Raw genomic sequence first — 57,671 nt, forward strand, 5'->3', positions numbered from 1 at the left:
ACGCCCAAAGCGAATCGATCCCCGCCTGAAGCGCGCCGGGGCACATCTCCAACGGCTGCCGGCCAGCGGCCGGCACTACCATGCCCGTCCGGTGGGGGGCTGAAGCTCCTCCAGCAACACAGTTGCTACCGCCGGCGGGGCACGGGTAGAGCCACCCCATGGGTGGCTGCACGCACCCACGGAATCACCACGCCCGCGCCGGCCCCATGATCAGCCGGCAACCGGATAGTCGGTATACCCCTCCGCACCACCGCCGTAATACGTGGCCCGATCCGGCACCGCCAGCGCCACATCGCGCTCCAGCCGCGCCACCAGGTCCGGGTTGGCGATGAACGGCTGGCCGAACGCCGCCAGATCGATGATGCCCTCGTCCACCAGTCGCAGCGCGCGCTCGCGGGTGAGGCTGCCCGCCAGGATCAGGGTGCCACCGTAGCTCTGCTTGAACGTGCGCAGGAACGCCTCGCTCAGGACCGACACGCCCCGTGCATGGTTGTCGTTGAGGTGCACGTAGGCCAGGCCGCGCTTGCCCAGTTCCTGCGCCAGGTACAGATACGCCGCTTCGTTGCCGACGTACTCGGGCATGTCGAACTGCAGGTTGTTCGGTGCCAGCCGCACGCCGACGCGGTGCGCCCCGATCCGCGCGGCCATCGCATCGACGGTCTCCAGGATCAGCCGCGCGCGGTTCTGCAGCGTGCCGCCGTAGCCGTCGGTGCGGTCATTGGTGACCGGGTTGAGGAACTGTTCGAACAGGTAGCCGTTGGCCGCGTGCAGTTCGATACCGTCGAAACCGGCGGCGATCGCGTTGTCGGCCGCGCGCGCGAAATCGTCGACGATGCCGGGCAGCTCGTCGGTGCGCAGGGCACGCGGCGGGGTCGGATCGGCCTGACCACGGCTGCCGTCCTCGCGGTACACGAAGGCGCTGCTCTTCGGGTCGCTGGCCACCGGGCGGGTGCCCGCGCTGACCGGCTGGCCGCCGTCGGGCTGCAGTGAGGCGTGCGACATGCGGCCCACGTGCCAGAGCTGGGCGAAGATGACGCCCCCTTCGGCATGCACGGCAGCGGTGACCGGCTTCCAGCCCTCCACCTGTTCGGCCGACCACATGCCCGGCACGTCGATGTAGCCCTGGCCCTGCGGCGACACCGGGGTGCCTTCGCTGATGATCAGCCCGGCACTGGCGCGCTGCCGGTAGTACTGCGCGGTGAGGGCGTTGGCCACGGTGCCGGGGTTGCGTGCGCGGGTCATCGGCGCCATCGCGATGCGGTTGCGCAGGGGGGTACCGGCGAGGTCGTAGGGCTGGAAGAGCAGGGCGGTCATAAGGCGAACTCGTGGGGAAGGGGGCGCCAGCGGCGCGACCCCTTCAAGATAGGGTTGACCTGGAGGCACATAAAGGACTTCAATTTCCCAGCAAGTGGGACATTGTGTCCCCAATGGAGCGCGGTGATGCTGCCAGTGGAATCGTTGAATGGGCTGGTCACCTTCGTCACCACGGCGCGCTCGGCCACGTTCACCGAAGCGGCCGAGACCCTGGGAATCTCGCGCTCGGCGGTCGGCAAGGCGATCGCGCGGCTGGAAGAGCGTCTGGGTGTGCGGCTGTTCCATCGCACCACGCGGCGCATTTCGCTCACCGCCGATGGCCAGGCCTACTTCGCCTCCTGCGCCACCGCGCTGGAAGAGATCGCCTCGGCCGAGGCGTGCCTGGGCTCGGCCTCGCACCTGCCGGCAGGCCGCCTGCGCATCGACATGCCGTCCTCGTTCGGGCGGCTGATGATCCTGCCGGTGCTGCTGCGCATCTGTGCCGAACACCCCGAACTGCAGCTCACCATGACCTTCACCGACCACTTCGTGGACCCGGTCGAAGAGGGCATCGACCTGCTGATCCGGTTCGGTGGGCTGGACCAGGCCCAGCACCTGGTTGCACGACGGCTGGGCACCCAGCAGTTGATCACCTGCGCCTCGCCGGCCTACCTGGACAGGCACGGCACGCCCGCCACCGTGGACGACCTGCATGCGCATCGCAGCATCGTCGGCTATCGGTATGGACAGCCGGTGGCGTGGCGGATCGGAGAAGACGCCGGGCAAGCGCGCTTCATTCCCAGCGGCACCCACCAGCTCAACGATGGCGATGCCGTGATCGAAGCGGCCATCGCCGGCCTGGGCATCTGCCAGATGCCGCACTTCCTGGTGAAGCGGCACCTGCAGTCGGGCGCGTTGCAGCAGGTGCTGGGCCACTGCATGCAGCACCATGTGGAGATCCACGCGCTATGGCCGCAGACCCGGCACCTGCGGCCGAAGGTGCGCTACGTGGTGGATGCGCTGGCGACACTGGCCGATGCCGGTGCGTTCGACTGAGCCGGGCGGGCGACCGGTTGTGTATACTATCCCCCAGTATAGTTCTCTGGTCATTCGCGCGTGCCGCACTCCCCGGAAGAAAAGAAGAAGGTCCTGGCCCGCGTGCGTCGCATCCGCGGCCAGTGCGATGCGCTGGATCGGGCACTGGATGCCGGGGCCGAGTGCGGGCCGGTGCTGCAGCAGATCGCGGCGATCCGCGGTGCGGTCAACGGGTTGATGTCCGAAGTGATGGAAGCCCACCTGCGTGAAGAATTCGGCCAGCCGGCGCAGTCCGATGCGCAGCGCGCCGAGCGTGTGCGCGACATGAGCGCGCTGATCCGTTCCTACCTGAAATAAGCGTGCGGCTACCCGCGCGCGCACCTGTCTTGTTCCCTGCCTTGGAGTGCTCCCCATGAAATCCCGTGCTGCCGTTGCCTTCGCCGCTGGCGAACCGTTGAAGATCGTCGAGATCGACGTCGCTCCGCCGCAGAAGGGCGAAGTGCTGGTCAAGATCACCCACACCGGCGTCTGCCACACCGATGCGTTCACCCTGTCCGGCGATGATCCGGAAGGCCTGTTCCCTGCCGTGCTGGGCCATGAAGGCGCCGGCATCGTGGTGGAAGTGGGCGAGGGCGTCACCAGCGTCAAGCCGGGCGACCACGTGATCCCCCTGTACACCGCCGAGTGCGGCGAGTGCCTGTTCTGCAAGAGCGGCAAGACCAACCTGTGCGTGGCCGTGCGCGCCACCCAGGGCAAGGGCGTGATGCCCGATGGCACGACCCGCTTCAGCTACAACGGCGAGCCGATCTACCACTACATGGGCTGCTCCACCTTCAGCGAGTACACCGTGGTGGCCGAGGTCTCGCTGGCCAAGATCAACCCCGAGGCGAACCCGGAACACGTGTGCCTGCTGGGCTGCGGCGTCACCACCGGCATCGGCGCGGTGCACAACACCGCCAAAGTGCAGGAAGGCGATTCGGTGGCCGTGTTCGGGCTGGGCGGCATCGGCCTGGCGGTCATCCAGGGCGCGCGCCAGGCCAAGGCCGGCCGCATCTTCGCCATCGACACCAACCCGTCCAAGTTCGAACTGGCCAAGCAGTTCGGTGCGACCGACTGCATCAACCCGAAGGACCATGACAAGCCGATCCAGCAGGTCATCGTGGAGATGACCACCTGGGGCGTGGACCATACCTTCGAGTGCATCGGCAACGTCAACGTGATGCGCGCGGCGCTGGAATGCGCGCACCGTGGCTGGGGCCAGTCGGTGGTGATCGGTGTGGCTGGCTCGGGCCAGGAAATCTCGACGCGTCCGTTCCAGCTGGTCACCGGCCGCTCGTGGAAGGGCACCGCCTTCGGTGGCGTCAAGGGCCGCTCCCAGCTGCCGGGCATGGTCGAAGACGCCATGAAGGGCGACATCGAGCTGGCCCCGTTCGTGACCCACACGATGGGCCTGGACGAGATCAACGACGCGTTCGATCTGATGCACGAAGGCAAGTCGATCCGCTCGGTCGTGCATTTCTGAGCCATTACGGGCGGCGCGCGGTCCGCGCCGCCCCTACGGAGAATCACCATGGAACGCATCGAACATCGCGCCGCGTCCGGCGGTTGGCAGGACGTGTACCGCCACACCTCGCAGGTGCTGGGCTGCGACATGAATGTCGCCGTGTATCTGCCGCCGCAGGCCGCCACGCAGAAGCTGCCCGTGCTGTACTGGCTCAGCGGGCTGACCTGCAACGAGCAGAACTTCATCACCAAGGCCGGTGCGCAGCGTTACGCCGCCGAGCATGGCGTGATCCTGGTCGCGCCGGACACCAGCCCGCGCGGCGATGACGTCGCCGATGCCGAGGGCTATGACCTGGGCAAGGGCGCCGGCTTCTATCTCAATGCTACCGAGCAGCCGTGGGCGGCGCACTACCGCATGTACGACTACGTGGTAGAGGAGCTGCCAGCGTTGATCGAGGCGCATTTTCCGACAACGGGTGCGCGCAGCATCAGTGGCCACTCGATGGGCGGCCATGGCGCGCTGGTGATCGCGTTGAAGAACCCGGGTCGCTACAAAAGCGTCTCGGCGTTCTCGCCGATCGTCGCGCCGACCCGCGTGCCGTGGGGGCAGAAGGCCTTCACTGCCTACCTGGGTGAGGACCGCGCCAGTTGGGCGGCGTGGGATGCCAGCGAGCTGGTCGCCGCCGCGACCGAACGCCTGCCGTTGCTGGTGGACCAGGGCGGTGGTGATGAGTTCCTCGACACCCAGCTGCAGCCGCAGTGGTTGCAGGCGGCCTGCACGGCGGCCGGTCATCCGCTGACGCTGCGCCTGCAGCCCGGTTACGACCACAGCTATTACTTCATCAGCAGCTTCATCGGCGAGCACATCGCGCATCACGCCAAGGCGTTGCACGGGTGATGCCCGCCCAACGGCCACGCGGGAGCGTGGCCGTTGCGTCGCTCATTGGCGATCGTAGGAGAACTGGATGCCGGCAGTGCCGCCCGTCTGGATGAAAAGATCCATGAACGCCGGCACCGTGTCCTGGCGCTGCCAATCGCGTTGCAGCTCACAGAACAGCTGAGGCACGCTGATCATCCTGCCGCCGGCCTGTTCGATGCGGCGCAGGCCCGCGTCATGCGCGGCCAGGGAGGTGCCGCCAACGGCATCGACCACGACGTACACCTCGTAGCCCTCCTTCAAAGCATCCAGGGCGGGGAAGGTCAGACAGGCTTCGGTCCACAGGGCGGTCATGATCAGCTTGCGGCGCCCGGTGGCCTGCACCGCGTCGCGGAATGCGGTGTCTTCCCATGCATTGATGGTGGTGCGGTCGTAGGTGGGATGGTCGGCCAGCACCTTGCGCAGCTGCGGAATCGGCGGTTTGTTGAGGCCGCTGCGCACATTGACCGTGGAATGCACGATCGGCAGCCCGTAGGCGACGGCGGCCTTGGCGGTGCCGACGATGTTGTTGACCAGCAACTGCCGGTCCATCGAGGCGATCGAGTTCACCTGCACCGGCTGGTAGTCGATGATGATGAAGGCGGCGTTCTGCGGGGTCAGCAGGTGATCGGTGACAGGATCACGGATGGGTTCGCTTGCCATGGGAAGTACTCCTGGGCATGGGGAGGCCGCTGGGCGGCGGGGTATGGCGATGGCAACGACCATCGCCACGGAGGACAGGGGATGCGTCAATCGCGCTGCGAATCCAGCACGTCGCCGGAATTACGCGTGAGCGATCTGGCCGAAGCGGCCGCTCTTGAAATCGGCGAAGGCCTGGCTGATGTCGTCCTGGCTGTTCATCACGAAGGGCCCGTAGCCCACGATCGGCTCATCGATCGGTTCGCCACTGAGCACCAGCACCGTGGCATCGCTGTTGGCCTCGATCTGCAGGGCGCTGCCATCGCGATCGAGCATCACCAGCTGCGCCTCGTGCACGGCCTGGCTGCCATTGACCTGCACGCTGCCGCGCAGCACGACCAGGGCGACATGGCGCCCCTCGGGCACCGGCAGGTGGGCGCTATGGCCCTGGAGCAGCCGCAGGTCCCACACATCCATCGGCGTGAAGGTGCGCGCGGGGCCACGCTGGCCGTCGAACTCACCGGCGATCACGCGCACGCGGCCCGCCTGATCCGGCAACGGCACCGACGGAATCTGCGCGTTCAGCAGGGTCTGGTAGCCGGGCGCGGCCATCTTGTCCTTGGCCGGAAGATTCACCCAGAGCTGCACCATCTCCAGCGTGCCGCCGGTGCGGGTGAAGGCGTGGGAGTGGAACTCTTCATGCAGGATGCCGGAGGCGGCGGTCATCCACTGCACGTCGCCCGGGCCGATGGTGCCGCCCGCGCCGGTGGAATCGCGATGCTCCACTTCACCCTCATAGACGATGGTCACCGTCTCGAAGCCGCGGTGAGGATGCTGGCCAACGCCGCGTGGCTGCGCAGCGGGGGTGAACTTCATCGGGCCGGCATAGTCCAGCAGCAGGAAGGGGCTGACCTGCTGGCCGTGGCTGGAATAGGAGAACAGGGTCCGGGCCGGGAAGCCGTCGCCCACCCAGTGCGCCTTGGGGGCGCTGTAGATGCCGAGAATCTTCTTCATGTCGTACTCCTCCGGGGGCAGGCCCGTGTCTGATGGAAGAGATGATGGATTCAGGACGCTGGCGCCGGTAGTCAGCAGAATTTATCCTCATAGTCCTATTTGGTGAACGCTGGAGGCGGCCGTGCAGGATCTCAATGACCTCTACTATTTCGCCCAGGTGGTCGATCACGGCGGTTTCGCGCCGGCGGGGCGGGCGCTGGGGGTGCCCAAGTCGAAACTCAGCCGCCGGGTGGCGCTGCTTGAGGAGCGGCTGGGGGTGCGCTTGATCCAGCGTTCGACGCGGCACTTCTCGGTCACCGAGGTCGGCCAGACGTTCTACGCGCACTGCAAGGCGATGCTGGTGGAAGCCGAAGCCGCCCAAGAAGCGATCGAACTCACCCGCAGCGAGCCGCGCGGCATCGTCCGGGTGGCCTGCCCGGTCGCGCTGCTGGACACGCGTGTCGGCGAGATGATCGCGGCCTTCCTGGCGCAGTGCCCGGGGGTGGCGATACAGCTGGATGCCACCAACCGCCGGGTCGACCTGATTGCCGAGGGCATCGATATCGCGATCCGGGTGCGGCCACCGCCATTGCAGGACACCGAGCTGGTGATGCGGGTGCTGGCCGAGCGCAGCCAGTGCCTGGTCGCCAGCCCGGCGTTGATCGCGCGGCTGGGCCTGCCGCAGGTGCCGGCCGATCTCGCTGCGTTGCCGAGCATGGAGCTGGGCCTGCCGCAGAACGAGCACGTCTGGAATCTGTTCGGCCCGGACGGCACGCGCGCGGACATCCATCATCGGCCGCGCCTGGTCACCCGCGGCATGCTGACCCTGCGCGCGGCCGCGGTGGCGGGCGTGGGCGTGGTGCAGCTGCCGCGGATGATGGTGTGCGACCAGATTGCCGCTGGCACGCTGGTGCACGTGCTGCCCGCGTGGGCGCCACGGCGGGAGATCATCCACGCGGTATTCCCCTCACGGCGCGGACTGCTGCCTTCCGTACGCGCGCTGATCGATTTCCTGGCGGAACGTTTCCAGCAGCTCGAGGAAGAGTAGCCGACGCTGCCCGGCGCCCTGCCGCGCCCACGCCGTCAACGCGGGATGAATTGATCCCCAGGTGCCGGGCAACCTTGTATGTTGGTCGCAACGCCGCATCGGAATGGAAAGCCGCATGGTGGTCTGGCTGTCGGTGCTGTACCTGCTGTGCCATGGCATCGCGCTGGTGCTGATGCCCGCGCATGCGCTGCCGGTGTCCTATGCGTTCCTGATCGGGGCGCCTCTGCTGGCCGGGCTGGCCTGTGTGTGGCGGGGCCGCCGCAGCGCCTCGATCGTCGGCTGGGTCGCGATGGCGCTGGGCATGGGGCTGTGGGCGGCAGGCATGGCGTTGAACATGTACCAGGAGGTCGGCCGAGGCAACGCCGATGCGACGCCGGGGCTGAGCATGCTGCTGTACGTGCTGTACGGCGTGCCGCTCACCTTCGCGATGGCCCATCCGCGGCATGAGCCGTGGTACCTCAGCCTGATTGATGCGCTGCTCGCGCTGCTGCTCGGCTACCTGTTCTTCGTCTACACGTTCTCCTTCGCCACGCTCAACGATGCGGGCGAGGACGGGATCGCACACCTGCGGCTGATGTTCGATGTGGAGAACATTTTCATCGCCGGCTTTGCGCTGCTGCGCTGGCGGGCGAGCGAAGATCCCTCTCGGCGCGTGTTCTTCCGGACGTTGTGCGTGTTCGCCTGGGTGTACCTGGGTGTTGCCGCGTACATCAACCACGTCGAGACGGAGGGCAGCTACGGCGGCCTGGTCGATCTGCTGATCGATGTCCCGTTCCTGTTGCTGGCGATCATGGCGCTGCGGCCTTCCCGACGCAGTGAAGTGCGTGTGCCGCGCGCGCTGCTGATGGCCGTGCGCGCCGGGAGCCCCTTGATCCTGGCCCTGTCGCTGATGGTGGTGTCGGCATTGATGGTGCGCGAGCATCCCTATCTGGCCGTAGCCGGGTTTGCAATGGCTACCGTGGGGTCGGGCCTGCGCAGTGTGTTGATGCAGATGCGTTCGTTCGCGCGGCAGGACCAGCTCGATGCATTGTCGCGGATCGACAGCCTCACCGGCCTGGCCAACCGACGCCAGTTCGACCAGAGCCTGCGTGATGCGTGGGAGCAGGCGCGGCGAAGCGGGCAGGGGATCGCGTTGCTGATGGTCGATATCGACTGCTTCAAGGCGTTCAACGACCGCTTCGGGCACCCGGCCGGCGATCAATGCCTGCGCCTGGTCGCTGCAACGTTGGCGGGGTGCGCGGTGCGCAGCACGGATCTGGTTGCCCGTTATGGCGGTGAGGAATTCGCCGTGGTGGTGGCATCCACGCCGCTGGCAGGCGCCCCTGCACTGGCCGAGCGCATGCGCCGTGCAGTGGAGCAGCTGCAGTTGCCTTCCGCTGAGTCGGGACGACCGGTGACGATCAGCATCGGCGTCGGGACCGTGCCGAGGGTGTTGGACGCCGATCCTGCCGAGGTGCTGGCGGCGGCGGATGCCGCGCTGTACGCCGCCAAGCGGGGCGGGCGCAATCGGGTGGAAGCGGGCGGCGCACCGGGCTGAGCGCGATCACCGCCCGTCGCCGGGCCAAGGCACGGCCGCGGCCGATGGATGACGGCACGCCGGCGTTCGCTCAGGCATCGCTACCGCGCACTTCCACCAGCACCGGGCAGGGCGCATGGTCCACTGTCCATTGCCCGACCGAGCGGTCCAGCAGGCGTTCCAGCCGCGACAGGTGGCGATGGCCAATGACGATCAGGTCACAGCCGTGCTGGCGGGCATGGTCGCAGATCACCTGCGCCGGCTCGCCGGCCGGGTGGTGGCCGATGCCGTCGATACCGCGCTCGCGCAGGCTGTTCAGGGCGGTGGCAAGCAGCTGTTCGGCCTGGTGGACCTGGGCGTCGGCGGCCGGATACTCGGCGTGCTCGGCACGGGGTGCGTCGTCGGCCAGCGCGAAGGCGGGGTCCAGCACGCACAGCAGGTGCAACCGGGTGGAAGGCCCGGCCAGCGACCCGGCGAGGTCCAGTACCTGGGCGTGCTGTGGGCCGCCATCCAGGGCGACGAGGATCTTGGTGAACATCGGCAATCTCGGCAGAGGGGGCGCTAGGGTCGCGCACCGTTGGCGCTGGACCCATGCCGTGCGCCGCAGCGGAGACGTGCGTTGGGCGCATCAATACCGGTTTTGGATTGCAGTAAAGTCACCGCCACACGTTGAAGGTGATACTGCCGTGACCATGCCCGATCTGAACCTGCTCATTGCCCTGGATGCCCTGATCGAGGAGGGCAGCGTCGTGGGCGCGGCGCGGCGGATGAACCTCAGTGCCCCGGCGATGAGCCGTACCCTGGGCCGCATCCGCGAGGCGATCGGTGACCCGGTGCTGGTCCGCGCCGGCCGTGGCCTGGCCCCGACCCCGCGCGCGCTGCAACTGCGTGAGCAGGTGCGCGGGGTGATCGAGCAGGCCCACCTGGTGTTCAATGCCGGCCGCGAGGTCGACATGCTGACGCTGGAGCGCACCTTCAGCATCCGCGCCAACGATGTGTTTGTCGGCACGTACGGTGGCCGCATGCGCGAGTTGTTCAAGGCGCAGGCGCCGTGCTCGGTGCTGCGGTTCGTGCCCGAGGGCGATGGGGACGACGATGCGATGGCGCAGGGCCGGATCGATCTGCACATCAGCGCTGTCAGCAAGCTGAGCGCCGATACCAAGGTGCAGAACCTGTTCAGTACCTCGTTCTTCGGTGCCGCCCACGAGGGCCACCCGATCTTCGCCGGCGAGATCACTGCCGAGCGCTTCGTGGCCTTCGACCACATCGCCGTATCGCGCCGTGGCCGGTGGTATGGCCCGATCGATGAGGACCTGGAAGCGCTGGGGCTGACCCGACGGGTCGCGCAGATCATGCCGACCTTCCACTCGGCGATCTTCGCCGCGGCCGATTCGGACCTGATCCTGCCGCAGATGCCCAGCGTGATGCTGGGCCGGCTGGAACGCCTCGGGGTACCGCTGCGCCTGTTTGAACTGCCGATTCCGGTCCGCAGCGCGATTGTCGTGCAGGCATGGCATCCCCGCCTGGACAGCGATCTGGCGCATCGCTGGCTGCGCCGCAGCATCAAGGCGATGTGCGACGCGGAGTCCACGCAGGCCTGACGCACTGCGACCCCGGCCGCCTGCACGGTCACCGGTGAGGCGTGCGTCTGATGCACGCCAGCGATGGCCGGCGCAGCATTTTTCGCAGCATCGGCGCTGCCTAGACTGCCGCTCCCCGTCGTGGAGTGGACCCATGTCCGTGTTGTTCCCGCTGCATCCCCCGTACCCGGGGGGTGTTCGATGACTGCTGTTGCCGCCCCGTTGCCGGCAGCAACTGCCGTGCCGGCTGCACCGCCCGCGCAGGCGGTGTTCGGCCTGCGTCTGGCCGTGGGCCTGTGCGGCGTGCTGCTGGCTGTGCTGATCTCGGGTATCAACGAAAACGTCACCAAGGTCGCGCTGGCCGACATCCGGGGCGCGATGGGGTTCAGTGCCGATGACGGCAGCTGGATCATCGCGCTGTACACGGCGATGTCGGTCAGCGCGATGGCATTTGCGCCGTGGTGCGCGGTGACCTTCTCACTGCGTCGCTTCGCACTGGTGATGATCGGCGCCTTCATGGTGCTGGGCGTGCTGTGTCCGTTCGCACCGGATCTGCCCTCGTTCCTGATCCTGCGCGCGCTGCAGGGGCTGGCGGGCGGCGCGCTGCCACCGCTGCTGATGAGCGTGGCGCTGCGCTTCCTGCCGCCGGGCATCAAGTTGTACGGCCTGGCCGGCTATGCGCTGACGGCCACGTTCGGGCCGAGCCTGGGCACACCGATGGCCGCGCTGTGGGTGGACTACGTGGGGTGGCACTGGGCGTTCTGGCAGATCGTGCCGTGGTGTGTGGCCGCGCTGGGCATGGTGGCATGGGGCCTGCCGCAGGACCCGCTGCGGCTGGAGCGTTTCGCGCAGTTCAACGGGGTCGGCCTGGCGCTCGGGTTCCCGGCGCTGGTGATGCTGGTCATCGGCCTGGTGCAGGGGCCGCGCCTGGACTGGTTCGCCTCGCCGCTGAGCTGCCTGCTGCTCGGCGGTGGCACTGGCCTGTTGGCGCTGTTCTTCTACAACGAATGGTCGCACCCGCTGCCGTTCTTCAAGCTGCAGCTGCTGGCCAACCGCAATCTGAGCTACGCGCTGATCACCCTCGGTGGCGTGCTGTTCGTGCTGCTGGCGGTGATCATGATTCCCTCCAGCTTCCTGGCCAAGGTGCAGGGCTACCGGCCGCTGCAGACCGCGCCGATGCTGCTGTGGGTCGCGCTGCCGCAGCTGATCGCGCTGCCGCTGGTGGCGACCCTGCTCAACCAGCGCCGGGTGGACAGCCGCTGGGTGCAGGCGATCGGCCTGGGCCTGCTGGCGTTGGCCTGTGGCCTGGGCGCGCAGCTGACCACCGATTGGCACCGCGACAACTTCGTGTGGCTGCAGGTGATCCAGGTCATCGCCCAGCCGATGGCGGTGCTACCGCTGCTGATGCTCGCCACCGGCAGCCTGGCGCCGACCGATGGCCCCTTCGCTTCAGCATGGTTCAACACCGTCAAAGGCTTCGCCGCGGTCCTCGCCGGTGGCCTGCTCGAGGCGGTCACCACCGCGCGCAGCCATCTGCACTCGACCGCGCTGGTCGACCGGATCGGCAACGCACCCTGGTTTGACGCGGGCGCCGCACCCGGGCTGGGCGCGCGTCTGCATGCGCAGGTCGTGGCGCTGACCTCGGCCGATCTCTATCTCCTCGTCGCGTGGGTGGCGGTGGCGCTGATCGCGCTGATTCCGTGGCTGCCCACACGCATGTATCCGCCACGTGCCGTGGCTTGAATTCAAGGAACTCCCCTGTGTCCCTGCATCGCAACTCCGTTCCCTTCGTCATCGCTGCCGGCCTGCTGCTGCTCGCCGGCGGCGCCGGGTGGCTGCTGCACGATGGCCGCCATCAATCCACCAACAACGCCTATGTCACCGCGGACTTCACCGTGGTCGCGCCGAAGATCGCTGGCTTCGTCAGCGAGGTCCGCGTGCGGGACAACCAGACGGTCAAGGCCGGCGATGTGCTCGCGCGCATCGATGATCGCGACTATCAGGTCGCGCTGGCGGCCGCGCGTGCCGATCTCGCCAATGCACGGGCGCAACTGGCCAATGCGCAGGCCGCGTTGGCGCAGCAGGGTTCGGTAATCGATCAGGCCCAGGCCAGTGTGGATGTCAGTCGCGCCGAGCTCAGCCTCGCCCAGGCCGATCAACGCCGCTATCAAGCGCTGGCCAGCGACGGTGCCGGCACCGTGCAGAACGCACAGCAGGCGCAGTCGCGCCAGGCGGTGGCCAGTGCGCATCTGCAACAGGGCACCGCGGCCGTGGTCAATGCACGCCAGCGCACTGCGCTGCTGACCGCCAGCGTGCAGTCCGCGCAGGCCGCCGTGGAGCGGGCCGACGCCGCACAGGCCCGTGCCGAACTGGATCTGTCGCATACCGAGCTGCGCGCGCCCATCGATGGCATGGTTGGCCGCCGCGCAGTGCGCGTGGGGGCTTACCTTACCCCGGGCACGCCGGTGCTCGCGGTGGTGCCGCTGCAGCAGGCATTCGTCGTCGCCAACTTCCAGGAAACGCAGATGACGCGCATGCACGCCGGACAGCGCGTAGACGTGCAGGTGGATGTGTTCCCCGGCCAGTCGCTGCACGGCCGGATCGACAGCATCGCCCCGGCAACCGGGGTGACCTTCGCCGCGATCGCGCCGGAGAACGCGACCGGCAACTTCACCAAGGTGGTGCAGCGGATACCCGTGAAGATCGTGCTCGACGAAGGCCAGCCGCTGGCCGGCCAGCTGCGCGCGGGTATGTCGGTGGAGGCGCGCGTGGATCTGGACAGCGGCGGGCGTGGGCTGCCGGGGGAGGGCGCATGATGCGCCGGCAGACGGTGCGCCTGATGGCAGGCAGCGCGCTGTGCACCGCACTGGCGGCCTGCACCCTCGGCCCGGACTTCGTGCGGCCCCAGGCAAGCCTGCCCGCGCAGTGGGAGGGTGGCGTGATCACCTCGGCGGCCTTCGCTGATGACGCGGCGTGGTGGAACGGCTTCGAGGATCCGCTGCTCGTGGCGCTGGCGAGCCAGGCCATGCGCGCCAATCTGGATGTGCAGCTGGCGGCCAACCGCGTCGCGCAGAGCCGCGCGCTGCGCCGGAGCAGCGCCGCCGACCGCGTCCCGGCCGTCGGCGCGACGGTCGGCGCCACCCGTGCGCGCAACAGCGAAGTGGGTTTGAACGATCCGTCCGGCAATGCCGGGCGCGAGGACTACGGGCTGTTCCAGGCCGGTATCGGCCTTGGGTGGGAACTGGATCTATGGGGGCGTGTGCGCCGCCAGGTCGAGATCGCCGATGCCCGCGTGCAGATCGCCAACGAAGACTGGCACGCGGTGCAGACCGCGGTGATGGCCGAAACCGCCCGTACGTACCTGCAACTGCGTGCCACGCGACAGTTGCTGACCATCACCGAGGACAATCTGCACATCGCACGCGACGTGCAGCGGCTGACCCTGGCCCGCCAGCAGCAGGGCGTGGCGACCACGCTGCAGGTCGCCAGCGCGGCCGCGCAGGTGGCCGCGCTGGAGGCGCGGCTGGCGCCGCTGCAGCACCGGCAATCGCAGCTGCGCAATGCGTTGGCCATGCTGTTGGCACGTTCGCCACGGGCCTTGGATGAACAGTTGGACGCGGCGCGGCATGACTGGCCGGCGCTGCCGGCACTGGCAACCGGCCTGCCCAGCGATCTGGTCAAACGCCGCCCGGACATCCGCCGCGCCGAAGCGGCGCTGCACGCGGCGACGGCTGGCATCGGCGTGGCCAAGACCAGCTTCCTGCCACGCATCACCCTCACTGGCGATGCCGGTTTTCAGGCCAGGCAGCTCGACGACCTGGACGGGTGGAATGCACATCGCTTCAGCATCGGCCCGGCGATCAGTCTGCCGATCTTCCAGGGCGGCCGGCTCAAGGCGAACCTGGCCCTGAGCCGGTTGCAGGAACGCCAGGCCGGGCTGCAGTTCCAGAAGACCGTGCTGCAGGCCTGGCACGAGGTGGACGATGCGATCGGCGGCTACGGCGCAGAGCAGCAGCGTGGGCAGGCGCTGCAGGTGGCGGTGCAGGAAAGTGAGCGTGCGTTGGCGGCGGCGCGTCGTCAGTACCAAGCCGGGGTGATCGATATGCTCGACGTGCTGACCACCCAGCGCATCGCGCTGGACAACCAGGCAGCGCTGGCTGACAGCCAGGCGGCGGCTGCGATCGCACGGGTGGATCTGTATCGCGCGCTGGGTGGCGGCTGGCGCGAGGTGGAGGAAGGCGTGACCCGCGCTGGCAGCGCACCGGCTGCCAGCGGGGCGGGCAACGCCGATCAACGCACGTTGCGCAGTTCCCAGTGACTGCCGGCCAGCATGCGCAGGCGCTGCTTGAACACCTCGCTGTCGATGCTGGTGGTGGCGCACAGGTTGATGCGCAGATCATCCTGCGCGCCGGTCACGGTCGCGGCCGGATCGGTCGCGCCCCACTGCGGATCGACCGCATCGGGATCGTCCTGCTTGGCGCGCCAACGGTCGAACAGCACCGTGGTGCGCAGGGCGTTCTCGAGTTCTTCGGCCAGCCCGGCCGCACCCTGGGCGCGGAAGGACAGGTCCGGATCGTTGCCGCGCGCCTTGGCCGGATCCGGCAGGCTGATGTCGTAACTAACTGGCATGGTTACCTCCATTGAATGCGGCAAGGCTGGCAGAGACGCGGTGGAATCCGCGTGCAGAACCGGCGGCCGTGCCCGGCTCGTGGCATGGCCGCTGCAGGGCTGGCCAGTGTGCTCAGCCGCTGAAGACATGCGGGCCGTCGGCGAAGCCGATCGTTACCGCGCCCTTGCCCACGTTGACCATCCCGGTCAGGCTCATGACCGCCTCGAACACATCCACGCCCTGCGCCTGGCAGGTCTCACGCAGCGCGGCATAACCGGGCAGGGCCCGCAGGTCGGCCAGCTCGCCGCCGTAGCTGATGCACACCGTGGGCGTCATCAGGCCGGCCTTGACCCGTTGCCCGACGAAATCGAACAGCTTCTGCACGGCGTTGTCGAAGCCCTTGATCTTGGCCACCGGCCCGGTCTCGCCGCGGTAGCCATGCAGCACCGGCTTGATGTCCAGCGCACTGCCCAGCGCGGCGCTGATCAGCCCCACGCTGCGATCGCCCTTGTGACGTGCGCGGGCGCGCATGTAGTACAGATCGCGGGTGATCATGTAGCCGTGCACGTTGTGCGCCAGCAGTTCCAGCCGTTCGCGGATCTGCTGCACGCTCGCGCCGCTGTCGCGCAGGCGCACCGCTTCCACCGCGGTCACGCCCTGTGCGGCGAACAGGTTCTGGGTATCGAGCACGCGCAGCGCGAACGGTGAGTTGAACCCTGCCGCCTGCCGTACCGGCTTGTAGTCGTTGAGGATCGCGAAGCTCGCCTGCATCGCGTTATCATGGATCGGGCTGCGGGTCTTGGTGATCGTCATGCAGAAGACATGGTCGTAGTCGATCACCAGTTTGCCCAGGAACAGGTCCCGGATCTGGTTGACGGTGAACGGAATGGTCTCCGCCTCGGCGCCGTGCTCGGCTACGTGGGCATGCAGGAAACTCAGCGTGGCCTGTTCGTCGCGATGGTCGGCCAGCATGGCCTCGCCGATGCGGACGGTGATCGGCAGCAGCACGATGTTGTGTTGTTCAATGAAATCCTGCGGCAGATCGCACGCAGAGTCGACCACGATTCCGATGCGCATCCTGTGCCCCTCCGGCAGGTTGTAGGTTCGGAAACGTGAACGCTATCTCAAAACGGCTCGCCTTGCCTGACCGGGGAGCCGGCCCGGGCTCAGCGGCTGCGTTCCACCGCCACCGGCAGATCCTTGATCCGGGCCCACTCCCCCTGCTCAAGCAGGCGCGGATCGGCCAGCACCGCCTGCATCAGCGGGTGGGCGTCGTTGCCCCAGAACAGTTCGCTGCCGATCGCCAGCGTCGGCACGCCGAACACCCCCGCGGCCAGCGCGGCATCCGTGTTGCGCCGCAGTTCCTCTTTGACCGACGGTGCGCCGATCGCCGCAGCGACATCGGCGATGTCCAGCATCGCGCCGGGCAGGGCGAGCGCGGCCGCACTGTCGCCGGCGTGGCCGTCGCGCCAGATCCAGTTGAACAGGAGGTCGACCGTCTCGTGGGTGGCCCCGGCGGCCAGGCACAGGCGCAGGGCGGCCAGCGGATTGAATGGGTGGCCCGCTGGAAAACGCAGTGTCACCCCGGCGCTGCGGGCCTGCCACAGCGCCTGCCGATAGGTGAACAGTCGTTTGGCGGGGATCTCGGCAGGGCCCAGATTGCCCAGGTGGTGCAGCACCGCGCCGAAGGCGATCGGCACCGGCACAATGCTCTTGAACTGCGGCAGGGCCTTGAGCTGCTGCCAGTGCAGGTAGGCGAACGGTGAGACGAAATCGAAATACCAGCGCAGGGCCATGATCGGGTGCTCACGTTGCGGGACGGCAGTGCCGCCGAACGCAGGGCCGCCGCAGGCAGCGGCCCTGTGCAGGGACTCAGCGCGAGTATGCGCGCGGTTCGCTCGACGCCGGCGCCTGGTAGCGGTCGCGCAGCTCGGTCTGGCGCGACCGCATCGGCATCGCGCGACCGCCCAGCCAGACCTGCTCGGCGTAATGCCCGACATCCAGCGGATCGCCTTCCCACAGCACCAGATCGGCCAGCTTGCCCGGCTCGATGGTGCCAAGCCGGTCGCCGACGCCCAGCGCCTGGGCCGGCACCCGGGTCAGGCCCGCCAGGCCATCATCCCAGGGCAACCCGTTGGCGACGGCATTGCCGGCCAGCTGGCGCATCTTGCGCGCGTTGTGCGAGGCATCGTCGCGCTGGGCGAAGCTGACCGGCACGCCGGCCGCCTTCAGGCGCGCGGCGTTCTGCAGGGTCGCGCCGAGCTGATCGAAGCTGCTCGGCAGGTTGCCCAGCCCATCCACGAACACCGGCACGCCGGCCTGGGCCAGCTGCGGGGCCAGGCGCCACGCCTCGGCACCGCCGGCGATGGCGATCCTGACCTTCTCGCGGCCGGCCCAGCGCAGCAGCTGGCGGATGTCGGCGGCGCGGTCGACCTGCACCACGATCCGCCCCTGGCCGGCCAGGTAACGCGCGAGCGTGGCGCGCCCGGCCGGTGTCAGCAGGGCATGCGGCGAATCGGCCGGAACGCGGCCCCGTGCTTCGCTGACCATCTGCTCCAGCAGCATCCATTGCGCGGCGCGCGAAGTGCCGGTCAGCTCCGCACCGGACGCGCCGAGACGAATGAACAACGCCTGCGGGCCGACCGGATCGGCGCTGCCGTCCAGCCGCACCACCCCGCCCTGGCCGGCGATGAAGCCGCCGCCGGTATTCGCCCCGAGCAGGGTGAAGCCGATGCCGTCCAGCCGCGCGACCGGGATCAGCACCGAGTCCGGATTGAAGGCCAGGGTCACGTCGAATTCCGGGCGCAGCGGCTGGTCGTCCAGTTTCAGCGTGCTGTCCACCGTGGCTGACTCCCCGGAGACTTCTTCGATGCCGATATCGGTGATGCCGCCGAACAGCGCCGGGGTCAGTGGCTTGCCCGCCGCCTCGACCACGGCCACGCCGGCCGGCGCCGACAGGCCCGGACCGACGGCGCGGATCACGCCGCCCTGGACCAGCACGTCGCTGTGCTCCAGGCTGCCGCGCGCCGCGGCGGTATGTACGGTGGCGTTGCGGATCAGCAGGTCCTGCGCGGACACGGATGTCGCTACGCAGGTACCCGCAAGCAACAGCAGTGCGCGCGGCAGCAGGCGCATCGGGACGCGGCGGCTCATGGGCGTGCCTCCTGGCCAAGCATGAAGTCCGACAGCGGCTGCCGCCTCACGTCCTGGCGGTCATAGACCTGGTGGCCATCGACGTAGACTTTCTCGGCCAGCGCATAGGAGCTGAAAGGACTGCCGTTCCACACCACCACATCGCCCATCTTGCCGGCCTCCAGGCTGCCGGTCTGCGTTTCCACGCCGAGCGAGCGCGCTGCGTTGGAGGTCAGCCACATCATGGCCCGCTCCGGGGCGATCTCGATGCCGGCACGACGTGCGTTGGCGATCACCTTGGCCGCCTCCTGGTTCAAGCGCTGGATGCCCTCGGGCGAATCGGAATGCACGATCGCGCAGCTGTTGGCCGGGCGGTCGACCAGCGCGATGTTCTCCTGGATGCCATCGAAGGCTTCCATCTTGAAGCCCCACCAGTCGGCCCACAGCGCACCGCACACGCCTTCCTCGGCGAGCCGGTCGGCCAGCTTGTAGGCCTCCACCGCGTGATGGAAGGCGGCGATCTTGAAGCCGAACTCCTTGGAGAGATCCAGCATCGTGGCCATCTCATCGGCGCGGTAGCAGTGGATGTGCACGCGGATATCGCCCTGGATCGCGCCGGCCAGCGTATCCAGCTTGAGGTCGCGCTTGCCGCCGCTGTCGCCGGCACTGTCGCCCTTGTCGTCACCGCTGAACCAGCGCTTCTTTTTCGGCTGTTTCGGGGTGTTCTTGGCGATGTACTCGCTGGCATCGATGAAGGCTGCACGGTAACCGGCGACATTGCCCATGCGCGTGCCCGGGGCGGTGCCCTTGCCACCGTAGACACGCTTGGGGTTTTCGCCGCAGGCCATCTTCAGGCCCCACGGCGCACCGGGGAATTTCATGGACTGGTAGGTCGTCGCGGGTACGTTCTTCAGGGTCACCCCGCGGCCGCCGACCAGGTTGGCCGAGCCGGGCAGTACCTGCATCGAGGTCACGCCGCCGGCCAGTGCCGCGGCAAAGCCGGGATCCTGCGGCCACACCGAGTGCTCGGCCCAGACATTGGCGGTGACCGGTGCGGTCATCTCGTTGCCGTCGCTGTGCGCACTCACGCCCGGGCTGGGATACACGCCCAGGTGCGAGTGCACATCGATGATGCCAGGGGTCACCCACTTGCCCTGGCCATCGACACGCACCGCATCGGCGGGGGCTGTGAGGCCGGTACCCACCGCCGCGATGCGGCCGTCGCGCAGCAGCACATCGGCGTTGTCCAGGCGCACGCCGGTGCCGGTGAGCACGGTGGCATTGCTGATCAACACCGGGGCCGAGGCGATCGGCGCATAGGTACTGGGGTAGGGATCCTGGAGGAAGCGCGACGCGGCGGGCGCCGGCGCGGACACGATCGACATCAACGCCAGGCCAACGCCGACGCTCAACAACTTCTGCATGGTTCTCCCCGAAGCCGCATGGACACAATGGCTCGACGCTAGCCGGGAGCGGGGCGCCTTGCCAAGTGACCTTTTGCATATTTTTATCAAATGGGACCTAGCATCGTTATGAGACACAATTGTGAACTTTCCATGAATTTTTCGGGTACGCTCAGGTCGGCATCGGCGTGATCGATGCCGGCTCCAGAAGCATTGCTGATCCTCCCGTTCCAGATTCCGACACTCGAACCAGATCAAGGAAGTTCTCAGTACATGACCCTGCACTCCCTGTCCCGCGCGGCGTCCCGCCGTCCTTCGCCGTCCCTGCTGGCCTCGGCCATCACCGGCACCCTGCTTGCCGCCATCGCCGTTCCGGCGCTGGCCAGCCCCACCACCGATGTCCTGCAGCGTTACCAGCAGCAGCGCGCAGAGCAGTCCGTCGCGTTCGCGCGTGACCTGCACAGCGCTTCGCTGGCGGCGACCTTTGTTGCGCCGACCGGCGCCAACGACCAGACCGTTTCCTTCACGAGCCCGCGCACCAGCGCCGAGGCCGCCGGCCCCATTCTGGGCAAGCCGGGTGATGTGGAAAGCTGGCATAGCGATGAGTTCAATGCCGACTGGGGTCTGGCCGCGATGGGGGCCGATTACGCGTATGCGCGCGGCCTTACCGGTCAGGGCGTGCGCCTGGGCGTGTTCGATTCGGGCTCTGCCCTTGCCCACGACGAATTCGCCGGACGCAACACCTCCAGTATCTCCATCGGCAACGGCGGCTGCGCCGACCCGAGCATCGTGGCGGGCGAAGGCGCCTGCGGCAGTACCCGCGGCGACCAGCCCGGGTACAACTACTACGGTCTGGGTCCCGGCGTGCCTCCAGCGCTTGCTGATCGACTGATCGCGGCGGGCCAGCCGTACGGCTTCAGCTACGCCGACCATGGCACGCACGTGTTGGGTACCGTTGGCGCCAACCGCGATGGCACCGGGATGCATGGCGTGGCCTTTGGCGCCAACCTGACCGCTGCCCGCGTCTTTGGCGACACGTATTACGAGTGGCGCCTGGATCCTGACAACTTCTACCGGCCGCGTGCGCTGTATCGCACTGACCCGGACGATGCAGCAACGCTGGACATGTATGCACAGGCCGAGGCACAGGGCGTGCGCGTGCTCAATCACAGTTGGGGTATCTCGACCCGCCATGCCACGGTGGCCAGTCTGGACGCGCAGTACGCAGCGATCGGCGCGGACTATGGTGTTTACGGCAGCATTTACGGTGATACCGAGGGTGCACCGGGTTCCAAGCTGATCCAGGTGTGGTCGGCAGGCAACTCGGCCGGGGGGATGGCCGGCATCACGGCGGCATTGCCGCGCTGGAACCCGGAGATCGAGCCGTACTGGCTGGCCGTCGCGAATGTCCGCCTCCCCACCGCAGGGGAAACGGACTACGTCATTGATGCCAGTTCCAGCATCTGCGGTGCTTCGGCCAACTGGTGCCTGTCCGCACCGGGCACCAACATCGCCAGCACGATCGTGGCCGGCGAGATCAACGGTCGCATGGAGCTGACCGAGGATTACCTGCGTTTTCTCATCGAAAGCGAAAGTCCTGAATACACCTACGGCTACAAGACCGGCACATCGATGGCGGCACCGCACATCACCGGTGCGCTCGGTCTGCTGATGGAGCGCTTCCCGTACCTGGACAACGCACAGGTACGCGATGTGTTGTTGACCACGGCACGCGACCTGGGCGCGCCCGGCGTCGACGCGATCTACGGCTGGGGCATGGTCGATCTGAAGACCGCCATCGAAGGCTACGGCCTGCTGCGCGTGGACACCGACGTGGTCATGAACCAGAAGGCCGGTGGCCTGAAGGTGTGGGAAGGCGATGCGTGGGACGACTGGACCAATGACATCGGCGGCCCGGGCAAGCTGACCAAGTCCGGCATCGGCTGGCTGCGCCTGAGCGGTGACAACAGCTTCAACGGCGCCATCGTGCGCGACGGCGTGCTGGAACTGGACGGTGCCAATGCACTGACCGCTTCGGTCGATGTGCAGGGCGGCCAGTTCCTGCTCAACGGCAGCCTGGTGTCCACCACGCTCAACAGCCTGGGGGGCAGCAGCGTGATCTCCACCACGGGCGTGCTCGATGGCTCGGCACTCAACGTGACCGGCGGCTCGGTCACCTTCAACGGCCTGCAGCAGGCCGGCGACACCACGGTCGGCAGCGGCGGCAGCTTCGTGCTCAATGGCCGGCTGGTCGACAGCTCGCTGACCTCGGCGGGTGCCACCCGCGTCAATGCCGGGGCCCTGCTGGACGGCTCGGACCTGTTCGTCACCGCCGGCACCGTGTCCTTCAACGGCGTGCAGCAGGATGGCGCGACGGTGGTCGGTGCCAAGGGCACCTTGAAGGGCGTCGGCACGCTGGGCAGCACCCGCGTGGAAGGCATCATCGCCCCGGGCAACTCGATCGGCACGCTGACCGTCAACGGCGATTACGTGCAGACCGCCACCGGCATCTACCAGGCCGAGCTGGCGCCGGGCAGCCGCAGCGATCTGCTGCGCGTCACCGGTACGGCTACGCTGGGCGGCACGCTGAAGGCGCTGCCGGAGGCCGGCGTGTACTACCTCGGCGAGCAGTTCAACTTCCTGCAGGCCGGTGGTGGCATCAACGGTCAGTTCGCCACGACCGACTTCTCGGCCTTCTCGCCGTTCCTGAAGTTCAGCCTGGGCTACAGCGCCAATGGGCTGCGCATCGACGTCGCCCGCGGCAACGCGCTGGCCAGCGCTGCGGTCACGCCGAACCAGATCGCCGTGGCCACCAGCGCCGATGGCCTGGCCATCACCCAGGGCCTGCCCAGGCCGCTGACCCAGCTGTTCCCGGCCCAGGTCGGTGCAGCACTGGATGCGCTGAGTGGTGAACTCCACGCCGCCACGCCGATGGCGCTGGTGGAAAGCAGCCGCTACCTGCGTGATGCGGCCCTGAGCCGTGCGGTCGGCGTGCGTTCGCCGGGTGCCGCGGATGAGGCTGCCGGTGGTGCATGGGTGCAGGCGATCGGGGGCAGCGGCAAGCTCGATGGCGATGCCAACGCTGCGCGCACCGATTCCAACAGCAACGGGCTGCTGGTCGGCGCCGATCATGTGTTCGGTGGTGGCTGGCAGGTCGGTGGGCTGGTCGGTACCGGCCGTACCGACATCAAGCAGGCCGCGGGTCGCGGCGCCCGGTCGGAGATCGACAACACCCACTTCGGTGCCTACGTGGGCAACCAGTGGGGGGCATTTGGCCTGCGCGCCGGTCTGGGCTATTCCCGCCATGACGTGGACAGCAAGCGTCAGCTGACGTTTGCCGGCTACCAGGACGCACTGTCGGCCAAGTACGACGCCACCACCCGCCAGGGCTTCATCGAAGGCGCGTACCGCTTCGGTGGTCGCGAGGCCGGGCTGGAGCCGTACCTGCAGTTCGCCCGGGTCGAGGTGGATGTGGACGGCATCAGCGAGCAGGGGGGCGCTGCGGCACTGCACGGCCAGGTCGCCGACACCCGCACCAATGTGGCGACCGCCGGCGTTCGGTTCGACAAGGGCCTGAAGACCTCGTGGCAGCAGGAAAGCTGGCTGCATGTCCGCGGTGGCGTCGGCTACCGCCGTGCCTCCGGCGACCGCAGCCAGGTCGCCGATCTGGCCTGGACCGGCGGCATCAGCAGCTTCGCGGTCAGCGGTGCGGCGATTGCCGACAACGCCGTGGTCGCCGAGCTGGGCCTGTCGGCCTGGTTGAGCCCGCGCAACCAGCTGGAGCTGGGCTACAACGGCACCTTCGGTGACGACGCCCGCGACCGCAGCGTCACCGCGCGCTGGTCCGTGCAGTTCTGATCCAGCGGTACCGGTAAACGGGAAAAGGCGGCCATGGGCCGCCTTTTTCTTGCCCACGGCCGCCAGGTCGCGATCGCCACTTGCGCCGCTGTCATCCAACGTGGAAGGTTCAAGCAGGCGGGCAACCCGCGCCCGCAGAGAACCGGACAGTCACAAGGAGGTGTCGATGAAGGTAACCGAAGGCTTTGATCGCAGGCATGCCAGGCACTACTACCTGGTGCTGGTCCTGCTGGCGTTCGCGTCTGGCCTGATGCTGGTGGCCGGCTTCGTGGAGCATTCGCCCAGCGGGCTACCCAACGAGGTGCGCATCGTCCTCGCCGCCCTCTCCCTGTTGTCGTGCACTGCCAGCTACCTGGCCATCAAGCGGATCCAGCACCCCTTTCTGTTGGTTGGCATGTCCTCCATCGCCTTTGCGGCGTCGCTGTGGGGCTTTGGTGCGCCCATGGCGCTGGTCCTGCTGCTGGCCATACCGGCCGCCCTTCTTTCGCTGGCCTCGCTCATCCTCCACGGCAAGGCCGATGGGATCGACCACCCGGATTGAGTGCCCACCCTCGAGGCCACGGGGCGGGTCTCGCAGAATTGTCGCCTGTCGTTCGTTGGATCCATCATGAAAACCAAGCAGGACATCGTTGAAAACTGGCTGCCGCGCTACACCGGCGTGCCATTGGAACACTTCGGCCAGCACATCCTGCTGACCAATTTCGGTGGCTACCTGCATACCTTTTCCCAGCTCACCGGGGCGCCCATCCAGGGCGCGGACCGGCCGATGGCCAGCGTCACCAGCGACGACATCACCCTGATCAACTTCGGCATGGGCAGCCCCAACGCGGCCATCATCATGGACCTGCTGTCGGCGGTGATGCCCAAGGCCGTACTGTTCCTGGGCAAGTGCGGCGGGCTCAAGCGCAAGAACCAGCTGGGTGACCTGATCCTGCCGATCGCCGCGATCCGTGGCGAGGGCACCTCCAGCGATTACCTGCCACCGGAAGTCCCGGCCCTGCCGGCCTTTGCCCTCCAGCGGGCGGTCTCGACCATGGTCCGCGACCTCGGCCACGACTACTGGACCGGGACCGTCTACACGACCAACCGCCGGGTCTGGGAGCACGATGATGCCTTCAAGGAAAAGCTGCGGGTGATGCGCTGCATGGCCATCGACATGGAGACGGCAACCCTGTTCGCCGCCGGCTTTGCCAACCACATCCCGATCGGGGCCTTGCTGTTGGTGTCCGACCAGCCGATGATTCCCGACGGCGTGAAGACCGAGGTCTCCGATGCCAAGGTCAGCTCACAGTTCGTCGAGAACCATATCCAGATCGGTATCGAGGCACTTAAGCTGATACGGCGCAACGGCAAGTCGGTCCGCCACCTGCGTTTTGACGAGTAACGGCAATGGAACGGATGGGCGTCTTGGGGCGGGCCATTCACAGGGGTAGTAAATGGACGTGGCGGCACAAGTAGTGGAGTTCTGGCGCGACGCCGGACCGCAGAAGTGGTTCGCGCGCGATGACGCGTTCGATGCGCGGTTTCGCCAGCAGTTCCAGGACGCGCATTTCGCCGCCGCCCGGCGTGCCCGCGAGCATTGGCTCAGCAGTGCCGATGGCGCGCTGGCACTGATGATCCTGCTCGACCAGTTCCCGCGCAACTGCTTCCGCGATACGGCCCATTCCTACGCCACCGATGGCCTGGCGCGTCATTACGCCATGCGCGCGGTGGAAGAAGGCCTGGACCTGCAGCTGGTACCCAAGCTGCGGGCCTTCATCTATCTGCCGTTCGAGCACTCCGAGGATCCGCAGGACCAGGAACGCTCGGTGGCGATGTTCGATGCGCTCGGCGACAAGGAATACCTGCAGTACGCCGAACTGCACCGCGACATCATCCGCCGGTTCGGCCGCTTCCCGCACCGCAATGCGGTGCTGGGCCGGATGCCGACGCCGGAGGAACTGGATTACCTGGCCGAAGGCGGGTTTGCGGGATAACCGATGGACGCCCGGGCGCCACGCACAAAAAACGCCGGCATTGCCGGCGTTTTTCGTATCGCGCTACGTGCTGAAGATCAGTACTTCGGCACGCCGTTGTCCACCTCGTTCGACCAGGCATCGATGCCGCCGGTGATGTTGGACACCTTGGTGAAGCCCAGGGCACGGAACTGCTCGGCGGCCTGTGCGCTGCGGCCACCGTGATGGCACAGGAAGGCCAGCGCGGTGTCCTTGGGCAGGGCTTCCAGGCGGGCGCGGTTGTCGCCGTCGAACGTTTCGAACGGGGCGTTGATCGCCGCGATCGCACGCTCGTCGGCCGGGCGCACGTCGACCACGGTGATGCTGCCGGCACGCAGCTGGTCGTCGGCGTCGCGCACGCTCAGTTCCTGCACCGCCTTGGGGGCGTTCGGGTTGTCGATCGCCAGGCCCTTGCCGCGGATGTCGTCCACCCAGTCGATGGTGATGCCTTCGGCACGACGGGCGCTGGCCAGGTCGAACTGCACGCGCAGGCCGTTGGACTCGGCGGCGATCGCGTTGTCGTCGTGCGGGGCCAGCTGGAAGTTCGGCTGGAAGCGCGCGTCGATGCCCAGCTGCAGCGCAGCACCCGGGGAATCGGCCAGCGCGCCGCGCAGCATTTCCACGGCGGCCGGGGTCACGGTGATGCGCGGCGGGGTGCGGTCCGGGGCGGCAAGCCCAAGCACGCTGCTCAGCTCACCGCTGCCGGCCATCTGCAGGATGATGTCGCTGCCACCGATCAGCTCGCCATCGATGTACAGCTGCGGGATGGTCGGCCACTCGCCGTAGGCCTTGATGCCTTCGCGGATCTCCGCGTCGGCCAGCACGTTGACGTGGTCGAACTCCACGCCGAGGTCCTGCAGGGCGCCGACGGCCTTGGCCGAGAAACCGCACTGCGGCATGCTCGGCTGACCCTTCATGAACAGCACGACGCGGTTGGCGTTGAGAATGGATTCGATGCGCGAGCGCAGGGCGGGATCAAGGGACATGACGGTCGGGGTCCGGATATGCGAACCGCCTATTCTACGCGGCATGGCATCATGGGGCATGACCGTACCGGAAACGTTGTATCGCATTCCCCGGCGCCCCTGGCGCTGGCTGCCGTGGCTGGTGCTGTCGCAGGTGCTGGTGGTGCTCGCCTGGGTCGCCTGGGGCTGGCGCTGTGGGCTGCCGCTGATGGTGGCGTCCCATGCCCTGTTCATGGTGCCGGTGTTCCTGCCCAACAGCCCCTTCTATGCCCCGGTGCTCAGCCGCCTGCCCGGCCAGGCGCGCAAGGTCTGGCTGACCATCGATGATGGGCCGTCGGAAGAAACCCCGGCGGTGCTCGAGCTGCTGGACCGTTACGAGGCCAAGGCGACCTTCTTCCTGGTCGGTGAACGCGCGCAGGCGCGGCCGGAGCTGGTGCAGGCGATGCTGGCCCGCGGGCACAGCCTGGGCAACCACAGCCACAGCCACCCGCAGACCCGCTTCTGGCGGCTGGGGCGGCAGGCCATGGCGGAGGAAATCGCGCTGTGCCAGCAGGCCCTCACCGCGATCGCCGGCACGCCGCCGCGCTGGTACCGCTCGGTGGTGGGGATGACCAATCCGTTCGTGGCCCCTGCATTGAAGCAGTGGCAGCTGACCCGGGTCGGCTGGAGCGCCCGTGGTTTCGACGGTGTCGATTGCACGCCCGGCCAGGTGGTCGAGCGGATCACCCGTGATCTGGCGCCCGGCAGCATCGTGCTGCTGCATGAGGGGGCCGCGCATGGCCACAACCTGGCCATCATCGAAGCGGTGCTGCAGGCGGTGCAGGCGCGTGGCCTGCATGCCGGCCTGCCGGACTGACGCCAGACCGGGGACCGGCGCAGGCCGGGCTCAGCTCAGCGAGCCGATGACCATCAGCAGCACCACGCCGAGCATGCTGCCGATCGAGAACACCAGGCCGAGCACGGCGAACACGCGGCGGCGGTCCGCCTGCAATGCACCGGCCACGCCCAGGCCGAAGGCCACCAGCTGCATCAGGGCGGTGAGCATCAGGCCAAGACCGACCAGGATCGCCGACATCGAGGTTTCTTCCATGCCGCCTGGCGTCGTGGTCTCGATGATGCCGGCGATGACGACCAGGCCCAGCATCAACACGGCGCCGCACACGGCGGTAATGAACGCGGCAATACCCATGCCGGAATGAGGGGTGTGCATCAGGGCTCCTTGTCGATGCGGTGGAACGGACGGTGTCAGTGGGCCAGGGCGGGCGTGGTCGGGGTCGTGGCGCCTGCGGGCGGGTGCGACGCATGCCACTGGTCGCTGATCCAGCCCCCGAGCGAGAGCTGGGCGATCAGCAGGCCCAGGGTCACCAGCAGCGCGATGATGCCGAACAGGCGGCGCCGGCGGGGTTGCAGCACGCTGCCCAGGCCGAGCAAAAGGGCCAGGATCGCCAGGCCGACGCTGCTGCCCAGCAGTGCGGCCAGCGACCATGGCAGCTCGCGCATCGCCGCGTGTTCGGGCGCATGGGCGTAATGCATGCTCAGCAGCAGCATCACCAGGCCCACGCCACTGACGATCAGCGCGGCGATGCCAAGCGCGGAATGTCGGGTCTGTCGAGGCATGGGCGGCTCCGTGCCGGAAGGGGGGCGCGAGTATGCGCGCGTGCGGCCGGTGGCGCGAGCCACGTCGGTCAAGCGACGCGCGCCCGATCGCCGACGATCAGCCAGTTGTTGAACGGGGTGTTGCCATACAGCGGTGTCATCCGCAGCTGCAGCCCGGCCCGCTCCAGGGGGGCGCGCAGGCTCCCGGCATCGGGGTAATGGCGTGGCCGCGTGCCCATCCACCCGACCAGGTGCGCGAGCATGTCGGTGATGCGCGTGGTGCGATCGCGGCCACTGTTGTCGGCCAGCACAGTGCGGATCACCAGCCGCGCACCGGGCGCCACGCGGGCGGCGGCCTCGTGCAGCAACCGGGTCTGGGCCGCGGCGGGCAGGTACTGCAACACGTCCAGCAGCGCGACGTTGCCGTGGTGTGCGGGCAGGGCGGCGCTGGCATCCACGCAGGTGAACCGGGCGTGCGGCAGCGCGGCGCGTGCGCTGGCCCGCTCTGCGCGGGCCACTTTGTCGGCGTCGATATCCAGGCCGTGGTACGCCAGCGCACTGCCGTGCTGGTGCAGCACGTGGGCCAGCAGGCCCAAACCGCAGCCGATATCCAGCAAGGGCGCGGCAGGAGCATCCTCCAGCGCGGCGAGCACCCCGGGATACAGCGGATCGCTGCCAAGTTTGCCGCGGCTGTAGTAGTAATCGCGGCGGTTGCCGAAGCGCTGTGCCGGCAGGAACGCCGTGGCGATCCGGCGGGCCTGTTCCCTGGCCAGCGGCAGCGTGGCCTCGCTCAGCGGCTGGGCTCCGCCCACAGCACGCGCGTTACTTCAAACGCGCGCTGGTGCCACAGCGTGTACATCGCCGCGGAGGGGTGCAGGCCATCGTCGGCCAGCATCACCGTCTCGCCCCCCCATTGGCGGCTCAGGTCGGTGATGTCGACAAACGCTACATCGTGCTCGGCGCAGATCGCTGCCGCCGCCGCGTTGTAGGCATCCAGTTCCTGCCCGATCTGCACGCGGTCTCGCCCGGATGCCACGGCATACGGGGTCACGCCCCAGTCGGGGATCGAGAGCACCAGCACCCGCGCGGCACGGTCACCGGCGAAGGCGAGCGCGCGCTGCAGCAGCGCGGTGAAGCGCGGGCGGTACTCGTCCACGCTGCGCCCACGGTATTGATCATTGACCCCGATCAACAGGCTCACCAGCTCGAACGGCCCCTGCGGTGCGCCTGCATCGATACCGGCCTCGAGCTCGTCGGTGGTCCAGCCGGTGGTGGCGATGATCCTGGGATCGTCCACCGCCACGCCGATATCGCGCAGGGCGGCGGCCAACTGCATCGGCCAGCGCCCGGCGGGGTCAACGCCTTCGCCGATCGTGTAGGAATCGCCCAGGGCCAGGTACGGCAGGCCCATCAGGCCACCGCGCTGCGCGGCTTGAGCGGCACCACCTTGGTGTTGGCCTCGGCACGCCGTGCCAGGGCGCGATCGATGCGCGCGAACACATCACGCATGACCTCCGGCTCGGGCAGCAGGGTCACACGGAAGTGGTGGCGGTAGGGCACGTTGAAGCTCGAGCCCGGGACCACCAGCACGCCTTCCTCGTTCATCAGTTCCAGCGCGAAATCATGGTCGTCGAAGCTGCGCGCCGCCGCACCGACCACCGCCGGGAACGCATACAGCGCACCGGCCGGGGCCACCAGCGACAGGTGCTCGCTGGCATTGCAGGCCTCGATCACTGCGCGGCGGGTTTCATACAGGCGGCCACCGGGCGCGCACAGCGGCGAGATCGTGTCCGGCCCGTTGACCGCCGCATCGATGGCGTACTGGCCCGGCACGTTGGCGCACAGGCGCAGCGCACTGAGCAGATCCATCGCTGCACGGAACTCGCCCAGCCGCTCGGCCGCACCGGACAGCATCGCCCAGCCCACGCGCCAGCCGCAGGCGCGATGCACCTTGCTCAGGCCGCTGAAGGTGATGCACGGGTGGTCGCCCGCCAGTGGTGCGACGGCATGGAACTGCGCGTCGTCGTAGAGGATCTGGTCGTAGATCTCATCGACCATCAACAGCAGGTTGTGCTTGGCTGCGATGGCGACGATGCGCTCCAGCAGCTCACGCGAGTAGCTGGCGCCGCTGGGGTTGTTCGGGTTGATCAGCACGATCGCGCGGGTGCGCGAGGACACCAGCGCCTCGATCTCGACCGGGTCGGGCTGGAAGCCGTTCTCCGGCGCGCAGCGGTAATAGACCGGGCGGCCATCGTTGAGGATGGTCGCGGCCGACCACAAGGGGTAATCGGGCGAGGGCACCAGCACTTCGTCGCCCGGGTTGAGCAGGGCGCGCAATGACAGGTCGATCAACTCGCTGACGCCGTTGCCGATGAATACCCGGTCCGGGTGCGCATCGGGTGCGCCGCGCCGGGCGTACGCGGCGGCGATGGCTTCGCGCGCCTCCGGCAGCCCCTGCTGGTGGGTATAGGGATCGGTGCGGCCCATGTCGTCGGCGATCGCGCGCTGCAGGTGCTCCGGCGCACGGAACCCGAAATTGCCCGGGTTACCGATGTTGAGCTTGATCAGCTTGCGGCCCTGGGCCTCCAGCTCCCGCGCTCGTCGCGCCAGTTCGCCCCGGATCTCGTAGCGGACTTCGGACAGGCGCTCGCGGGTGGCGAGCGGCTTCAGCGGAGGCGTGGACATGAACGGGCCGTCATTCAGGCATGGAAACCGCATGGTAGCGGAATTGTTGCGTTGCAGGGCAAGCGTTTCCGGCCGCATTCCCTGCGCTGGCAAGGCGGTTTCAACTGAAAGGATTTCCACGGGTCGACCCCAGCGCCGGCCCATCGCGGCGACGCCCGGCCGCCACACCCTTTAGAATGGGCACGATGAGCGAACCCACTGATTACCGTGCCCTGCAGACCATCGGCTGGCCCTGGCCGGGCGGCCCTGAACTGCCGGCCTGGCAGGCCCTGTTCGAGCAGTTCCCGCAGGCGCGCCCGGGCCGGGTGATCGAGCAGCATCGCACCGGCTACATCGTGTCCGATGCACCTGACGCGGCGATCAAGACCGAGTCGCCGCCGGAGTGGCAGCGCCCACGCTTCCCCAGCCACGAGCGCGCAGCGGTGGGCGACTGGGTGCTGCTGGAGGGAATCAAGATCGTGGCCCTGCTGCCGCGGCGCACCGCGATCAAGCGTGGCGCGGCCGGCGAGCATTACCACCAGCAGGTCATCGCGGCCAACATCGATACGGTGTTCATCGTCTGTGGCCTGGATGCGGACTTCAATCCGCGCCGGATCGAACGCTACCTGCTGCTGGTCGGCGGGGGCGGCGCGCAGCCGGTGGTGGTGCTGACCAAGGCCGACCAGACCGAATACAGCCAGGACGCCCTGGACGTGCTGGAAGAACTGGCCGCGCAGAACATCCCGCTGCTGGCCATCAACGGCAAGGACCCGGCCAGTGCCTCGGCCCTGCTGCCGTGGCTGGCCGCCGGCCAGACCGTGGTGCTGGTGGGATCTTCCGGGGCCGGCAAGTCGACCCTGACCAATACGCTGCTGGGCGAGGAGCGGATGAAGACCGCCGATGTGCGCGTCAACGACTCGCGCGGGCGCCACACCACCACCCACCGCGCGCTGATCCCGCTGCCGGCCGGCGCCTGCCTGATCGATACCCCCGGCATGCGCGAACTCAAGCCGACCGGTGAGGAGGCCCTGAGCGAAGGTGGCTTCTCCGACGTGGAAGCCCTGTCGGCGCAATGCCGCTTCCGCGACTGCGCCCACCAGCGTGAGCCGGGCTGCGCGATCCGCGCGGCCATCGAGGACGGCACGTTGGATGAAGAGCGCCTGCTCAACTACTTCAAGCTGAAAGAAGAAGTGGCCGCCGCCGCTGCCAAGCTGGCCGTGCGCCAGGCGCAGCAGGCGATCGAACGCAAGCACGTGGGCAAGGGCGCCCAGTGGCGCCCGGGCGGTAAGGGCGGCCGGCGATAGCTTTTGCTACTGTCCGTCCATGGACACGCCAATGACCGTGGATCGTGACGTTGCCCACCACACCGCGCTCGATGCCCAACTGGTCGAGGCGGTGGGCGGGATCAAACTGCTGGGATTGACCAGCTGGCCGGCCGCGCTGCAGGCCCCGTTCCTGGCCAGCGTCGCCCGCGGCCAGCCGGTGCTGCCGCAGGTCGATTACCCCCGGCTCGATTTCAGCGATACCCGCCACCGGCTGGCTGCGATCAGCGCCCAATGCGATCCCGACCATCCCATCGGCCTGTATGTGCAGCGCTCGGCGCACAGCTGGGACCAGGCCGCCGGCCTGCTCGAATCGCTGGGCACCGCCGAGGTCGACCGTTATTCGGTGGAGTTGTTCGGCGCGCCGGAGCAGCCATTGCCAGGCAATGGACCCAGTACCCGCGATGCTGCCCGCCACTTCATCCAGATCGCGCAGGAGCTGGACCACGAACTGCTCGCACCCGAAGAGCAGGTGCCGGTCTCGGCCACTGCGCTGCAGCTGCAGTTGCAGAGTGATCTGGATGCGTTCTTCGAGTCGCGCATCATCACCGTGCAGCTGGACCCGGAGCTGATTTCCAAGGCCGCCGCCGGCCCCAACCGGATCCGCCTGCGCACCAGTGCCCGCTTCAGCGCCTATGACCGCGCGCAGCTGTTCCACCATGAAGCACTGGTGCACTCGCTGACCGCACTCAACGGACGCGAGCAGCCGCACCTGCCCAGCCTGGCGCTGTCGTCGCCGCGGGTCACCGCCACTCAGGAGGGGCTGGCCACGTTCGCCGAACAGATCACCGGCAGCATCGACATCGAGCGCCTCAAGCGCATCAGCCTGCGTACCGAAGCCATCGCGATGGCACGCGAGGGCGCCGATTTCATCGAGGTGTTCCGCTATTTCTGCGCGGCGGGGCAGAACAACGAAGAGAGCTTTGCCTCGGCCCAGCGCGTGTTCCGCGGCGTGCCGCCGAGCGGCGGCGCAGCCTTCACCAAGGACACCGTGTACCTGCGCGGGCTGGTCTCGGTGCACACCTTCTTCCGCCACATGCTGGCCGAGGACCGCCTGCAGGTCTGCCGCTGGTTGTTTGCCGGCAAGATGTCGCTGACCGATGCGATCGCGTTTGCGCCGCTGTTCGAAGAGGGCATCCTGCGCCCGCCGCGCTGGCTCCCGCACTGGGTCAGCCGCGCGAATGGGCTGGCCGGCATGCTCGCCTTCTCGCTGTTCGCCAACCGCATCCGCATGGACCAGCTCGCACCCGAGTAGTGCCGGCCGCTGGCCGGCAAGCTCGCGCGCCTTCCACATGCACTCAGTGCGTTAATGAGCACTGCATCGCAATTCATCTGCGATGACCCGCACCGTAAACATCCTTTCATGTTCCGCTCGCATGCTGGTCATGCACCTGCATTGCGCAGGTCATCTTCCCCCATGTAACGGACGACCATGCTTACCCGACCCCTGACGATCGCGGTGGCGCTCGCGCTGTGCGCCGCCAACGCCCACGCTGCCGATGTAGACGCCACCGCCGCTGCCAACGTCGCGCTCAGCGCGCAGACCCTGGACACCGTTTCGGTGATCGGCCAGGGCGAGACCCGCCAGGTGCAGCGCATCACCGCCGTGGACAAGGAAGTGCTGCCGCCGGGTACCAGCGGCCAGAAGATCCTCGACCGCCTGCCAGGCGTCTCCGTGCAGTCCAACGATGCCTTCGGCGCCAATGAAGAATCGCAGACGATCAGCCTGCGTGGCTTCGACAAGAGCCGCCTGGGCTACACACTGGACGGCATCCCATTGGGTGACAACAGCTACGGCAACTACAACGGCCTGAGCATCGCGCGTGCGCTGATCGCCGAGAACCTGGCCGGCGCCGAGCTGTCGCAGGGCATCGGCTCGCTGGGCGTGGCCTCCACCAGCAACCTCGGTGGCACCATCCAGTACTTCTCGCAGGACCCGTCCACCGAGTTCGGCGGCAAGGCCAGTGTCACCGTCGGCGATGACAACCAGCGCCGTGGCTACCTGCGCGTGGACACCGGCGATATCAATGGCTTCTCTGCCTACGTGTCCGGCGTGCACCAGGACGCGGACATGTGGGCCGAGCCGAACCAGAACCAGACCACCCGCCAGTTCAATGCCAAGGCGATCTGGAACGTGGGTGACAATCGCTTCGGCGCGTTCGCGGCGACCTCGCGCGTGAGCCAGGCCAACTACGCCTACCTGTCCAAGAGCATGTTGGCGCGCGGCCTGGGCTGGGACTGGAACATCTACGCGCCGGACTGGGATCGCGCCGTCGCCGCCGCCTATTGCGCACCGGGCACCTACAACGCCCAGAAGTGTGCGTTCACCGGTGGCGTCAACAGCATCGATGATGCGTACTACCAGAGCCGCGCGCTGCGTGATGACAACCTGTATTCGCTCGATGCTGACCTCGCCCTGGGCGACAGCGCCCGCCTGAAGCTGCTCGGCTATCACCACGAGAACCGCGGCCAGGGCCACTGGTGGGCACCGGGCCAGCCGTCCAACCCCGGCACCCCGGAGATGTTGCCGATCTCCATCCGCAGCACCAACTACACCATCAACCGCCAGGGCATCACCGCCGCGCTGAGCTGGCAGTGGGGCATCCATTCGCTGGAGGCAGGGCTGTGGTACGAGCGCAACGACCACAACGTGGAGCGCAACTTCTACTACATCACCGGTCCGTTCCTGGATGACGGCTACCTCAACCACCCGGACCGCCGCCTGTTCGACCAGGACTTCGACATCCGCACGCGCCAGTTCTACGTGCAGGACCGCATGCGCTTCCTGGACGACCGCCTGACCGTGGATGTGGGCATCAAGAGCCCGAACACCCGCATGACCGCCAATGCGAAGCCGGGCACCGAAGCCAGCTACGCCTCCGGCACCCTGACCGCCAAGGAATCGGTGCTGCCGCAGGCCGGTATCGGCTTCAAGCTGAGCCCGAACCAGGAAGTATTTGCCTCGTACTCGGAGAACATCGCCGCCTTCGTCGGCGGCGGCAGCGGTGGCCCGCTGCAGGTCTCGCCGGAATCCTTCGCCGCCAGCGCCGGGCTGGAGCCGGAAAAGTCCAAGACGCTGGAAGCGGGCTTCCGCACCTTCGGCGAGAAGTACCAGGCCTCGATCGCGGCCTACCACGTGATGTTCGACAACCGCCTGCTCTCGCTCAACCCGTGCACCAGCATCGAAGTGGGTACGCGACCGGAGTGCATCACGCGCTTCATCAACGTCGGTTCGGTGAAGAGCCGCGGTGCGGAACTGACCTTCATCCTCAAGCCGATGGACGGCCTGCAGTGGTACAACGCGCTCTCGTGGAACAAGACCACCTACGAGGACAACTACACCTCGGGCGGTGCGATCGTGCCGGTGGCCGGGAAGATCACGGTCGATACGCCCGAGCGCATGGCCTCCAGTGAAATCAGCTGGAACCGCGATGGCTTCTTCGCCAGCCTGCGCGCGAAGTACACGGGCAAGCGGTATTACACCTACACCAACGACCAGTCGGTGCCGGGTGTGACCACCTTCGATGCGGGCATGGGGTACTCGTTCGGGCCGGGCATGGGCCTGCGCGACATCAAGGTCTCGCTCAACGCGACCAACCTGACCAACAAGCGCTACGCCGGCCAGCTCAGTTCGTTCGCCCCGACCGACCCGACCGGCACCCGCTACGCGATCCACGCCAGCGCGCCGCGCCAGCTGTTCATGACGGTCGCTGCGGAGTTCTGATCCGGTGGGGTAGCCACCGACCGTCGGTCGGTGGTGCCGGTAGTGCCGGCCGCTGGCCGGCAACCCCCTGAACCCGCCATCGCGAGGCGCCGGCCAGCGGCCGGCGCTACCGAAACGACGTCCACATAACGCAAACCAGCGAAAAAAAAGCCGCGATGCCAATCAGCATCGCGGCTCACCTCGTGGGGGAGGTCACGCATCAAACAGGACGCGCAAAATCCTCAGAACATGTGCAGACCACCATTCACCGCATAATCCGCACCCGTCACATACGCCGCGTCATCCGACGCCAACCACGCGCACAGACTGGCCACCTCCTCCGGCTTGCCCAGACGACGGATCGGCACCGAACCCGCCAGGCGATCCAGGACATCCGGCGGGAAACTACTGATCGACTGGCTCGCGATATACCCGGGCGAAATCGTATTCACCGTCACCCCGCGCGTTGCCACCTCATTGGCCAGCGCCCGGCTGAAACCATGCATCGCCGCCTTTGCCGTCGCGAAGTTCACCTGGCCGATCTGGCCCTTGTGCGCACTGACCGAGCCGATGTTCACGATCCGGCCCCAGCCGCGCGTGCTCATGCCATCGATCACCTGCTTGGTGATGTTGAACAGCGCGTGGAGGTTGGACCCCATCACTGCATTCCAGTCGTCCGGGCTCATCTGGCGGAACAACACGTCGCGGCTGCCCCCGGCATTGTTGACCAGCACGTCGATCTCGCCCACCTCGGCTTTCACTTTCGCAAACGCCGCCACCGTGGAGGCCCAGTCCGCTGCATTGCCCTCCGAGGCGATGAAATCGAACCCAAGCTCGCGCTGTTCGCGCAGCCAGGCAGCCTTGCGCGGCGAATTGGGTGCGCAGCCGGCCACCACGGTGTGGCCGTTGCGGGCCAGCTTCTGGCAGATGGCAGTGCCGACACTGCCCATGGCGCTGGTGACGTAGGCGATGCGAAGAGTCATGGCGGAACGCTCCTTGGTAAACGGGTCAGGACGCAAGCGGATACAGACCGAACAGCAGCCCACCGAACATCAGCAGCAGCGAAATGCCGATGGCCCATTTCAGGGTGAACTTCTGGTGGTCGGCGAACTCCACCTTGGCCAGGCCGACCAGCAGGTAGGTCGAGGGCACCAGCGGGCTGAGCAGATGCACCGGTTGGCCGGCCAGCGAGGCACGCGCCATTTCCACCGGGGTGATGCCGTAGTTGCCGGCCGCTTCGGACAGGATCGGCAGCACGCCGAAATAGAAGGCGTCGTTGGACATGAAGAAGGTGAAGGGCATCGAGGCCAACGCGGTGATCACCGCCAGGTACGGACCCCAGCTGTCGGGAATGACCGCCAGGAAGCTGTGCGACATCGCCTCGACCATGCCGGTGTTGTTGAGGATGCCGGTGAAGATGCCGGCCGCGAAGATGAGCGACACCACCGACAGCACGTTGCCGGCGTGGTTGACCACACGGCGGCGCTGCTCGGCCAGGTTCGGGTAGTTGATGACCAGGGCGATGGCGAAGCCGACCATGAACAGCACCGGCATCGGCAGCACGCCCATGATCAGTGCGGTCATCAGGGCAAGCGTCAGGGCCAGGTTGACCCACAGCAGCTTCGGCCGCTTGATGTCTTCGGCATCTTCCACGGTCGGCAGGGTGTTGCCGTCATCGGAGACGCTGTTGTCCATCCAGCTGCCGCCCTGCGGCAGGGTCACCACGCCCAAGCGACGGCGCTCCTTCATGCCCAGGTACCAGGCCAGCACCAGCACGCCGGCACAGGCGATCACCATCGAGGGGATCAGCGGCACGAACACGTCGGCCGGGTCCACATGCAGTGCCGTGGCGGCGCGTGCGGTCGGGCCGCCCCACGGGGTCAGGTTCATCACGCCGCCGGCGAGGATGGTCACGCAGGTCATGTTCAACGCGTTCATGCCCAGCCGCTGATACAACGGCAGCATCGCCGACACGGTGATCATGTAGGTGGTCGAGCCGTCGCCGTCGAGCGAGATCAGCATCGCCAGGATGGCGGTGCCGAGCACGATCTTCATCGGGTCGCCCTTGACGAAGCGCAGGATGATCCGCACCAGCGGATCGAACAGTCCCGCATCGATCATCACCCCGAAGTACAGGATGGCGAACATCAGCATCACGCCGGTCGGCGCGATCTTCTTGATACCTTCCAGCATCATGTCGTCGATGCCGGCCGCGAAGCCGCCGATCAGCGCGAACAGGATCGGAATGGTGATGAGGGCGACCAGCGGCGAGAGCCGCTTGCTCATGATCAAGTACATGAATGTAATGACCATGCCAAAGCCGAGGATGCTCAGCATCATCTGCATTCTCCAGAAGCAACAGAGGGGAAGGAGGGGATCAGAAGTCGTACTGCAGGCGGCCGGTCACGGCACGGGTGCGGTCCACGGTGGCGTCGGCCAGACGGTCCCGGTTGCGGCTTTCGATCAGGTTGAGCATGAAGCGCAGGTTCGGGCGCATGTACCAGTTGCCGCCCAGCGTCCAGGCTTCGGTCTGGCCGTCACGCAGGTCGGGCTGGCCGATCAGGTGCTGATCGCCGCGCATCTGGTCGTAGCGCAGCGCCAGTTCGAACGCGCCGGCCCGGTGCTGGAAATCCTTGACCCGGCCAAAGCGCCCGGTCTTGCGGTCGTACACGCGCGATTCGCCGGTGACGAACCAGCTGACCAGCCCGTAGCCGGCCAGCACCTTGCCGCGCTGGCTGCCGTCGTCAAACGTGGCACCACTGAACTCGCCCTGCCAGGACAGCGGCCCGTTCACCTGAGCGTATTCCAGCGACCACTTGTTGACGTCGGTATCGCGCCCGGCCGAGAAATCGACCAGGGTCAGGCGGCTGTTGTCGGAGAGGTGGCCGGCCGGGCGCGGGCGGATGCGCAGGGCAGGCACGCCGTCCGTGCCGGGGTTGTCGTAACGCTCATGGGCCAGCGAGAGACCCAGGTGCAGCACGTCGCCGGCAGTGGCGCCCGGCGCCCAGGTAGCGCGGCCACCGGCGGCACGGCCTTTGACCTGCCATGCGTCGATGCTCTCCAGGCTGTAGGCGCTGGCCGCCCACGTCATGTCGCCGCGTGCGGCCTGCCAGGACGCGCCGAGGCGATACAGCGGGGCCAGCGTGGTGCCGGCGTTGCCGCGCTCCAGGAAGGAGCCGTAGTTGGAGCTGGTGCGGTCATCCAGCGAGAAGAACTGCTTGAACTGGCCCACGGTAAGCTTGCCGGCATCGCCGAAGCTGCGGCTGACGAACACGTCCTTGGCCTCGACCCGGTCGCCGGAGAAATCCGCTTCCATCTTGTAGTCGACCACGAAGAACTTGCCGGATACGTCAAGCCACGCGCGGCGGATCTCGGTGTCGTCCTTGTTCGGGGTGTCGCGGCGGTCGTTGTGGAAATCGGCGAAATCCAGGTGCAGGCGGCCGCCGAGGCTGGCGGTCACCGGGCGCTCGTCATCACGGTCGTCGGCGGCCCAGGCCGGCGCGGCCAACAACAGCGTGCAGGCAGCCGGCAGACAGCAGCGCAATGCGTTCAGTTCCATGGACCCTCCCAGGTGCCGGATGTTCGGTGGTGACGCGAGGGCGCAGCCTAGTGCCGGGATGCTGTCATCCACCTGTCAGTCATTGCTGCAGCGCAGCGAAGCGCACGGAGGCGGCCGCACGCGCTAGCATTCCCGCACCTTTCCCGATCCCGACCGATGCGCATCCTGCTGGTGGAAGACAACCCGGACCTGGCCGACGCGATCGTCCGCCGCATGCGCCGCAGTGGGCATGCCGTGGACTGGCAGAGCGACGGGCTGGCCGCGGCGAGCGTGCTGCGTTACCAGAGCTTCGATCTGGTCGTGCTCGATATCGGCCTGCCCAAGCTGGACGGTCTGCGCGTGCTGGCCGGCATGCGCGAGCGCGGCGACAGCACGCCAGTGCTGATGCTCACCGCGCGTGACGGGATCGAAGATCGCGTGCAGGCGCTGGATGTCGGCGCGGATGATTACCTCGGCAAACCGTTCGATTTCCGCGAGTTCGAGGCGCGCTGCCGCGTGTTGCTGCGCCGCACCCGCGGGCAGGCCAGCGAGGTGGTGCAGATCGGTGGCTTCCAGTTCGACAACGCCGCGCACCGGGTCAGCCTGGACGGCCAGCCGATCGAGCTGCCCAACCGCGAGTACCGCCTGCTTGAGATCCTGATGGGGAGGCTGGGGCAGGTGGTGGGCAAGGACGAGATCGGCAACGGCCTGTTCGGCTTCGATGACGAGGCCGGCCCGAACGCGATCGAACTCTACGTCGGTCGCCTGCGGCGCAAGCTGGCCGATGCACCGCTGCGCATCGTCACCGTGCGCGGCAGCGGCTATCTGCTCGAAGCACACGACGCCACGCCCGATGGCAGCCGTCCCGATGGCGGGTGATGCCCGCGCGCCGAGCTCGATCCGGCGCACGCTGTGGCTCTATCTCGGCGGCTTGATGGCGCTGTTCGCCGTGGCGCTGTTCTTCGGTGCACGCGACTATGGCCAGCGCGCCGCCAATCGTTCCTACGATCACCTGCTGGTGTCCTCGGCACTGTCGATCATCGATTCGGTGGCGCTGGTGGAGGCGCAGTGGCAGGTCGATCTGCCCTACGCCGCGCTCGACCTGCTGGCGATGGCGCCGGAAGACCGCGTGTTCTATCGCGTCTCCGATGCACGCAACCAGACCGTGACCGGCTACGGCGATCTGCCGGCGCCGCCGCGCGCGCCGAGCGATCGCCCGCAGTTGTTCGACGCGTCCTACAGCGGTGAGACCGTGCGCTTCGTGGTGGTGTCGCGGCGGGTCTCCTCCCCGTCCGCGCAGGCGGAAGTCCGCGTGCAGGTCGGGCAGACCCGGCGCGCACGCGAGGCGCTGGCCCAGGACATGGTGACCCGCGCCCTGGTCGCGATCGTGGTGCTCTCGCTGTTGTCGCTGGCCCTGGTCGCGCTCGGCGTGCACCGGGCGCTGCGGCCGCTGGTGCGGGTCGAACGCGAGCTGTCCCGGCGCGAGCCCTCCGATCTGCGGCCACTGGATGCGGCCACGCCGCAGGAGATGGACCAGATGGTCGGTGCGCTGAACCGCTTCATGGGGCGGCTGTCGACCAGCAATGAAACCCTGCGCGCGTTCATGGCCGAGGCCGCGCACCAGATGCGTACGCCGCTGGCCGCGCTGCGCGCGCAGGCGCAGCTGGCACTGGATGATGATGATCCGGAGGACATGCGCCGCAGCCTGCAGGCGATCGAGCGCAACGCCACCCACATGAGCCGCCTGCTCAACCAGCTGCTCAGCGATGCCAGCGTGATCCATCGCGCGAACCTGCAGCGGTTCGCGCCGGTGGACCTGGCCGAGACCGTGCACCAGGCCCTGCATGAGGCGCTCCCGCAGGCATTGCCCGCACCCCGCGTGCAGTTGGCGGTGACCCGCGAGCCGGCCTGGGTCAACGGCGATGCACTGCTGCTGCGCGAAGCGATCAAGAACCTGATCGACAACGCGCTCAAGTACGGTGGGAACGGCGCGTTGCAGCTCGCGTTGACCACCGATGACACCCACTGCGTACTGACCATCGCCGATCACGGCCCGGGCATCGCGCCGGCCGATGCGGAGCGGGTCTTCGAGCGTTTCGCGCGTGGCGAAGGTGCGGCCGCCGGTGGCGCCGGGCTCGGACTGGCGATCGTCAAGCGCGTGGTTGACAGCCATGGCGGCCATATCGATCTGTCCAACCGGGTGGGCGGCGGCCTGATCGCCACGATCCGGCTGCCGAGGAGGCACGCATGAAGGTTCTGTCTGGTCTGTTGTTGATGCTGGTGGCTTTCACTGCAGCGGCCGACCCCGGCGACGTGCAGCGCTTTCCCGCGCAGGGCACGCCCACCGCGCAGCTGCGCATCCATGGCTCGACCGACATCGAGGTGTTCGCCACGGTGATCGCCGACTACCAGCGGCTGCATCCGGGGACGGAGGTGATCTACGAAGACATCATCACCCAGGATATCTACAGCCGTTACCTGCACGTGCCGGGGCCTGGTGCGGCACCGGATCTGCTCATCAGCAGCGGCATGGACCTGCAGACCAAGCTCGTCAACGATGGACACGCGCTGCCGCACCGCTCGGCGCAGACCGATGCTTTGCCCTCCTGGGCGCAGCGGCGGCACGAGGCGTTCGGGATCAGCTACGAGCCGGTGGTCATGGTCTACAACACCCGCCGCCTGGCGGCGAACCGGGTGCCGCGCACGCGCCGGCAACTGCTCGATCTGCTGCACGCTGCCGATGCACCGTTGAAAGCGCGGGTGGGCACCTACGATATCGAGCGCAGCAACGTGGGCTACCTCATGGCCACCCAGGACAGCCAGCGCGGCAGTATTGGTGGCGCGCTGCTGGGTGCACTGGGCGACAACGCGGTGCAGTTGGAGGAACGGACCGGCGTGCTGCTGGACCGGGTCAGCCGGGGCGAACTGGCGCTTGTCTACAACGTGCTGGGGTCGTATGCACGCGCACGGATCGAGGCCGGCGCGCCGTTGGCCATCGTCGAGCCGGAGGACTACACCCTGGTGGTGCTGCGTACGGCGGTCATACCGCGCAGCAGCCGGCACCCCGAGGAAGCGGGCCGATTCCTGGATTACCTGCTGTCTCCGCGCGGGCAGCAGGTCCTCTCACGGGAGGCACGCCTGACCTCGATCCTGCCCGCGGCCACTACTGGCGGCGGGCCATCCAGCAACCTTCGTCCGATCCAGCTCGGCCCCGGCCTGCTGGTGTATCTGGACGCACTCAAGCGTCGCCAGTTCCTGGAAGCCTGGCGCGCCAGCGTGCTGCCCGCAGGCAGTGACAGCACGCCGCGCGAAGATCAGAACACGCCCAGCAACCAGGCAGCCCCCAACAGAAGCAGAGAGAAGCCCCACATCCACCCCAGCGAGTAGCGGATGTGGCGCCCGATGTCCGCTCCGGCCAGCCCCAGCGCCAGCCATAGCGCCGGTGAGAACGGGCTGATGAAGGTCCCCACGATGTTCCCGATGGTCAGTGCATACACGCTGTGCGCGGGGTCCACGCCGAGCGGCGTAGTGATCTCCAGTACCACCGGCAGCAGTCCGAAATAGTAGGCATCGGTACTGAGCAGCAGTTCCATCGGCAAGCCGACCACGCCGAGCAGCACATGCAGCCATGGCAGCATGGGGTCGGGAAGCACATGGGCCAGGTCCGCCGCGATGGAGCGCAGCATCCCGCTGCCGTCCATCACCCCCAGGAACGAGCCCGCGGCCAGGATGATCGCACCCATCTTCAGTGCCGCCGGCGCATGCGCGGCGATCGCCTCCATCTGCTGCGCGGGGCCCCGGTAGTTGATCAGCAGGGCCAGCGCCAAGCCGATCATGAAGATGTAGGCCGAGGGCAACAGACTACCGACCAGCGCACCCAGGACCGCGACGAACAGCAGCGCGTTCAACCCCGCATGGCGCACGGGTACCGGCGCCGCTGCGCGGGGCAGCGGCGCAGCAGTCCCGGCAGGCGCCAGGTCGCCACCACTGGCGGCAAGGCGGGCCGCACGCCCGCGTTCGCGCAGCCCCAGCACGGCCGCCATCGCCAGCAGCAACACCGCACCGACCACCTGCACCGGCACCAGCGGCTGCCACAGCACGCCGACGTCGATGCCGGTCACGGCGGCAGCGCGCCCGAGCGGCCCCGCCCACGGAAGCATGTTGAAGATGCCTGCACCGGTCGCCAGCAGGAGCAGCATCAGGTACGGACTCATGTGCAGGCGCCGGTACAGCGGCAGCAGCGCCGGCACGGTGAGCAGGAAGGTCGTGGCACCGGCACCGTCCAGATGCGCCACCATCCCCAGCAGTGCGGTCATCATGGCGACCGCGACGACATTGCCCGCGGTCATCCGCACCAGCCCGTCAACCAGGGGGCGGAACAGCCCCGCATCCTGCAGCACCCCGAAGAAGGTGATCGCGAACATGAACATCGCAGCGATCGGGGCGACCCGCCTCAGGCCGTCATTGAAGTAGCCAGCGAGCGCATCCGTGCCGGTTCCGACAATCAGCGCAGCCACCAGCGGGACCAACACGAGGGCGATGATGGCCGTCGTTCGCCCGGTGATCAGCAGAGCCACCAGTGCAGCAATGGTCAATAGCCCGATGAGTGTCAGCATGCAGCCTCCAGTACAAGGAAATGTCGATCCGACCCTGTCACCGGTGAGCTGTCATCCAGCTGTCAGCGGCCGAATGCGACAGTGCGCCGGGTGGCATGCCACACTTCGTGCATGAGTGACATCACCGTCCTGGTCGCCGATGACCACCCGCTGCTCCGCGCTGCGGTCGTGCATTCCCTGCGTCAGGCGCTGCCGCAGGTCCACGTGATCGAAGTGGCCAGTGCCGCGACACTGGAAAGCGCGCTCGATCAGCACGCCGAAATCGAACTGGTCCTGCTCGACCTGACCATGCCCGGTGCACGCGGATTCTCCTCGCTGCTGCACGTACGCGGTGCGCATCCGGACATACCGGTGGTGATCGTGTCCTCCAACGACCATCCGCGCGTGATCCGGCGGGCGCAGCAGTTCGGCGCGGCAGGATTCATTCCCAAATCAGCGCCGGCCGAAACGCTCGGCCAGGCGGTGGCGGCGGTGCTCGATGGCGGCGTGTGGTTCCCGGCGATGGCGGCAGAGCGGTCCGAATCCGATGCGCTGCTGGCCACGCGGCTGGCGCAACTGACCCCGCAGCAGTTCCGGGTGCTGTTGTGCCTGGCCGACGGCCTGCTCAACAAGCAGATCGCCTATGAACTGGGCTTGGCCGAAAACACGGTCAAGGTGCACGTGACCGCGATCCTGAAGAAGCTCGAGTGCCACAGCCGCACGCAGGCGGCGGTGCTGGTGAAGGCGCTGGAGCCGGAAGGGGACGCAGGCGCCGGCATCTAGCGCGTGGCATCACCGCGATGGCGCAGCAGCACCTGCGTCATCAGCGCGCGCAAGGCCGGCGGACGCACCGGCTTGGACAGGAATCCCCACCCGTTTTCGGCCGCCTGTGCGCGTAGTGCATCGTCGCGTTCGGCCGTGACCAGGATCACCGGGGGCCGCGCCTGCCATTGCACGCACAGCGCCTCGTAAAGATCGGGGCCATGGAACTCGCCCATGCGCACATCGAGCAGCAGCAGCTGCGGCACCGTGGCGGGCGCGGCCAGGGCCAGCGCGGCCTGCGGGCCATCGGCCAGTTCCACCGCACAGCCCCAGCGTTCCAACAGCGCGCGGGTGGCGGCGCAGACCCGCGGATCATCATCGATGCTCCAGACCCGGCAATGGCGTAGCGGGCTGTCATCGCCGGTGTCGACCACCGGGGCAGCCGCGGGCGCCGATGCGGGCACCACGTCTGCCGCCTCGCCCATGGGCAGGCTTACCGAAAACACACTGCCACGCCCCAGCGTCGAGCGCAGGCGGATCGGGTGGCCGAGCAGGCGGCCGATGCGCTCCACGATCGCCAGGCCCAGCCCGGCCCCGCGTTCCTGGTCCACGCCATCGTCCAGCCGCCGGAACTCTTCGAAGATCTCGCCCTGCAGGCTGTCGGGAATGCCCGGCCCCTGGTCATGCACTTCGATGCGCAGCTGGGCACCGTCGCGGCGGCACCCGATCAGTACCCGGCCCCGCGGGGTGTAGCGCAGCGCATTGGACAGGAAATTCTGCAGGATCCGGCGCAGCAACGCCTCGTCGCTGACCACCACCGCCCGCGTATCCACCCAGCGCAACTGCAGGCCGCGGCTTTCGGCAGCCAGGCCGAACTCGCGCGCCAGCGTTTCCAGCAGCGGCGACAGCGCGAAGGCGCGCACATGGGTCTGCAGCGCACCCGATTCCAGCCGCGAGATATCGAGCAGGCTGTTGAGGATGGCGTCCTGCGCCGCGAGCGCGGCATCCACGTGCTCGCTGAGTTCGCGCGCGTCGCCCTGCAGCTTGCCGCGCAGCACCGAAACGAACATCCGCGCAGCGTTCAGCGGCTGCAGCAGATCGTGCACGGCCGAGGCCACGAACCGCGACTTGTAGCGGTTGGCCCGTTCGGCTTCGCGGCGCGCTTCATCCAGATCCCGGGTGCGCTCGGCGACGCGGTGCTCCAGCGCATCGGCGAGCGAGCGCAGTTCGCGCGCGGTGTTCTTGTAGGCGGTGATGTCGGCGTAGCTGGTGACGAAGCCACCGTCGGGCAGCGGGTTGCCGCGGATCTCCAGCACCGTGCCGTCGTCTTTCTCGCTCTCGCGCATGTGCGGGCGCCCGCTGCGCAGATGGTTCAACCGGCGTTCGATGGCTTCATCGATCGGCCCGGGGCCAAGCAGACCACGGCGCGCGTTGTAGCGGAAGATCTCCTCGATCGGGCGTCCGACCCGGATCAGCCCGGTCGGAAAGCGGAACAGCTCCAGATAGCGCGCGTTCCACGCCACCAGCTTCTGCTCGTTGTCGATCACCACCACGCCCTGTGGCAGGTGGGCCAGGCTGCGGCTGAGACCGCTGTCGGCCTGCTGCGCGGCCTGCAGCACGCCGTCCTGGGCGGTGCGCAGCTCCTGTGCATGCTGCTTGAGCACGCTTTCCAGCTCGCGCCGGCTGCGCTGGCGGTGCGCGGCCAGGCGTCGGCGCTGCTGCACGAACAGGCCCAGGAAACACAGCGCCAACCAGATCCCGCCAGCGGCCAGCGCGGCGCTGCGGCCGACGGCCGTGCTGGCGCTGGCGTCATGCAGCAGGTGCAGTTTCCACTGCGGTTCGTTCAGGGCCAGCGTCTGCCACAGCACCGGCCGTGGCAGGGCGGGCTGCTCCACACGCACCATGCGCCCGCCATCGGCGAGCACCTCCGCGGTGCGGGCCTGCAGCGGCTGCAGCGAGCGGTCGGCGTACTGGCGGGTTGCCAGCATCTCGCTGCGCTCCTGCGGGCCGAGCGGGCGCAGCAGGCGGTAACGCCAGGCATCGCCGTTGGCCAGGAACACCACGTCATGCGCGTCGGTGGCCAGCACGATGTCCGGGCTCTGCAGCCATTCCTGTTCGAGTGCGCGCAGCTCGATCTTGATCGCCACCACGCCCAGCACGGTGCCGCGATCGTCGTAGATCGCCTGCGAGAGGAAGTAGCCCGGCACGGCCGTGGTCATGCCGATGCCGTAGAAATGCCCGCTGCCGCGCGCCATCGCCTGCTGGTAGTAGGGGCGGTAGCTGTAGTCCTCGCCGACATTGCTGGTCGGCTGGTCCCAGTTGCTGGCGGCCACGGCGATGCCGTGCCGGTCGATCAGGGTCAGGGTCGAGGCGCGGGTGACGCTGTTGGCCTGGGCCAGCTTGAGGTTCAGCCGCTGCCGCTCGGCGGCGGTGAGCGGATGGGACACCGCCTGGTGCAGGTCCGGGTCCAGCGCCAGCACCTGCGGCAGCGTGCCGAAGCGATCGATGCGCTGCTGCAGGGTCTGCGCATACAGGCCGAGCTGACGCCGCACCTGCAGGCTTTCGTCATCCAGCGCCCGCTGTTGCGCATAGCGCCCGGCCAGCAGCGCACACAGCGCCGTGCCGCCGAGCATCAGGACGATGAGCAGCCACCAGGGGCGATAGCGGGAGACGCGGTACATGGCGCCAGTCTAGGCAGGGCAGGGCGGACGCGCGTCAACGCGTCCGCCGGGCGGGCTCAGAAATGCATCTGCGCGCGCAGTTCGAAGATCTCCGGCTGGCTGCGCACGCCGCGACGGCTGGCGTCGACCTTGACGTAGTTCGCCTGGAACTTGAAGTGCGAGGTCAGGTACCAGTTGGCGCCGAAGGTCCAATCGTGCTGGCGGCCGCCGAACACGTCGGCATCGTCCAGATCGATGCGGCTGTAGCGGGTGACCAGCTCGACCGCGCCGTAGCCGTGGGCCGGCTTGACGTTGGCCACCGCGCCGGCGCTGTACGGGCGCGATTCGCCGGTCAGGATCCAGCTCGCCATCGCGTACTGGCCGCTGCCGGTGTAATCCGGCTTGCCGTCACGGCTGACCGTGGTCTGCAGCGCTTCGCCCTGCAGCGAGAACGGGCCGCGGATCCAGATGCCTTCCAGCCCGGTGCGCACGATCTTGTCGGCGGTGGTCAGGGCACCGGAGTCGACCAGGCGGATGTCGGTCAGGCCGGCTTCCGGACGCGCACGCAGGCGCGCGCTGGCGGCGTGCGAGACGTCACGGCCATCGCGGTAACCGCGCGGGTTTTCCTGCGAATACGCCAGGCCCAGGTGGACCACGTCGCCTGCGGCCTTGACCGGGGTCCACACGCCGCGCACGGCCTGGGTGGTGCCGGGGTTGTCGCCCTGCAGGTCCTTGCCGCCGTAGGCGCCAGCCTGCAGCAGGTACTGCGGGCGCTCCAGCACCCATTCGGCACCGGTGCGGCGGCCTTCGTAGAACGCCTGCACGGGCAGGGCGGTTTCCAGGAAGCTGCCGGCGCGCGAGGAGGTGCCGGCATCCAGGCCGACCGGGGTCTTCATGTAGCCGAAGCGGAAGCGGCCGATGTCGCTGCCGAAGAAGGCCTTGCTCTCGAAGCGGACGAATACGTCCAGCCAGGTGTCGGCCTGGAAGTCGTAATAGACCATGGCGTCGTACACGCCCTTCTTCTTCAGGGTCGCGCCGAATTCCTTGCGGCGCACGGCGTCGGCGTCTTCGATGCCGCTGCCGCCGGAGAAGTCGTTGAGGTCATAGGCGATGTTGGCAGTCGCTGCCAGCTCGGTACCGTCACTGAAAGTGGTCTTGGTCGGCCAGTTGTCCCAGTCGGCCGCGGTGGCGGCGAGCGGGGCGGTGGTCAGGGCCAGGGCGATGAACAGGGGCGTAGGGCGCATGGGCGGTAGCTGCTTGAATAAGGGTGGGGCAGAACAACAACGGCCGCGGACGGCAAATCTGTGGGTCTGTCCCCCTTGATCCGCTGCCGGGCCACCCGCCGCCGTGGGGGCGCGGTGCCGGGGCAGTGTAGGCAGTCCGGCCAGCTGAACCGGGGGGCTAGTACCAATAGGTTATCTGCGTTGGCGAGATGCGGGCGTAAAAAGGCCACGCCAGATGCCGCCCAACGCGGCCGGCATCCTTCGTGACACTGCCGGAGCTTTCCCATGCACGTTCCCACCACCGCCCCGCTGGCGGCCAAGCCGCTGCCGTTCTACCGCCAACTGTATTTCCAGGTGGTGGTGGCGATCGTCCTCGGTGCCATCCTCGGCCATTACGAGCCGGCCTTCGCCGAATCGCTCAAGCCGCTGGGCGACGCCTTCATCAAGCTGGTGAAGATGATCATCGCCCCGGTGATCTTCCTGACCATCGTCACCGGCATCGCCGGCATGACCCACCTGCGCACCGTGGGCCGGGTGTTCGCCAAATCGATGGCCTACTTCCTGTTCTTCTCCACGCTGGCCCTGGTGGTCGGCATGGTGGTGGCGCACGTGGTGCAGCCGGGCGCGGGGATGAACATCAACCCGGCCGACCTGGACCAGACCGCGGTCAACGGCTATGTGCAGAAATCCCATGAGCTGACCCTGGTCGGCTTCGCGATGGACATCATCCCGGCCACCCTGGTCAGTGCCTTCGTCGAGGGCAACATCCTGCAGGTGCTGTTCGTGGCGGTGCTGTTCGGCATCGCGCTGGCCCTGACCGGCGAGAAGGGCCGCCCGGTGCTGACCTTCCTGGAGGCGCTGACCGCACCCGTGTTCCGCCTGGTCCACATCCTGATGAAGGCCGCCCCGATCGGCGCGTTCGGCGCGATCGCCTTCACCATCGGCAAGTACGGGGTCGGCTCGCTGGTCAACCTGGCCTGGCTGGTCGGCTCGTTCTACCTGACCGCCTTCCTGTTCGTGGCGGTGATCCTGGGCGTGGTCTGCCGCCTGTGCGGGTTCTCGGTGTTCAAGCTGGCCCGTTACCTCAAGGCCGAGCTGCTGCTGGTGCTGGGCACCTCGTCCTCGGAATCGGCGCTGCCCTCGCTGATGGAGAAGATGGAAAAGGCGGGCTGCAGCAAGTCCGTGGTGGGCCTGGTGGTCCCGACCGGCTACTCGTTCAACCTGGACGGCACCAACATCTACATGACCCTGGCGGCGCTGTTCATCGCCCAGGCCACCAATACCGAGCTGACCCTGGGCCACCAGATCGCCCTGCTGCTGGTGGCGATGCTCAGCTCCAAGGGCGCCGCCGGCGTGACCGGTGCCGGCTTCATTACCCTGGCCGCCACCCTGGCGGTGGTGCCGGAAGTGCCGGTGGCCGGCATGGCGCTGATCCTGGGCGTGGACCGCTTCATGAGCGAATGCCGCTCGCTGACCAACTTCATCGGCAATGCCGTGGCCACGGTGGTGGTCTCGCGCTGGGAAAACGCGCTGGACCGTGACCGCCTGGCGATGGTGCTCGATGGCCGTGAAGCCGAGCTGCCGCCGCTGGTGGTCGATGACCTGCCGGCGACGCTCCCGGCCCCGGCGCATTGAGCCCGATGAGCTGATTGTGTGGTGCATGGTCGTGCCGTTCCTGCCGGGGCGGCACGGCCATGTTTTGTTTTGAAGGCCCGGTGCGCGGTGCTGGATTATGTGCGGTTGCAGCATGACCGCGACAGCGTAGCGACAGGTCCGTCCACGCCAACGGGGGTATGATCCCTTGTTCCTCTCGCCCATTCATCTGCAGAAAGCGATGTCCAACGAAGATTTCAAACAGGCAGCCCTCGACTATCACCGGCTCTCGCCGCCCGGCAAGATCAAGGTCACCGCGACCAAGCCGATGTTGACCCAGCGCGATCTGTCGTTGGCGTACTCCCCGGGCGTGGCACACGCCTGCGAGGCGATCATGGCCGACCCGCAGCAGGCCAGCGAGCTCACCGCGCGTGGCAATCTGGTCGCCGTGATCTCCAATGGCACCGCCGTGCTGGGCCTGGGCAACATCGGCCCGCTGGCCGGCAAGCCGGTCATGGAAGGCAAGGGCGTGCTGTTCCAGAAGTTCGCCGGCATCGATGTGTTCGACATCGAGATCGATGAAAACGACCCGGACAAGCTGGTCGACATCATCGCCTCGCTGGAACCGACCTTCGGTGGCATCAACCTGGAAGACATCAAGGCACCGGAGTGCTTCATCGTCGAGCGCAAGCTGCGCGAGCGCATGAACATTCCGGTGTTCCATGACGATCAGCACGGCACCGCGATCATCGTCGGTGCGGCCGTGCTCAACGCCATGCTGGTCACCGGCAAGAAGATCGAAGAGGTGAAGCTGGCCACCACCGGCATGGGTGCGGCGGGCATCTCCTGCGTCAACATGCTGGTCTCGCTGGGCCTGAAGAAAGAGAACATCCTCGCCTTCGACCGCGACGGCGTGATCCACACCGGCCGCAGCGATCTGGACCCGGAGAAGGCGCGTTACGCGCGTGATACCGACAAGCGCACGCTGGCCGAGATCGTCGACGGCGCGGACATCTTCCTGGGCCTGTCGGCCCCGGGCATCCTCACCGCGGACATGGTCAAGACCATGGCCAAGGACCCGGTGATCTTCGCGCTGGCCAACCCGACCCCGGAAATCATGCCGGAAGTGGCCCGTTCGGTGCGTCCGGACGCGCTGATCGGCACCGGCCGTTCGGACTACCCGAACCAGATCAACAACGTGCTGTGCTTCCCGTACCTGTTCCGTGGTGCGCTGGACGTCGGCGCGACCGCGATCAACGAGGAAATGAAGATCGCCTGCGTGCACGCGATCGCCGCGATGGCACGCCGCGAGGCCAGCGACCTGGGCTCGGCCTATGGCGATGAGACCCCGAGCTTCGGCCGTGACTACCTGATTCCGCGTCCGTTCGACCGTCGCCTGCTGGTGGAGCTGTCGGCCGCCGTGGCCCAGGCCGCGATGGATTCGGGCGTGGCCACGCGTCCGGTCGCCGACATGGGCGCCTACCGCGAGAAGCTGGCCCAGTTCGTTTACCGCACCAGCCTGATGATGAAGCCGGTCTACGACCGTGCACGTTCGGACAAGCAGCGCGTGGTGTACGCCGAAGGCGAAGAAGAAGTGGTGCTGCGCGCGGTGCAGAACGTGGTCGATGAAGGCCTGGCGCAGCCGATCCTGATCGGCCGCCCGGACGTGATCGAATCGCGTATCGAGCGCCTGGGCCTGCGCATGAAGGCCGGTGTCGACTTCGACATCACCAACATCAACGACGACCCGCGCTTCAACGATTACTGGCAGTACTACCACAACCTCACCGGCCGCCGCGGTGTGACCGTGGCCGCGGCCAAGAACCTGATGCGCTCGCGCCCGACCCTGATCGCGGCGGTGATGGTGGCGCGTGGCGAAGCCGACGCGATGCTGACCGGCGTGGTCGGCCGCTTCCACAAGAAGCTGGGCTACGTGCGCAGCGTGCTGCCGCTGGAAGCCAAGGTGACCTCCACCTCGGCGATGACCGGCGTGATCAACCAGCAGGGCGTGTTCTTCTTCGTGGATACCCACGTGCAGGAAGACCCGACCGCCGAGCAGATCACCGAAGCCACGCTGCAGGCGGCGTACCGAATGAAGCTGTTCGGCATCGAGCCGAAGGTGGCGTTGCTGTCGCACTCCAACTTCGGCAGCCACGATTCCAGGGACGCGCTGAAGATGCGTGCGGTCCGCGAGATGCTGCTCAAGCGCAACCCGCGTCTGAATGTTGATGGCGAAATGCAGGGCGACACTGCATGGGATGAAGCCCTGCGCCAGAAGCTGCTGCCCAACAGCACGCTGAAGGGCCGCGCCAACCTGTTCGTGCTGCCCAACCTGGAAGCGGCCAACATCGCCTACAACCTGGTACGCGTGTTCACCGACGGCGTGGCGATCGGCCCGATCCTGATGGGCGTGGCCAAGCCGGTGCACATCCTGACCACCAGCGCGACCTCGCGCCGCGTGCTCAACATGACCGCGATCGCGGCCGTGGATGCGCAGATCCGCAAGCAGCTGGAGGCCGAAAAGAACGGCGCGTAACCTGCCGGTCTTTTTGATCTCAGTTGCCAGAACGCGCCCTTCGGGGCGCGTTCTCGTTTCAGGCAGCGAAACCGGTGGCTCTGCCACACGCGCGCCGCACAGACGTCACCGCCCTGCAACCTCCCAGGCGCCCAATAGCACCACGCGGCCCGGCCGTGGTGGCGCTCCGGTGGGGGCGCCGCCACCCTGGGCCCGACCATATCCTCCACGGTCAGCCACGGGAACGGTGTCATGCGCGATCCACGCACGAAGCGGTATTTCCAGCAGTTGTTCGCGCTGTACGCCGGGTTGGTGGGCGCGCGCTGACCCACGAAAGCGTACCGACCAACGGTCGGTACCTACCAACACCCCGTGGGCACCGATGGCACCGGTAGTGCCGGCCGCTGGCCGGCGCCTCGCAGACGCCGATCGGGCACCCGGAGCAATCAGCGTGCCCGCACGTACTGTTCCCACAACGCCGGCAACGCCACGCCACTGAGCGTTTCCCACAACGCCGGCGTGTAGCGCCCCTCGCGCAGGGCGCCATCGAGCGCCTTCACCAGCCCGGGATGCTGCGCCTCGCTCCAGGCGAGAAACGCACCGGTCACCCGGTAGCCGGTATCGAAGTTCTGCTCCGGCTTGACCTGCGTGGGCAACGCCCAGCCGGCCCCGGCATTGTCCTTGCCGTAGCGGTCGCGGGCGTAATCGGCGATGCCTTCCACCAGCCAGCCCGGCACGCGCGCATTGGCGTACTCCGGGTAGCCCTGCACGATATGCATGGCTTCATGGGTGACCAGATCGATGTCGCCCGGGTGCTTGGCCAGCCAGGCCGGATTGATCGTGATCGTCGCCGCCTGCGCCTTCTCGCCGACAAAGGCGATGCCGTCGTAAGCCGGGTCGATCACGATGCCGACCTGCGTCGGTGCGGCTGGATGGAAATCGGCGCGCTCGCGCAGATACGCGCCGAAGAAGGTCTCGATGATGCGCTCCCGGACCGGCGCGGCCAGCGCATCGCTGGCGTCGCGGTAGTGCAGGGTCACGTCCTCGCGGGTCTGCGTGGTCTCGAATGCGTGCGCATCGGCGAGCCCGGCGCTGACGAGCAGGGCGGTCAGCAGGCAGCGGGTGATCGGTAGGGCAGTGCTCATCGCGCCGCCGCCGGTGCGAGCAGTTCGACTTCCGCCAGCTGCAGGCGACCCGGTGCACCGATGCGCAGCCGGTACTCGGCGTAGCGGCCCGGCTGGGCGATGCGGAACGGTCGGGTCTGCATGGCCCAGGCGAAGGCTTCGCCCCGGCGCTGGTCGACCTGCACCCAGCGGCCCCCGGTGGTGCGTGCCTCCAGCGTCCATTCGCCGCCGCGGATCGGGCCATTGCCGCTGGTCAGGGTGTACATCGAGGGTGTACCCGCGGCGACGTTGCTGAAGGTGATCGTGCTGGAGCCGCCCAGCGGCAGCGCCGTGGCCGCGTCGTCATCGATAAGCGCCGTGGCCGCCCGGCCGTCGTCGAGCTGGGCGGTGGCGCCGCTGCCAAGCAGGTCGTGCAGCAGGGCCGGCTGCTGGCCGCGCGCGGTGAGCGAGCGCGGTGCATCATCCGGGCCGGTGCCCCAGCGCGAAGGTTCCGGGCCCATGACGAAGTCCAGCGTGGCGCCCTTGGCCAGCAGCTCGTGCGGCAGCCAGGTCCTGGTCCACGGCGTGCCGTTGACCTTCAACGACTGCACGTAGATGTTGGTGTCCGAGTTCTCCGGCGCGTTGACGGTCAGCACCGCGCCGCCCTGCAGCTCGACACGGGCGTGGCGGAACAGCGGCGAACCGATCACGTACTCCGGCGCGCCCATGCGCAGCGGATAGATGCCCAGCGACGCGAACAGGTACCACGCCGAGGTCTCGCCGTTGTCCTCATCGCCCGGGTAGCCCTGGCCGATCTCACTGCCCAGGTACAGGCGCGACAGGATCTCGCGCACATGCTGCTGGGTCTTCCACGGCTGCCCGGCATACAGGTACATCCACGGGATGTGGTGCGCCGGCTGGTTGCTGTGCGCGTACATGCCCATGCGCACATCGCGCGCCTCGGTCATTTCATGGATGGTGCCGCCGTAGGAACCGGAAAACGCGGCATCGGCGGTTTCCGGGGTGGCGAAGAACGTGTCCAGCTTGGCCGCCAGCTGCTCGCGGCCACCGTACAGCGCGGCCAGCCCTTCGCCGTCGTGCGCGGCGGTGAAGGCGAAGGTCCAGCCGTTGGATTCGGTGTAGTCATGGCCCCACACGCGCGGGTCGTAGTCCTTGGCATCCAGCCGCCAGCTGCCATCCGGTTTGCGCCCCTGGAAGAAGCCCGCGGCCGGATCGAACAGCGTGGCGTAGGTGCCAGCGCGGTGACGGAAATAACCGGCTTCAGTGGCATAGCGTTCGCGGGCGGCCGGGGTATCGGCCTGTTTGGCCAGCGCCTCTGCCATGTTGGCCACGCCGAAATCGTTGAGCGCGCCTTCCATCGTCCACGACATGCCTTCATGCACATCGGCGGTGGCGTAGCCGCGGAAGGTGGAACGGTCCATGCCCTTGCGCCCGACATGGCGGTCCGGCGGAACCACGGTCGCATTCTTCAGCGCGGCGGCATAGGCCTCCTGCGCGTCGAAACCGCCGATCCCCTTCAGCCACGCATCGGCGAAGGCCACGTCCGAACTGGTGCCCACCATCAGGTCGGCATAGCCGGGCGAGGACCAGCGGGCGACCCAGCCGCCGGCGCGGTACTGCTCCAGGAAGCCCTGCACCAGCGCACCGGCATCGTCCTTGGTGAACAGCGCATAGGCCGGCCAGGTGGTGCGGAAGGTGTCCCAGAAGCCGTTGTTGACGTAGACCTTGCCATCTCGCACCGGTGCGAAGCTGCGCGTGGCGCTGCCGTCGGTGTTCTCATCCGAGGCGCTGGCCTGGCTGGCATAGCGCCAGTCCGGTGCCGCCGCAGTACCGGCGTTCTCGTGCCCGGAATTGGGATAGAGGTAAAGGCGGTACAGATTGGAATACAGCGTGGTCTTCTGGTCGTCGGTGGCGTCGCCCACGTCGAAACGGGCCAGGCGCTGGTCCCAGGCATCCTGCGCGCGTGCCGCCACGCGGTCGACATCGTCAGCGGCCGACAGCTCCAGCGCGAGGTTGTGGCGCGCCTGCTCGACCGAGATCAGCGAGGTGGCGATGCGCATCGAGACGCGGCGGTCGGCACCGGCATCGAACTTGATGTAGCCGGTCGGGCGGCCGGTCTCCACGGTGCCGCTGCTGCGCCACGGCCGGTCGAAGCTGGCCACCACATACATGCGGGTGGCGCCGGTGGACAGGCCGCTGCGGGTGTCGGTGTAGCCGGAGAGCGTCTGGGTCGCCGCATCCAGGGTCAGCCCGCCGCGGGCATCGACATTGTCGAACAGCAGGTTGGCATCGCCCCCTTCCGGGAATACGAAGCGGAACACCGCGGCGTGGTCGGTTGGCGCGATCGATGCGGCGATGCCGTTGTCGAAGCGCACGTCATAGCGGTACGGACGGGCCTGTTCGTTCTCGCGCGAGAAGGTGAGCGCGCGCTTGCTGCGATCGGCGTCGGGCACCCCGCGCGTGGCCGACGGCATCACCTGGAAGGTCTGGCGGTCGCCCATCCACGGGCTGGGCTGGTGGCTCAGTGCCAGCGCCTGCAGGCGCGGCCGGTTGGCCGCGTCGTTCTGTTCGTTCCAGCGGTACAGCCAGGTCAGCGAGCCGGCATCGGTCACCGGCGTCCAGAAGTTGAAGCCATGCGGCACGGCGGTCGCCGGGAAATTGTTGCCGCGCGAGAAGGTGCCGTTGGCCTGCGTGCCGCGGGTGGTCAGCACCCAGTCCGAGGGACGCTGCGGCGTGCTGCGCGGCTGCGCCTGCAGGCGGACGTCGTCGATCCAACCGGCGACCGGGGCGCCGTCGGCGCTGGCGACCTCCAGCTCCAGTGCGACCACGCGCCGCCCGCGCAGGGCCGGGGTGTCGCCCAGGCGCACGGCTTTGCGCGCCCACTGCTGCGGGTACAGCGTCTTCGAATCGCCCTGCGCACGCGCGCCCAGCGCCACGCCATGGTGATCGCGCGCGGCACTGGCCGAAACGCGCGTGCCGTCGTCCAGGACCAGGTCAAGCGAGACGTAGGTCGAGGCCACGGTGTCCTTGCCGACGATCTCGGGCAGCACCAGCCAGGACAGGGTGGTGTCGGCGTCGATGGTCAGATCGGTTTTGAAGAGCTGGCGGCGCGCCTGGCCGCCGGTGCTGGCGTAATGCAGCGCATGCAGGCCGCTGTAACCGACGCCGGGCTTGGCCGCGTAGGGCGCGGCGGGGCCATTGCCGATCCGGACCTGCAGGGCGCCGTCGCCCGCCGCCGCGGTCGGGGCTGGCTGGCCCGGCTCGAAGGAGGTCTGCAGGCCCTGCGCGGCTGCCGGCAACGCGATGGATGCGCAGGCCAGGGCCAGGGCGAGGGGAAGGGCGCGGCGGGCGGGGCGCAGGTCGGACAGGGTCATGCAAGGGTCTCCCGGGAAGGGCAGGCGGCAGGCAGGACCCGCATCGATGGCCACGGCGGACGGCGTCGCCCCAGCCATCGGCAGACGGCAGGTAAAGAGGCGATGCATGTCCGGTGGGGGCGGGCAGGCGATCGGGTCGATGATCGGTACCGGTCGATCCTGCATCACCGCAACTGGCCCTGACAAGTGCAATTAGTTCGATCTAAATCCGGCAAATCCGTTTCGTATCGAATTGTTGACAAGCAATTTGGATCGATTTAAAAGGACCGATGATGCGTCGCCGGGCCCCCGCGGCGGCGCCAGGCACCCGCAGGGCCCCTGCGGCCTGACGCGGCCACCAGATGCTAGAATCCACGGTCTCGCAACCCCCTTTGTGTGTCCACGCCATGAGCCATACCGCCACTGCGCCCGCCAACGCCGAGAAGCGTTACACCGTGCACCGCAGCGACCTGCCGCTGAGCTGCCCGACGCCGGAAATGGCGCTGTGGAACTCGCACCCGCGCGTGTACCTGCCGATC

48 protein-coding genes (1 of these 48 running past the window's edge) are annotated in these 57,671 nt (G+C 67.8%); 25 read left to right on the plus strand and 23 right to left on the minus strand.

Features of this window, described 5'->3' with window-relative positions; all coding sequences use genetic code 11:
• Positions 1–210 precede the first annotated feature (210 nt).
• Positions 211–1,314: an alkene reductase gene (locus tag NJD74_RS00005; protein ID WP_102788238.1), complete on the minus strand. Its 1,104-nt coding sequence runs from the start codon at positions 1,312–1,314 to the stop codon at positions 211–213.
• Between the two features lie 126 nt (positions 1,315–1,440).
• Here NJD74_RS00005 and NJD74_RS00010 point away from each other — a divergent pair, with 126 nt between their 5' ends.
• From NJD74_RS00010 to fghA, 4 genes are read left to right on the plus strand one after another with little or no spacing between them, the layout of a single operon-like run.
• Positions 1,441–2,349, plus strand: a complete 909-nt coding sequence (locus NJD74_RS00010; RefSeq protein WP_102788237.1) for a LysR substrate-binding domain-containing protein — start codon at positions 1,441–1,443, stop codon at positions 2,347–2,349.
• 60 nt (positions 2,350–2,409) lie between these two features.
• Positions 2,410–2,685, plus strand: coding sequence for a metal/formaldehyde-sensitive transcriptional repressor (locus NJD74_RS00015; protein ID WP_038691827.1), 276 nt, complete (start codon positions 2,410–2,412; stop codon positions 2,683–2,685).
• Between the two features lie 55 nt (positions 2,686–2,740).
• Positions 2,741–3,850 (plus strand): S-(hydroxymethyl)glutathione dehydrogenase/class III alcohol dehydrogenase, encoded by a 1,110-nt coding sequence (locus NJD74_RS00020; RefSeq protein WP_102788236.1) that lies wholly within the window; start codon positions 2,741–2,743, stop codon positions 3,848–3,850.
• Positions 3,851–3,898: 48 nt separating this feature from the next.
• Positions 3,899–4,729, plus strand: a complete 831-nt coding sequence (gene fghA / locus NJD74_RS00025) for an S-formylglutathione hydrolase (protein ID WP_319623434.1) — start codon at positions 3,899–3,901, stop codon at positions 4,727–4,729.
• A gap of 42 nt (positions 4,730–4,771) precedes the next feature.
• Here fghA and NJD74_RS00030 read toward each other — a convergent pair whose 3' ends face one another.
• A complete protein-coding gene (locus NJD74_RS00030) occupies positions 4,772–5,410 on the minus strand; it encodes a hydrolase (protein ID WP_319623435.1) in 639 nt (212 codons plus the stop codon).
• A gap of 120 nt (positions 5,411–5,530) precedes the next feature.
• Positions 5,531–6,400, minus strand: coding sequence for a pirin family protein (locus tag NJD74_RS00035; protein ID WP_319623436.1), 870 nt, complete (start codon positions 6,398–6,400; stop codon positions 5,531–5,533).
• Between the two features lie 121 nt (positions 6,401–6,521).
• Between NJD74_RS00035 and NJD74_RS00040 the strand changes: the two genes are divergently transcribed.
• Positions 6,522–7,427 (plus strand): LysR family transcriptional regulator, encoded by a 906-nt coding sequence (locus tag NJD74_RS00040; protein ID WP_319623437.1) that lies wholly within the window; start codon positions 6,522–6,524, stop codon positions 7,425–7,427.
• A gap of 115 nt (positions 7,428–7,542) precedes the next feature.
• Complete coding sequence (locus tag NJD74_RS00045) at positions 7,543–8,964, plus strand: diguanylate cyclase (RefSeq protein WP_319623438.1); 1,422 nt, start codon at positions 7,543–7,545, stop codon at positions 8,962–8,964.
• A 70-nt stretch (positions 8,965–9,034) separates the two neighbouring features.
• Here NJD74_RS00045 and NJD74_RS00050 read toward each other — a convergent pair whose 3' ends face one another.
• Positions 9,035–9,481 (minus strand): universal stress protein, encoded by a 447-nt coding sequence (locus tag NJD74_RS00050; protein ID WP_319623439.1) that lies wholly within the window; start codon positions 9,479–9,481, stop codon positions 9,035–9,037.
• Positions 9,482–9,629: 148 nt separating this feature from the next.
• Between NJD74_RS00050 and NJD74_RS00055 the strand changes: the two genes are divergently transcribed.
• The 4 genes from NJD74_RS00055 to NJD74_RS00070 all read left to right on the plus strand — a co-directional run bounded on the left by NJD74_RS00055 (position 9,630) and on the right by NJD74_RS00070 (position 14,841).
• Positions 9,630–10,544: a LysR family transcriptional regulator gene (locus tag NJD74_RS00055; protein WP_121039741.1), complete on the plus strand. Its 915-nt coding sequence runs from the start codon at positions 9,630–9,632 to the stop codon at positions 10,542–10,544.
• Between the two features lie 180 nt (positions 10,545–10,724).
• Positions 10,725–12,266 carry an MFS transporter gene (locus tag NJD74_RS00060; protein ID WP_319623440.1) on the plus strand — a complete coding sequence of 514 codons (1,542 nt, stop codon included), beginning with the start codon at positions 10,725–10,727 and terminating at the stop codon, positions 12,264–12,266.
• A gap of 17 nt (positions 12,267–12,283) precedes the next feature.
• Positions 12,284–13,339 carry an HlyD family secretion protein gene (locus tag NJD74_RS00065; protein WP_319623441.1) on the plus strand — a complete coding sequence of 352 codons (1,056 nt, stop codon included), beginning with the start codon at positions 12,284–12,286 and terminating at the stop codon, positions 13,337–13,339.
• Positions 13,339–14,841 (plus strand): efflux transporter outer membrane subunit, encoded by a 1,503-nt coding sequence (locus tag NJD74_RS00070; RefSeq protein WP_254665304.1) that lies wholly within the window; start codon positions 13,339–13,341, stop codon positions 14,839–14,841. The genes NJD74_RS00065 and NJD74_RS00070 overlap by 1 nt, the downstream gene beginning before the upstream one ends.
• On the opposite strand, the gene NJD74_RS00075 is transcribed toward NJD74_RS00070, so the two are convergent.
• From NJD74_RS00075 to NJD74_RS00095, 5 genes are all read right to left on the minus strand, one after another.
• Entirely contained in the window at positions 14,814–15,152 is a 339-nt protein-coding gene (locus NJD74_RS00075) for a hypothetical protein (RefSeq protein ID WP_026069862.1), read from the minus strand. The two genes, NJD74_RS00070 and NJD74_RS00075, sit on opposite strands and share 28 nt — an antisense overlap.
• Before the next feature lie 112 nt (positions 15,153–15,264).
• Complete coding sequence (locus NJD74_RS00080; protein ID WP_046273496.1) at positions 15,265–16,209, minus strand: DegV family protein; 945 nt, start codon at positions 16,207–16,209, stop codon at positions 15,265–15,267.
• Positions 16,210–16,298: 89 nt separating this feature from the next.
• Positions 16,299–16,931: a DsbA family protein gene (locus NJD74_RS00085; RefSeq protein ID WP_319623612.1), complete on the minus strand. Its 633-nt coding sequence runs from the start codon at positions 16,929–16,931 to the stop codon at positions 16,299–16,301.
• A gap of 73 nt (positions 16,932–17,004) precedes the next feature.
• Complete coding sequence (locus NJD74_RS00090) at positions 17,005–18,285, minus strand: amidohydrolase family protein (RefSeq protein ID WP_319623442.1); 1,281 nt, start codon at positions 18,283–18,285, stop codon at positions 17,005–17,007.
• A complete protein-coding gene (locus NJD74_RS00095; RefSeq protein ID WP_070425916.1) occupies positions 18,282–19,688 on the minus strand; it encodes an amidohydrolase in 1,407 nt (468 codons plus the stop codon). Before NJD74_RS00095 ends, NJD74_RS00090 begins: the two co-directional genes overlap by 4 nt.
• 252 nt (positions 19,689–19,940) lie before the next feature.
• On the opposite strand from NJD74_RS00095, the gene NJD74_RS00100 reads away from it, so the two are divergent.
• The 4 genes from NJD74_RS00100 (at position 19,941) to NJD74_RS00115 (ending at position 25,501) form a co-directional block, all read left to right on the plus strand.
• A complete protein-coding gene (locus NJD74_RS00100; RefSeq protein ID WP_319623443.1) occupies positions 19,941–23,525 on the plus strand; it encodes an autotransporter domain-containing protein in 3,585 nt (1,194 codons plus the stop codon).
• 166 nt (positions 23,526–23,691) lie between these two features.
• Positions 23,692–24,066 carry a hypothetical protein gene (locus NJD74_RS00105; protein WP_070473639.1) on the plus strand — a complete coding sequence of 125 codons (375 nt, stop codon included), beginning with the start codon at positions 23,692–23,694 and terminating at the stop codon, positions 24,064–24,066.
• Positions 24,067–24,132: 66 nt separating this feature from the next.
• Positions 24,133–24,909, plus strand: coding sequence for an AMP nucleosidase (locus NJD74_RS00110; RefSeq protein ID WP_070473636.1), 777 nt, complete (start codon positions 24,133–24,135; stop codon positions 24,907–24,909).
• Positions 24,910–24,961: 52 nt separating this feature from the next.
• On the plus strand, positions 24,962–25,501 hold the full coding sequence (locus NJD74_RS00115; RefSeq protein ID WP_019183764.1) for a DUF924 family protein: 540 nt from the start codon (positions 24,962–24,964) through the stop codon (positions 25,499–25,501).
• A gap of 77 nt (positions 25,502–25,578) precedes the next feature.
• Here NJD74_RS00115 and grxD read toward each other — a convergent pair whose 3' ends face one another.
• The gene (gene grxD, locus NJD74_RS00120; protein WP_046273500.1) at positions 25,579–26,505 is read right to left on the minus strand and encodes a Grx4 family monothiol glutaredoxin; all 927 of its coding nucleotides are present in this window, start codon (positions 26,503–26,505) and stop codon (positions 25,579–25,581) included.
• A 58-nt stretch (positions 26,506–26,563) separates the two neighbouring features.
• Between grxD and NJD74_RS00125 the strand changes: the two genes are divergently transcribed.
• A complete protein-coding gene (locus tag NJD74_RS00125; RefSeq protein ID WP_070473634.1) occupies positions 26,564–27,340 on the plus strand; it encodes a polysaccharide deacetylase family protein in 777 nt (258 codons plus the stop codon).
• 30 nt (positions 27,341–27,370) lie between these two features.
• Here NJD74_RS00125 and NJD74_RS00130 read toward each other — a convergent pair whose 3' ends face one another.
• The 5 genes from NJD74_RS00130 to NJD74_RS00150 all read right to left on the minus strand — a co-directional run bounded on the left by NJD74_RS00130 (position 27,371) and on the right by NJD74_RS00150 (position 30,765).
• Positions 27,371–27,694 (minus strand): hypothetical protein, encoded by a 324-nt coding sequence (locus NJD74_RS00130; RefSeq protein WP_046273502.1) that lies wholly within the window; start codon positions 27,692–27,694, stop codon positions 27,371–27,373.
• A gap of 35 nt (positions 27,695–27,729) precedes the next feature.
• Positions 27,730–28,101, minus strand: coding sequence for a hypothetical protein (locus NJD74_RS00135; RefSeq protein ID WP_046273503.1), 372 nt, complete (start codon positions 28,099–28,101; stop codon positions 27,730–27,732).
• Positions 28,102–28,169: 68 nt separating this feature from the next.
• A complete protein-coding gene (locus tag NJD74_RS00140) occupies positions 28,170–28,853 on the minus strand; it encodes a class I SAM-dependent methyltransferase (protein ID WP_046273529.1) in 684 nt (227 codons plus the stop codon).
• A gap of 17 nt (positions 28,854–28,870) precedes the next feature.
• A complete protein-coding gene (locus tag NJD74_RS00145; RefSeq protein WP_070473633.1) occupies positions 28,871–29,491 on the minus strand; it encodes a GDSL-type esterase/lipase family protein in 621 nt (206 codons plus the stop codon).
• Complete coding sequence (locus NJD74_RS00150) at positions 29,491–30,765, minus strand: pyridoxal phosphate-dependent aminotransferase (protein WP_070473632.1); 1,275 nt, start codon at positions 30,763–30,765, stop codon at positions 29,491–29,493. The genes NJD74_RS00145 and NJD74_RS00150 overlap by 1 nt, the downstream gene beginning before the upstream one ends.
• Before the next feature lie 176 nt (positions 30,766–30,941).
• Between NJD74_RS00150 and rsgA the strand changes: the two genes are divergently transcribed.
• The 3 genes from rsgA (at position 30,942) to NJD74_RS00165 (ending at position 35,790) form a co-directional block, all read left to right on the plus strand.
• The gene (gene rsgA, locus NJD74_RS00155; protein WP_019183772.1) at positions 30,942–32,048 is read left to right on the plus strand and encodes a ribosome small subunit-dependent GTPase A; all 1,107 of its coding nucleotides are present in this window, start codon (positions 30,942–30,944) and stop codon (positions 32,046–32,048) included.
• 19 nt (positions 32,049–32,067) lie between these two features.
• Entirely contained in the window at positions 32,068–33,321 is a 1,254-nt protein-coding gene (locus tag NJD74_RS00160; protein WP_026069868.1) for a flavohemoglobin expression-modulating QEGLA motif protein, read from the plus strand.
• Between the two features lie 177 nt (positions 33,322–33,498).
• Entirely contained in the window at positions 33,499–35,790 is a 2,292-nt protein-coding gene (locus NJD74_RS00165) for a TonB-dependent receptor (RefSeq protein ID WP_019183774.1), read from the plus strand.
• A 221-nt stretch (positions 35,791–36,011) separates the two neighbouring features.
• Here the strand turns inward: NJD74_RS00165 and phbB are convergent, their stop codons facing one another.
• From phbB to NJD74_RS00180, 3 genes are read right to left on the minus strand one after another with little or no spacing between them, the layout of a single operon-like run.
• Complete coding sequence (phbB, locus tag NJD74_RS00170; protein ID WP_019183776.1) at positions 36,012–36,752, minus strand: acetoacetyl-CoA reductase; 741 nt, start codon at positions 36,750–36,752, stop codon at positions 36,012–36,014.
• A 25-nt stretch (positions 36,753–36,777) separates the two neighbouring features.
• Positions 36,778–38,106, minus strand: coding sequence for a CitMHS family transporter (locus tag NJD74_RS00175; RefSeq protein WP_046273531.1), 1,329 nt, complete (start codon positions 38,104–38,106; stop codon positions 36,778–36,780).
• Positions 38,107–38,146: 40 nt separating this feature from the next.
• Positions 38,147–39,328, minus strand: a complete 1,182-nt coding sequence (locus NJD74_RS00180; protein ID WP_319623444.1) for a porin — start codon at positions 39,326–39,328, stop codon at positions 38,147–38,149.
• Positions 39,329–39,484: 156 nt separating this feature from the next.
• Between NJD74_RS00180 and NJD74_RS00185 the strand changes: the two genes are divergently transcribed.
• The 3 genes from NJD74_RS00185 to NJD74_RS00195 are packed head-to-tail and all read left to right on the plus strand — an operon-like array spanning position 39,485 to position 42,694.
• Positions 39,485–40,186 carry a response regulator transcription factor gene (locus NJD74_RS00185; RefSeq protein WP_019183779.1) on the plus strand — a complete coding sequence of 234 codons (702 nt, stop codon included), beginning with the start codon at positions 39,485–39,487 and terminating at the stop codon, positions 40,184–40,186.
• Positions 40,176–41,558: a sensor histidine kinase gene (locus NJD74_RS00190; protein WP_319623613.1), complete on the plus strand. Its 1,383-nt coding sequence runs from the start codon at positions 40,176–40,178 to the stop codon at positions 41,556–41,558. The genes NJD74_RS00185 and NJD74_RS00190 overlap by 11 nt, the downstream gene beginning before the upstream one ends.
• The gene (locus NJD74_RS00195; RefSeq protein WP_319623445.1) at positions 41,555–42,694 is read left to right on the plus strand and encodes an ABC transporter substrate-binding protein; all 1,140 of its coding nucleotides are present in this window, start codon (positions 41,555–41,557) and stop codon (positions 42,692–42,694) included. The genes NJD74_RS00190 and NJD74_RS00195 overlap by 4 nt, the downstream gene beginning before the upstream one ends.
• Here NJD74_RS00195 and NJD74_RS00200 read toward each other — a convergent pair.
• Complete coding sequence (locus NJD74_RS00200; protein WP_319623446.1) at positions 42,622–43,923, minus strand: citrate:proton symporter; 1,302 nt, start codon at positions 43,921–43,923, stop codon at positions 42,622–42,624. The two genes, NJD74_RS00195 and NJD74_RS00200, sit on opposite strands and share 73 nt — an antisense overlap.
• A 111-nt stretch (positions 43,924–44,034) precedes the next feature.
• Between NJD74_RS00200 and NJD74_RS00205 the strand changes: the two genes are divergently transcribed.
• Complete coding sequence (locus NJD74_RS00205) at positions 44,035–44,685, plus strand: response regulator transcription factor (RefSeq protein ID WP_070425885.1); 651 nt, start codon at positions 44,035–44,037, stop codon at positions 44,683–44,685.
• On the opposite strand, the gene NJD74_RS00210 is transcribed toward NJD74_RS00205, so the two are convergent.
• Positions 44,682–47,345 carry a PAS-domain containing protein gene (locus NJD74_RS00210; protein ID WP_319623447.1) on the minus strand — a complete coding sequence of 888 codons (2,664 nt, stop codon included), beginning with the start codon at positions 47,343–47,345 and terminating at the stop codon, positions 44,682–44,684. The genes NJD74_RS00205 and NJD74_RS00210 overlap by 4 nt on opposite strands.
• Positions 47,346–47,401: 56 nt before the next feature.
• A complete protein-coding gene (locus NJD74_RS00215; protein ID WP_102788218.1) occupies positions 47,402–48,568 on the minus strand; it encodes a porin in 1,167 nt (388 codons plus the stop codon).
• A gap of 264 nt (positions 48,569–48,832) precedes the next feature.
• On the opposite strand from NJD74_RS00215, the gene NJD74_RS00220 reads away from it, so the two are divergent.
• Together NJD74_RS00220 and NJD74_RS00225 are read left to right on the plus strand one after the other, a co-directional pair.
• The gene (locus tag NJD74_RS00220; protein ID WP_070425883.1) at positions 48,833–50,182 is read left to right on the plus strand and encodes a dicarboxylate/amino acid:cation symporter; all 1,350 of its coding nucleotides are present in this window, start codon (positions 48,833–48,835) and stop codon (positions 50,180–50,182) included.
• 199 nt (positions 50,183–50,381) lie between these two features.
• A complete protein-coding gene (locus NJD74_RS00225) occupies positions 50,382–52,676 on the plus strand; it encodes an NADP-dependent malic enzyme (RefSeq protein WP_019183787.1) in 2,295 nt (764 codons plus the stop codon).
• A 425-nt stretch (positions 52,677–53,101) separates the two neighbouring features.
• Here NJD74_RS00225 and NJD74_RS00230 read toward each other — a convergent pair whose 3' ends face one another.
• On the minus strand, positions 53,102–53,800 hold the full coding sequence (locus NJD74_RS00230; RefSeq protein ID WP_139146378.1) for a basic secretory protein-like protein: 699 nt from the start codon (positions 53,798–53,800) through the stop codon (positions 53,102–53,104).
• Entirely contained in the window at positions 53,797–57,153 is a 3,357-nt protein-coding gene (locus tag NJD74_RS00235; RefSeq protein ID WP_319623448.1) for a GH92 family glycosyl hydrolase, read from the minus strand. The genes NJD74_RS00230 and NJD74_RS00235 overlap by 4 nt, the downstream gene beginning before the upstream one ends.
• 386 nt (positions 57,154–57,539) lie before the next feature.
• Here NJD74_RS00235 and NJD74_RS00240 point away from each other — a divergent pair, with 386 nt between their 5' ends.
• Positions 57,540–57,671 carry the 5' portion of a zinc-finger domain-containing protein gene (locus tag NJD74_RS00240; protein ID WP_019183790.1) on the plus strand. It continues 66 nt past the right edge of the window, so 132 of the gene's 198 nt are visible here — the first part of the coding sequence; the start codon lies at positions 57,540–57,542; the stop codon falls past the right edge of the window.

Source organism: Stenotrophomonas sp. RG-453, from assembly GCF_033843685.1.
GTDB lineage: Bacteria > Pseudomonadota > Gammaproteobacteria > Xanthomonadales > Xanthomonadaceae > Stenotrophomonas > Stenotrophomonas bentonitica_A.

Bases quoted from the DNA above. Each gene is read 5' to 3' on its own strand.
- NJD74_RS00005 (WP_102788238.1), bottom strand. From the start codon at position 1,314: ATGACCGCCCTGCTCTTCCAGCCCTACGACCTCGCCGGTACCCCCCTG.
- NJD74_RS00010 (WP_102788237.1), top strand. From the start codon at position 1,441: ATGCTGCCAGTGGAATCGTTGAATGGGCTGGTCACCTTCGTCACCACG.
- NJD74_RS00020 (WP_102788236.1), top strand. From the start codon at position 2,741: ATGAAATCCCGTGCTGCCGTTGCCTTCGCCGCTGGCGAACCGTTGAAG.
- fghA (WP_319623434.1), top strand. From the start codon at position 3,899: ATGGAACGCATCGAACATCGCGCCGCGTCCGGCGGTTGGCAGGACGTG.
- NJD74_RS00030 (WP_319623435.1), bottom strand. From the start codon at position 5,410: ATGGCAAGCGAACCCATCCGTGATCCTGTCACCGATCACCTGCTGACC.
- NJD74_RS00035 (WP_319623436.1), bottom strand. From the start codon at position 6,400: ATGAAGAAGATTCTCGGCATCTACAGCGCCCCCAAGGCGCACTGGGTG.
- NJD74_RS00045 (WP_319623438.1), top strand. From the start codon at position 7,543: ATGGTGGTCTGGCTGTCGGTGCTGTACCTGCTGTGCCATGGCATCGCG.
- NJD74_RS00050 (WP_319623439.1), bottom strand. From the start codon at position 9,481: ATGTTCACCAAGATCCTCGTCGCCCTGGATGGCGGCCCACAGCACGCC.
- NJD74_RS00060 (WP_319623440.1), top strand. From the start codon at position 10,725: ATGACTGCTGTTGCCGCCCCGTTGCCGGCAGCAACTGCCGTGCCGGCT.
- NJD74_RS00070 (WP_254665304.1), top strand. From the start codon at position 13,339: ATGCGCCGGCAGACGGTGCGCCTGATGGCAGGCAGCGCGCTGTGCACC.
- NJD74_RS00075 (WP_026069862.1), bottom strand. From the start codon at position 15,152: ATGCCAGTTAGTTACGACATCAGCCTGCCGGATCCGGCCAAGGCGCGC.
- NJD74_RS00080 (WP_046273496.1), bottom strand. From the start codon at position 16,209: ATGCGCATCGGAATCGTGGTCGACTCTGCGTGCGATCTGCCGCAGGAT.
- NJD74_RS00090 (WP_319623442.1), bottom strand. From the start codon at position 18,285: ATGAGCCGCCGCGTCCCGATGCGCCTGCTGCCGCGCGCACTGCTGTTG.
- NJD74_RS00095 (WP_070425916.1), bottom strand. From the start codon at position 19,688: ATGCAGAAGTTGTTGAGCGTCGGCGTTGGCCTGGCGTTGATGTCGATC.
- NJD74_RS00100 (WP_319623443.1), top strand. From the start codon at position 19,941: ATGACCCTGCACTCCCTGTCCCGCGCGGCGTCCCGCCGTCCTTCGCCG.
- NJD74_RS00105 (WP_070473639.1), top strand. From the start codon at position 23,692: ATGAAGGTAACCGAAGGCTTTGATCGCAGGCATGCCAGGCACTACTAC.
- NJD74_RS00110 (WP_070473636.1), top strand. From the start codon at position 24,133: ATGAAAACCAAGCAGGACATCGTTGAAAACTGGCTGCCGCGCTACACC.
- NJD74_RS00115 (WP_019183764.1), top strand. From the start codon at position 24,962: ATGGACGTGGCGGCACAAGTAGTGGAGTTCTGGCGCGACGCCGGACCG.
- grxD (WP_046273500.1), bottom strand. From the start codon at position 26,505: ATGTCCCTTGATCCCGCCCTGCGCTCGCGCATCGAATCCATTCTCAAC.
- NJD74_RS00125 (WP_070473634.1), top strand. From the start codon at position 26,564: ATGACCGTACCGGAAACGTTGTATCGCATTCCCCGGCGCCCCTGGCGC.
- NJD74_RS00130 (WP_046273502.1), bottom strand. From the start codon at position 27,694: ATGCACACCCCTCATTCCGGCATGGGTATTGCCGCGTTCATTACCGCC.
- NJD74_RS00135 (WP_046273503.1), bottom strand. From the start codon at position 28,101: ATGCCTCGACAGACCCGACATTCCGCGCTTGGCATCGCCGCGCTGATC.
- NJD74_RS00145 (WP_070473633.1), bottom strand. From the start codon at position 29,491: ATGGGCCTGCCGTACCTGGCCCTGGGCGATTCCTACACGATCGGCGAA.
- NJD74_RS00150 (WP_070473632.1), bottom strand. From the start codon at position 30,765: ATGTCCACGCCTCCGCTGAAGCCGCTCGCCACCCGCGAGCGCCTGTCC.
- rsgA (WP_019183772.1), top strand. From the start codon at position 30,942: ATGGGCACGATGAGCGAACCCACTGATTACCGTGCCCTGCAGACCATC.
- NJD74_RS00160 (WP_026069868.1), top strand. From the start codon at position 32,068: ATGGACACGCCAATGACCGTGGATCGTGACGTTGCCCACCACACCGCG.
- NJD74_RS00165 (WP_019183774.1), top strand. From the start codon at position 33,499: ATGCTTACCCGACCCCTGACGATCGCGGTGGCGCTCGCGCTGTGCGCC.
- phbB (WP_019183776.1), bottom strand. From the start codon at position 36,752: ATGACTCTTCGCATCGCCTACGTCACCAGCGCCATGGGCAGTGTCGGC.
- NJD74_RS00175 (WP_046273531.1), bottom strand. From the start codon at position 38,106: ATGCTGAGCATCCTCGGCTTTGGCATGGTCATTACATTCATGTACTTG.
- NJD74_RS00180 (WP_319623444.1), bottom strand. From the start codon at position 39,328: ATGGAACTGAACGCATTGCGCTGCTGTCTGCCGGCTGCCTGCACGCTG.
- NJD74_RS00185 (WP_019183779.1), top strand. From the start codon at position 39,485: ATGCGCATCCTGCTGGTGGAAGACAACCCGGACCTGGCCGACGCGATC.
- NJD74_RS00190 (WP_319623613.1), top strand. From the start codon at position 40,176: ATGGCGGGTGATGCCCGCGCGCCGAGCTCGATCCGGCGCACGCTGTGG.
- NJD74_RS00195 (WP_319623445.1), top strand. From the start codon at position 41,555: ATGAAGGTTCTGTCTGGTCTGTTGTTGATGCTGGTGGCTTTCACTGCA.
- NJD74_RS00200 (WP_319623446.1), bottom strand. From the start codon at position 43,923: ATGCTGACACTCATCGGGCTATTGACCATTGCTGCACTGGTGGCTCTG.
- NJD74_RS00205 (WP_070425885.1), top strand. From the start codon at position 44,035: ATGAGTGACATCACCGTCCTGGTCGCCGATGACCACCCGCTGCTCCGC.
- NJD74_RS00210 (WP_319623447.1), bottom strand. From the start codon at position 47,345: ATGTACCGCGTCTCCCGCTATCGCCCCTGGTGGCTGCTCATCGTCCTG.
- NJD74_RS00215 (WP_102788218.1), bottom strand. From the start codon at position 48,568: ATGCGCCCTACGCCCCTGTTCATCGCCCTGGCCCTGACCACCGCCCCG.
- NJD74_RS00220 (WP_070425883.1), top strand. From the start codon at position 48,833: ATGCACGTTCCCACCACCGCCCCGCTGGCGGCCAAGCCGCTGCCGTTC.
- NJD74_RS00225 (WP_019183787.1), top strand. From the start codon at position 50,382: ATGTCCAACGAAGATTTCAAACAGGCAGCCCTCGACTATCACCGGCTC.
- NJD74_RS00230 (WP_139146378.1), bottom strand. From the start codon at position 53,800: ATGAGCACTGCCCTACCGATCACCCGCTGCCTGCTGACCGCCCTGCTC.
- NJD74_RS00235 (WP_319623448.1), bottom strand. From the start codon at position 57,153: ATGACCCTGTCCGACCTGCGCCCCGCCCGCCGCGCCCTTCCCCTCGCC.